Annotated in this window: 54 protein-coding genes, 1 tRNA gene and 1 pseudogene (2 of these 56 only partly in view); 35 read left to right on the top strand and 21 right to left on the bottom strand. The window is 66.5% G+C overall.

All coding sequences use genetic code 11. The annotated features are described in order from the left end of the window. Positions 1 to 890, top strand: the 3' portion of a protein-coding gene (locus tag B0E47_RS12380) for an alpha/beta fold hydrolase (RefSeq protein WP_168171065.1). 46 nt of this gene lie to the left of the window's left edge; the window shows 890 of its 936 coding nt (coding positions 47–936); its start codon lies beyond the left edge, outside the window; it ends in the stop codon at positions 888 to 890. Here the strand turns inward: B0E47_RS12380 and yedA are convergent. Both yedA and B0E47_RS12390 read right to left on the bottom strand, forming a co-directional pair. Beyond that, positions 855 to 1,814, bottom strand: coding sequence for a drug/metabolite exporter YedA (yedA, locus tag B0E47_RS12385; protein ID WP_077514565.1), 960 nt, complete (start codon positions 1,812 to 1,814; stop codon positions 855 to 857). The genes B0E47_RS12380 and yedA overlap by 36 nt on opposite strands. Positions 1,815 to 1,939: 125 nt before the next feature. Further along, on the bottom strand, positions 1,940 to 2,206 hold the full coding sequence (locus B0E47_RS12390) for a hypothetical protein (RefSeq protein WP_077514566.1): 267 nt from the start codon (positions 2,204 to 2,206) through the stop codon (positions 1,940 to 1,942). Positions 2,207 to 2,283: 77 nt separating this feature from the next. Between B0E47_RS12390 and B0E47_RS12395 the strand changes: the two genes are divergently transcribed. Continuing rightward, complete coding sequence (locus tag B0E47_RS12395; protein ID WP_077514567.1) at positions 2,284 to 2,655, top strand: Rieske 2Fe-2S domain-containing protein; 372 nt, start codon at positions 2,284 to 2,286, stop codon at positions 2,653 to 2,655. A gap of 19 nt (positions 2,656 to 2,674) precedes the next feature. Here B0E47_RS12395 and B0E47_RS12400 read toward each other — a convergent pair whose 3' ends face one another. The 3 genes from B0E47_RS12400 to B0E47_RS12410 all read right to left on the bottom strand — a co-directional run bounded on the left by B0E47_RS12400 (position 2,675) and on the right by B0E47_RS12410 (position 7,710). Next, positions 2,675 to 4,516 (bottom strand): SLC13 family permease, encoded by a 1,842-nt coding sequence (locus B0E47_RS12400; RefSeq protein WP_174566985.1) that lies wholly within the window; start codon positions 4,514 to 4,516, stop codon positions 2,675 to 2,677. Between the two features lie 127 nt (positions 4,517 to 4,643). Next, on the bottom strand, positions 4,644 to 5,360 hold the full coding sequence (trmB, locus tag B0E47_RS12405; protein ID WP_077514568.1) for a tRNA (guanosine(46)-N7)-methyltransferase TrmB: 717 nt from the start codon (positions 5,358 to 5,360) through the stop codon (positions 4,644 to 4,646). Positions 5,361 to 5,472: 112 nt separating this feature from the next. Beyond that, positions 5,473 to 7,710 (bottom strand): FecR family protein, encoded by a 2,238-nt coding sequence (locus B0E47_RS12410; RefSeq protein ID WP_077514569.1) that lies wholly within the window; start codon positions 7,708 to 7,710, stop codon positions 5,473 to 5,475. A gap of 243 nt (positions 7,711 to 7,953) precedes the next feature. On the opposite strand from B0E47_RS12410, the gene B0E47_RS12415 reads away from it, so the two are divergent. The 9 genes from B0E47_RS12415 (at position 7,954) to B0E47_RS12455 (ending at position 15,421) form a co-directional block, all read left to right on the top strand. Then, positions 7,954 to 8,027, top strand: a tRNA-Gly gene (locus B0E47_RS12415). A 38-nt stretch (positions 8,028 to 8,065) separates the two neighbouring features. Continuing rightward, the gene (locus tag B0E47_RS12420) at positions 8,066 to 8,533 is read left to right on the top strand and encodes a RimK/LysX family protein (protein ID WP_077514570.1); all 468 of its coding nucleotides are present in this window, start codon (positions 8,066 to 8,068) and stop codon (positions 8,531 to 8,533) included. 10 nt (positions 8,534 to 8,543) lie between these two features. Continuing rightward, positions 8,544 to 9,455, top strand: coding sequence for a 30S ribosomal protein S6--L-glutamate ligase (rimK, locus tag B0E47_RS12425; protein ID WP_077514571.1), 912 nt, complete (start codon positions 8,544 to 8,546; stop codon positions 9,453 to 9,455). A 175-nt stretch (positions 9,456 to 9,630) separates the two neighbouring features. Continuing rightward, positions 9,631 to 10,164 (top strand): hypothetical protein, encoded by a 534-nt coding sequence (locus B0E47_RS12430; protein ID WP_139351451.1) that lies wholly within the window; start codon positions 9,631 to 9,633, stop codon positions 10,162 to 10,164. Positions 10,165 to 10,304: 140 nt separating this feature from the next. Continuing rightward, positions 10,305 to 10,784 carry a hypothetical protein gene (locus B0E47_RS12435; protein WP_077514573.1) on the top strand — a complete coding sequence of 160 codons (480 nt, stop codon included), beginning with the start codon at positions 10,305 to 10,307 and terminating at the stop codon, positions 10,782 to 10,784. A gap of 171 nt (positions 10,785 to 10,955) precedes the next feature. Then, positions 10,956 to 11,351: a BlaI/MecI/CopY family transcriptional regulator gene (locus B0E47_RS12440; protein WP_077514574.1), complete on the top strand. Its 396-nt coding sequence runs from the start codon at positions 10,956 to 10,958 to the stop codon at positions 11,349 to 11,351. After that, the gene (locus B0E47_RS12445; protein WP_077514575.1) at positions 11,351 to 13,090 is read left to right on the top strand and encodes a M56 family metallopeptidase; all 1,740 of its coding nucleotides are present in this window, start codon (positions 11,351 to 11,353) and stop codon (positions 13,088 to 13,090) included. Before B0E47_RS12440 ends, B0E47_RS12445 begins: the two co-directional genes overlap by 1 nt. 377 nt (positions 13,091 to 13,467) lie before the next feature. Further along, positions 13,468 to 14,154 carry a response regulator transcription factor gene (locus tag B0E47_RS12450; RefSeq protein WP_077514576.1) on the top strand — a complete coding sequence of 229 codons (687 nt, stop codon included), beginning with the start codon at positions 13,468 to 13,470 and terminating at the stop codon, positions 14,152 to 14,154. Further along, positions 14,138 to 15,421 carry a HAMP domain-containing sensor histidine kinase gene (locus B0E47_RS12455; RefSeq protein WP_077514577.1) on the top strand — a complete coding sequence of 428 codons (1,284 nt, stop codon included), beginning with the start codon at positions 14,138 to 14,140 and terminating at the stop codon, positions 15,419 to 15,421. The genes B0E47_RS12450 and B0E47_RS12455 overlap by 17 nt, the downstream gene beginning before the upstream one ends. 22 nt (positions 15,422 to 15,443) lie before the next feature. Here the strand turns inward: B0E47_RS12455 and dinB are convergent, their stop codons facing one another. The 4 genes from dinB to B0E47_RS12475 all read right to left on the bottom strand — a co-directional run bounded on the left by dinB (position 15,444) and on the right by B0E47_RS12475 (position 19,704). Next, positions 15,444 to 16,532, bottom strand: a complete 1,089-nt coding sequence (dinB, locus tag B0E47_RS12460; protein ID WP_077514578.1) for a DNA polymerase IV — start codon at positions 16,530 to 16,532, stop codon at positions 15,444 to 15,446. A gap of 108 nt (positions 16,533 to 16,640) precedes the next feature. Further along, positions 16,641 to 17,939, bottom strand: coding sequence for a hypothetical protein (locus B0E47_RS12465; protein WP_077514579.1), 1,299 nt, complete (start codon positions 17,937 to 17,939; stop codon positions 16,641 to 16,643). A 43-nt stretch (positions 17,940 to 17,982) separates the two neighbouring features. Then, entirely contained in the window at positions 17,983 to 19,245 is a 1,263-nt protein-coding gene (locus B0E47_RS12470) for a gamma-glutamylcyclotransferase (RefSeq protein ID WP_139351452.1), read from the bottom strand. A gap of 132 nt (positions 19,246 to 19,377) precedes the next feature. Continuing rightward, entirely contained in the window at positions 19,378 to 19,704 is a 327-nt protein-coding gene (locus B0E47_RS12475) for a hypothetical protein (RefSeq protein WP_077514581.1), read from the bottom strand. Positions 19,705 to 19,821: 117 nt separating this feature from the next. Here B0E47_RS12475 and B0E47_RS12480 point away from each other — a divergent pair, with 117 nt between their 5' ends. The 4 genes from B0E47_RS12480 (at position 19,822) to B0E47_RS12495 (ending at position 25,077) form a co-directional block, all read left to right on the top strand. Then, positions 19,822 to 21,153, top strand: a complete 1,332-nt coding sequence (locus B0E47_RS12480) for an amino acid permease (protein WP_077514582.1) — start codon at positions 19,822 to 19,824, stop codon at positions 21,151 to 21,153. A 44-nt stretch (positions 21,154 to 21,197) separates the two neighbouring features. Beyond that, a complete protein-coding gene (locus tag B0E47_RS12485; protein WP_077514782.1) occupies positions 21,198 to 23,366 on the top strand; it encodes a beta-agarase in 2,169 nt (722 codons plus the stop codon). A gap of 88 nt (positions 23,367 to 23,454) precedes the next feature. Then, positions 23,455 to 24,069, top strand: coding sequence for an OmpH family outer membrane protein (locus B0E47_RS12490; RefSeq protein WP_077514783.1), 615 nt, complete (start codon positions 23,455 to 23,457; stop codon positions 24,067 to 24,069). Between the two features lie 66 nt (positions 24,070 to 24,135). Beyond that, entirely contained in the window at positions 24,136 to 25,077 is a 942-nt protein-coding gene (locus B0E47_RS12495) for a M14 family metallocarboxypeptidase (protein ID WP_077514583.1), read from the top strand. Positions 25,078 to 25,146: 69 nt separating this feature from the next. On the opposite strand, the gene B0E47_RS12500 is transcribed toward B0E47_RS12495, so the two are convergent. Next, a complete protein-coding gene (locus B0E47_RS12500; protein WP_254422917.1) occupies positions 25,147 to 25,680 on the bottom strand; it encodes a DUF4405 domain-containing protein in 534 nt (177 codons plus the stop codon). Between the two features lie 357 nt (positions 25,681 to 26,037). Between B0E47_RS12500 and B0E47_RS12505 the strand changes: the two genes are divergently transcribed. The 7 genes from B0E47_RS12505 to B0E47_RS12535 all read left to right on the top strand — a co-directional run bounded on the left by B0E47_RS12505 (position 26,038) and on the right by B0E47_RS12535 (position 34,612). Then, positions 26,038 to 26,628, top strand: coding sequence for a gamma-glutamylcyclotransferase (locus B0E47_RS12505; protein ID WP_077514584.1), 591 nt, complete (start codon positions 26,038 to 26,040; stop codon positions 26,626 to 26,628). A gap of 189 nt (positions 26,629 to 26,817) precedes the next feature. Further along, positions 26,818 to 27,021: a hypothetical protein gene (locus tag B0E47_RS12510; RefSeq protein ID WP_077514585.1), complete on the top strand. Its 204-nt coding sequence runs from the start codon at positions 26,818 to 26,820 to the stop codon at positions 27,019 to 27,021. Between the two features lie 95 nt (positions 27,022 to 27,116). Continuing rightward, complete coding sequence (locus B0E47_RS12515; RefSeq protein ID WP_077514586.1) at positions 27,117 to 28,748, top strand: carboxylesterase family protein; 1,632 nt, start codon at positions 27,117 to 27,119, stop codon at positions 28,746 to 28,748. Between the two features lie 42 nt (positions 28,749 to 28,790). Then, positions 28,791 to 30,422 (top strand): trehalase family glycosidase, encoded by a 1,632-nt coding sequence (locus B0E47_RS12520; RefSeq protein WP_077514587.1) that lies wholly within the window; start codon positions 28,791 to 28,793, stop codon positions 30,420 to 30,422. 105 nt (positions 30,423 to 30,527) lie between these two features. Next, positions 30,528 to 32,723: a M3 family metallopeptidase gene (locus B0E47_RS12525; RefSeq protein ID WP_077514785.1), complete on the top strand. Its 2,196-nt coding sequence runs from the start codon at positions 30,528 to 30,530 to the stop codon at positions 32,721 to 32,723. A 183-nt stretch (positions 32,724 to 32,906) separates the two neighbouring features. Beyond that, entirely contained in the window at positions 32,907 to 33,389 is a 483-nt protein-coding gene (locus B0E47_RS12530) for a RidA family protein (protein ID WP_217318931.1), read from the top strand. 83 nt (positions 33,390 to 33,472) lie between these two features. Then, on the top strand, positions 33,473 to 34,612 hold the full coding sequence (locus B0E47_RS12535; protein WP_077514588.1) for an acyltransferase: 1,140 nt from the start codon (positions 33,473 to 33,475) through the stop codon (positions 34,610 to 34,612). A 35-nt stretch (positions 34,613 to 34,647) separates the two neighbouring features. Here B0E47_RS12535 and B0E47_RS12540 read toward each other — a convergent pair whose 3' ends face one another. Both B0E47_RS12540 and B0E47_RS12545 read right to left on the bottom strand, forming a co-directional pair. Further along, positions 34,648 to 35,364, bottom strand: a complete 717-nt coding sequence (locus B0E47_RS12540) for a DUF1223 domain-containing protein (RefSeq protein WP_077514589.1) — start codon at positions 35,362 to 35,364, stop codon at positions 34,648 to 34,650. An 83-nt stretch (positions 35,365 to 35,447) separates the two neighbouring features. Then, on the bottom strand, positions 35,448 to 39,128 hold the full coding sequence (locus tag B0E47_RS12545; protein ID WP_077514590.1) for a patatin-like phospholipase family protein: 3,681 nt from the start codon (positions 39,126 to 39,128) through the stop codon (positions 35,448 to 35,450). A gap of 384 nt (positions 39,129 to 39,512) precedes the next feature. On the opposite strand from B0E47_RS12545, the gene B0E47_RS12550 reads away from it, so the two are divergent. The 3 genes and pseudogenes from B0E47_RS12550 to B0E47_RS12560 all read left to right on the top strand — a co-directional run bounded on the left by B0E47_RS12550 (position 39,513) and on the right by B0E47_RS12560 (position 42,233). Further along, positions 39,513 to 40,025, top strand: a complete 513-nt coding sequence (locus tag B0E47_RS12550; protein WP_139351455.1) for a hypothetical protein — start codon at positions 39,513 to 39,515, stop codon at positions 40,023 to 40,025. 119 nt (positions 40,026 to 40,144) lie between these two features. Then, positions 40,145 to 40,296, top strand: a pseudogene (locus B0E47_RS12555) (DUF3309 family protein). 164 nt (positions 40,297 to 40,460) lie between these two features. Further along, the gene (locus B0E47_RS12560; RefSeq protein ID WP_077514592.1) at positions 40,461 to 42,233 is read left to right on the top strand and encodes a diguanylate cyclase; all 1,773 of its coding nucleotides are present in this window, start codon (positions 40,461 to 40,463) and stop codon (positions 42,231 to 42,233) included. A 14-nt stretch (positions 42,234 to 42,247) separates the two neighbouring features. Here the strand turns inward: B0E47_RS12560 and tsaA are convergent, their stop codons facing one another. Further along, positions 42,248 to 42,781 (bottom strand): tRNA (N6-threonylcarbamoyladenosine(37)-N6)-methyltransferase TrmO, encoded by a 534-nt coding sequence (tsaA, locus tag B0E47_RS12565; RefSeq protein WP_077514593.1) that lies wholly within the window; start codon positions 42,779 to 42,781, stop codon positions 42,248 to 42,250. A gap of 66 nt (positions 42,782 to 42,847) precedes the next feature. On the opposite strand from tsaA, the gene B0E47_RS12570 reads away from it, so the two are divergent. Genes B0E47_RS12570 through B0E47_RS12585 form a run of 4 tightly spaced genes read left to right on the top strand, consistent with a single transcriptional unit; the run spans position 42,848 to position 45,506 of the window. After that, positions 42,848 to 43,222 (top strand): YciI family protein, encoded by a 375-nt coding sequence (locus B0E47_RS12570; protein ID WP_077514594.1) that lies wholly within the window; start codon positions 42,848 to 42,850, stop codon positions 43,220 to 43,222. A 2-nt stretch (positions 43,223 to 43,224) separates the two neighbouring features. After that, complete coding sequence (locus B0E47_RS12575) at positions 43,225 to 43,752, top strand: hypothetical protein (RefSeq protein WP_077514595.1); 528 nt, start codon at positions 43,225 to 43,227, stop codon at positions 43,750 to 43,752. A 14-nt stretch (positions 43,753 to 43,766) separates the two neighbouring features. After that, positions 43,767 to 44,492 (top strand): HAD family hydrolase, encoded by a 726-nt coding sequence (locus B0E47_RS12580; RefSeq protein ID WP_077514596.1) that lies wholly within the window; start codon positions 43,767 to 43,769, stop codon positions 44,490 to 44,492. 51 nt (positions 44,493 to 44,543) lie between these two features. Continuing rightward, on the top strand, positions 44,544 to 45,506 hold the full coding sequence (locus B0E47_RS12585; protein WP_077514597.1) for a quinone oxidoreductase: 963 nt from the start codon (positions 44,544 to 44,546) through the stop codon (positions 45,504 to 45,506). A 39-nt stretch (positions 45,507 to 45,545) separates the two neighbouring features. Here the strand turns inward: B0E47_RS12585 and B0E47_RS12590 are convergent, their stop codons facing one another. Continuing rightward, positions 45,546 to 45,824, bottom strand: a complete 279-nt coding sequence (locus B0E47_RS12590) for a hypothetical protein (RefSeq protein ID WP_077514787.1) — start codon at positions 45,822 to 45,824, stop codon at positions 45,546 to 45,548. Positions 45,825 to 45,888: 64 nt separating this feature from the next. Here B0E47_RS12590 and B0E47_RS12595 point away from each other — a divergent pair, with 64 nt between their 5' ends. Together B0E47_RS12595 and B0E47_RS12600 are read left to right on the top strand one after the other, a co-directional pair. After that, positions 45,889 to 46,347, top strand: coding sequence for a putative toxin-antitoxin system toxin component, PIN family (locus B0E47_RS12595; protein ID WP_077514598.1), 459 nt, complete (start codon positions 45,889 to 45,891; stop codon positions 46,345 to 46,347). Positions 46,348 to 46,409: 62 nt separating this feature from the next. After that, positions 46,410 to 46,598, top strand: a complete 189-nt coding sequence (locus B0E47_RS12600; RefSeq protein WP_077514599.1) for a CPXCG motif-containing cysteine-rich protein — start codon at positions 46,410 to 46,412, stop codon at positions 46,596 to 46,598. Here B0E47_RS12600 and pncA read toward each other — a convergent pair. Next, positions 46,578 to 47,207 carry a bifunctional nicotinamidase/pyrazinamidase gene (pncA, locus tag B0E47_RS12605; RefSeq protein WP_077514600.1) on the bottom strand — a complete coding sequence of 210 codons (630 nt, stop codon included), beginning with the start codon at positions 47,205 to 47,207 and terminating at the stop codon, positions 46,578 to 46,580. The genes B0E47_RS12600 and pncA overlap by 21 nt on opposite strands. After that, a complete protein-coding gene (locus B0E47_RS16900; RefSeq protein WP_139351456.1) occupies positions 47,204 to 47,455 on the bottom strand; it encodes a hypothetical protein in 252 nt (83 codons plus the stop codon). The genes pncA and B0E47_RS16900 overlap by 4 nt, the downstream gene beginning before the upstream one ends. 69 nt (positions 47,456 to 47,524) lie before the next feature. On the opposite strand from B0E47_RS16900, the gene B0E47_RS12610 reads away from it, so the two are divergent. Then, on the top strand, positions 47,525 to 47,914 hold the full coding sequence (locus tag B0E47_RS12610) for a hypothetical protein (RefSeq protein ID WP_077514601.1): 390 nt from the start codon (positions 47,525 to 47,527) through the stop codon (positions 47,912 to 47,914). Positions 47,915 to 47,970: 56 nt separating this feature from the next. Here B0E47_RS12610 and B0E47_RS12615 read toward each other — a convergent pair whose 3' ends face one another. The 5 genes from B0E47_RS12615 to B0E47_RS12635 form a co-directional block, all read right to left on the bottom strand. Beyond that, the gene (locus B0E47_RS12615; RefSeq protein WP_077514602.1) at positions 47,971 to 48,759 is read right to left on the bottom strand and encodes a prolyl oligopeptidase family serine peptidase; all 789 of its coding nucleotides are present in this window, start codon (positions 48,757 to 48,759) and stop codon (positions 47,971 to 47,973) included. Between the two features lie 32 nt (positions 48,760 to 48,791). Further along, complete coding sequence (gene cls / locus B0E47_RS12620; protein ID WP_077514603.1) at positions 48,792 to 50,183, bottom strand: cardiolipin synthase; 1,392 nt, start codon at positions 50,181 to 50,183, stop codon at positions 48,792 to 48,794. 5 nt (positions 50,184 to 50,188) lie between these two features. Next, entirely contained in the window at positions 50,189 to 51,568 is a 1,380-nt protein-coding gene (locus B0E47_RS12625) for an FAD/NAD(P)-binding protein (RefSeq protein ID WP_077514604.1), read from the bottom strand. A 48-nt stretch (positions 51,569 to 51,616) separates the two neighbouring features. Beyond that, a complete protein-coding gene (locus B0E47_RS12630) occupies positions 51,617 to 52,195 on the bottom strand; it encodes a cysteine dioxygenase family protein (RefSeq protein WP_077514605.1) in 579 nt (192 codons plus the stop codon). 159 nt (positions 52,196 to 52,354) lie between these two features. After that, on the bottom strand, positions 52,355 to 53,017 hold the full coding sequence (locus B0E47_RS12635; protein ID WP_077514606.1) for an energy transducer TonB: 663 nt from the start codon (positions 53,015 to 53,017) through the stop codon (positions 52,355 to 52,357). 282 nt (positions 53,018 to 53,299) lie between these two features. Here B0E47_RS12635 and B0E47_RS12640 point away from each other — a divergent pair, with 282 nt between their 5' ends. The 3 genes from B0E47_RS12640 to B0E47_RS12650 all read left to right on the top strand — a co-directional run. Further along, positions 53,300 to 53,734 (top strand): hypothetical protein, encoded by a 435-nt coding sequence (locus tag B0E47_RS12640; RefSeq protein ID WP_077514788.1) that lies wholly within the window; start codon positions 53,300 to 53,302, stop codon positions 53,732 to 53,734. 113 nt (positions 53,735 to 53,847) lie between these two features. Continuing rightward, a complete protein-coding gene (locus B0E47_RS12645; protein ID WP_077514607.1) occupies positions 53,848 to 54,516 on the top strand; it encodes a hemolysin III family protein in 669 nt (222 codons plus the stop codon). Positions 54,517 to 54,518: 2 nt separating this feature from the next. Further along, positions 54,519 to 54,790 carry the 5' portion of a TfoX/Sxy family protein gene (locus B0E47_RS12650; protein WP_254422934.1) on the top strand. 88 nt of this gene lie beyond the right edge of the window, so only the first 272 of its 360 coding nucleotides appear in the window; the start codon lies at positions 54,519 to 54,521; its stop codon lies off the right edge, out of view.

Raw genomic sequence — 54,790 nt, forward strand, 5'->3', positions numbered from 1 at the left:
CTAGGGCTTATCACGTCAAGGACGAGTACCAGGTACAACGCAAGGGGAAGCACACCAGCTTCTCGTTCAACTTCAGTTTCGAGGATGATCCGACCAAGGCACCCTTGCTCACGCCGAAGGGCAGCGTGGTGCTGCTGCATCCATGGAGCATGAGTGGCGCGGCGATGTCCATCTGGGGTATCCACTTCGTCGCCGCTGGCTACCAGGTGGTGATGCCGGACTTACGCAGCCAGGGCGGCTCGTCGGATGCGCCGGTGGGTTACGGGCCGCGCGAGGCGGGCGACATCGTCGAGCTGGTGCGCGACCTGCAAGCGAAACATCGACTGCCCGGGCCACTGTATGTACTGGGCGCATCCTATGGCGCCACGGTGGCGTTGTTCGCCGCGCCGCAACTCGAAAATCTGCGTGGCGTGGTGGCGCTGGAGCCGTATGCCGATGCCGCGGCCGTGATTCGCCGAGCACCGGCCAGCAAGCTGTTCGGATACGACTGGCTGGCGCGCTGGATCACGCCGAAGGAGGTCGACGCGGCGATCGCACGCGCTAGCCGGAAACTGGATGTGGACCTGGAGCAGATCGATCCCGGCGATGCGTTGGCCCAGACCAGAGTCTGTACGCTGCTCCTGCGCGGCAGTCATGACGTGCTGACTTCGGGCAAGGCAGTGGCTGCACTGAGTCGTCGTTCGCCGCGGGCGAGCTACGTGGAAGTCCCCGGCGAGGGGCATCTCAGCCTGCCGATGCGCACCGCGTGGCTGGTCCCACCGCTCCTCGCATGGATGCAGGCGCTGCCGGATACGGGCGGACCATGCCCGACATTCTCGCTGCCGCCGGTGCCGCCGGCCGTCGCGCAGGAAACCTCAGCGCGCGCCGCCGCCGAAGCGCAGCCGCGGTGATGACGGTGCGCCCGCGCCGCGGGCCCGTCCCAGCGTAATCACCATCACGCCAAGCAGGATCACCGCCATGCCGACGAGGTCGTACGGGCCGAGGTGTTCGCCGGCCAGCAGGATGCCGAGCAATACCGCGACCGGCGGATTGACGTACGCATAGCTGGTAGCCAATGCCGGACGCGCATGCTTGAGCACGTACAGATAGGCGCTGAACGCGATGATCGAACCGAACACGGCCAGGTAGATCAACGCCAGGGTGGCTTGCGTGCCGGGGTGTGAAGGCAGGCGCTCGCCGTTGAGGAAACCGAACGCCAGCAGGGCAACGCTGGCACAGAGCATCTGTGCCGCCGTGTTCATCGGGCCCGAAGGCATGTCGTGGCGACGGCTCCACGCCGAGCCGAATGCCCAGCACATCGCCGCCACCAGCAAGGCCACCGCACCGAGCCGGGAGCCGGACAGGCTGCTGCCCAGGTTCAGCACGATCACGCCGGCGAAGCCGATCGCCAGTCCGACGCTCTCGCGCCGGTTCGGCCACTGTCCGTACATGCCGGTGAACAGGGCGGCGAACAGCGGCATGCTGGCCACCGCCACCGCGGCGATGCCCGAGCTCACCCGTTCTTCCGCAAAGCACACCAGGCCATTGCCGAAGCCCAGCAGCAGCAAGCCGGTGAACGCCGCGTTGCGCCATTGCAGCGACGTTGGTGCCGCCATCCCGCGCCAGCGCAGGAAGCCGTACAGTGCGATGCCGGCGCCCAGGAAACGCACGCCGGCCAGCAGGAATGGCGGGTAACTTTCCAGCGCGAAGCGGATGCCCAGGTAGGTCGAACCCCAGATCACGTACAGCGCCAGCAGCCCCAGTGGCACCAGCAGGCGCGGGTCAGTCAGGCGATGCGATGACGCCGCCGTGGCGCTGGCAGAAGTTTCGGACATGGGGACAGACCGTGTGGGGACGGCGCATTATCCGCGAAGCGGGAAACGATTGGAGGTGAGTGCGGGGCGAGAGTCGCCGCGTGCGGCTGGCTCCCTTTTCCCACGCCTCCTGACACACTCCTGGCTCAGTGCTGTCCCGGGTGGAGCACCCGGAATTCGCCTTCCAGCACGGCGGGCTGATTCTTCGCCGCCGAGGTGACCGGTCTTGCGGGCGCATGCCCGTGCTTCCACTGGCGTATCGCCAGCAGGATTGCGCCGCCGACCAGCAGCACGCCGGCCACCACCAGCCCGAACACCAGCAGCACGCCGATCACCGCCAGGCCTAGCAGCAGCGAAAGGAAACGCACCAGCGGATGGCGGGTACGGCGTATGGAGTGCAGGTAAAGTCGCATGTGTTAAAAATCCGTATGGTAAAATCAAGGACTTACGTCACCACGATGGGGCCTTGTGGCCCACGAGGCAAGTGCCGATGGATACAGCGAGCCCGCTCGAATCGCCGCCGCCGCAGGTGCTGTGTCCGCTCGACCAGATACCCGATGGCGGCGCCACCGCCGTCGACGCCATGCTGGCCGATGGCGAGGAAAGCCTGATCCTGCTGCGGCAGGGCGAGCAGGTGCGAGGCTACCTCAACATCTGCCCGCACGCCGGGAACCGGCTCGATTACGCCCCCGGCAAGTTCCTGTTGAAGAACGACACCCTGATCTGCGCCGTGCATGGCGCCACCTTCAACCGGGCCGACGGCCTGTGCACCGGAGGACCGTGCCGCGGGCAACATCTGCGCACCGTGCCGGTATGCGTGATTGATGACGCCGTCTGCCTGGAGCATGCGGGCAGCGCCTAGCGGAACCGAACCCGGTCCCTCAACGGAACATCAGGTTCACCACGACCAGGGTCACCACCAGCACTACCAGGGTCAGCGGCGCGCCGACGCGCAGGAAATCCTTGCCCTTGTAGCCACCGGGGCCGGTGACCATCATCAGGGCCGGGTGGCCGGCACTGAGCAGGAAGGTGTTGGACGAGGATACCGCGACGATCAATGCGTAGGCTGCCGGGTTGCCGCCGGTGGCAACGGCCACGCTGATCGCGATCGGCACCATCATCACGGTGGCGCCCACGTTCGACATCATCTGCGAGAACAGCAGGGTGAGCACGGCCAGGCACAGTTGCAACACCCATGGTGCCGTGCTGCCCAGGTGCACCAGTACTTCCTGTGCGATCCACGCGGCGGTGCCGGTGGCATCCATCGACCAGCCCAGCGGAATCAGGCAGGCGGTGACGAAGATGGTCTTCCAGTTGATCGCCTTGTAGCCCTCGTCCATGTTCAGCACGCCGGTCAGGAGCATGCCGATCGCGCCGGTCATCATCGCCACCGACAGGTCGAGGTTGGTGAACAGCGCCAGGCATTTGGCGAGCAGGAAGAAGCCCACCGCCTGCCAGATCTTGCCGGGGCGCTGCTGTTCCTTCGGGATGTCGGTGACCACGACCAGATCCTTGTCTTCCGCGGCCAGCGCCAGATCGCGCCAGTTGCTGTGCAGTACCACGGTGTCGCCCGCCTGCAGGCTGACTCCGCGCACGTCGTCGCGGAACACCTGGTCGCCGCGGGTCACCGCCAGCACCGAAATACCGAAACGCTTGCGCAGGCGCAGCTCGGCCACGGTGTGCTTGATGAAACGCGATACCGGCGGAATCACCACCTCGGAAATGCCGGCGCGGGTCGGGTTGAACAGCTCGCCGAGCTGGCGCATGCGGGTCGACAGCCGGCACAGCTGGTTGTTGGCGAATTGGCTCAGTTGCTCCTGCGGGCCGAGCACGCCGAGTATCGAGCCGACCCAGATCACATGATCGGCCGGCGGCGCCATGCGCGCGTCGTTGCCGCTCTTGATTGCCAGGATCAGCGGTGCGTTGTGCAACTGTTCGGCCTCGCCGATGCTCATGCCGACCAGCGGGCTTTCCGCGGTGACGGTGAGCTCGGCGGTGTCGCCACTGATGCCGTAGATTTCGGCGAAATAACTCTCGGTGCGTCCCGGCGTCACCTTCAGGCGTTCGTCTTCGTGACCGGGCAGCAGCTTGCGTCCCAGGAAATAGAAATAGGCCACGCCGACCAGGGCCAGGGTCAGGCCGACCGGGGTGACGCTGAACAGGCCGAACTTGGGGATCGTGTGCGCGCCCGGCGGCAGGTTGAGGTTGGCGCTGGCGATCAGGTCGTTGAGCACGATCAGCGGCGAGTTCGCGATCAGCGTGGTGTTGGTGGCGGTGAGGATGCAGAACGCCATTGGCAGCAGCAGCCGCGACAGCGGCACGCCGGTACGTGCCGACAGCCGGCTGCTGACCGGTATCATCAGGGCGGCCAGCGCCTGGCTGGGAATCACCGCGCTGAACAGGCTGGCGACCAGGTTGATGACCAGCCCGAGGCGCGACTCCGCACCGCGCGCCATGCGCATCACGAAGTTGGCCGTGAGGTTGAGCACGCCGGCACGATCCAGTCCCTCACCCATGATCATGATCGCGATGATCGCGATCACCGCGTTGCCGGCGAAGCCATTGAATACGCGATCGGAGGGGATCAGCCCGGTCAGCCCGATCACCACCACCACCAGCAGCGCCACCATGTCGGCGCGGATCCACTCCAGTACCAGCATGATCATGGTGAAGCCGACCAGGCCCAGCACCAGGATCATTTCGGGAGTGAGCGACAGGCCCATCAGCCGACACCTCGGCGGGTCGGCAAGTCGCGGTGGATACGATGGGGCAGTGGGAGCTTCACGCTGCGTCGATTCGTCCCTGTTGAATGCCCGGCAGTATAAGCGGCTGCGTGCTACGGCTGGTGAATCAAGAGCCGGAGCAATCCCGCCGGTAGAGCAGGTCCCATACGCCATGCCCCAGCTTCAGTCCGCGGCGTTCGAAGTGGGTCTCGATGCGCCAGGCGGGCTTTTCGGCGTATTGCCCCGGGCCGGACTGGTTGTGCCAGCCGGGTGCGGCTTCCATCACCTCCAGCATGTGCTCGGCATATTCCTGCCAGTCGGTGGCCAGGTGCAGCAGGCTGTCCGGTTCCATGCGCGAGGCGAGCAGTTCGACGAACCCGGGCTGGATCAGGCGGCGCTTGTGGTGGCGCTTCTTGTGCCAGGGATCGGGAAACCAGATGCGCACTTCGGCCAGCGCGGCGGCAGCGATCTCGTGTTCGAGCACCTCGACTGCATCGTGCTTGTAGAGCCGCACGTTGCCGGCATCGCGCGCGGCCAGCGCGTTCATCAGGCGCCCGACGCCGGGTCCGTGCACCTCCACGCCGATGAAGTCACGATCGGGGTCATGCTCGCTGGCCCACGCCAGCGCCTCGCCGTTGCCGAAGCCTATTTCCAGCACCCGCGCCGCAGAACGGCCGAAGCTGACGTCGAAGTCGCGCTGCGCGCCGCGATAGTCGAGGCCGTAGCGCGACCACAAGGTATCGAACGCGCGTTGTTGCGCGGGCGTCATGCGGCCTTCGCGCAGGACGAAGCTGCGGATCCGGCGCAGGTGCTCCGGAAAGGTATCGTCGTCGCCAGCGATCATGCGGTGTTCCGGGGGTCTGGGGTTCCGCGCGCGCCGGTGCCAGGCGGCGTACTCGTCGCGCACGCCCGGTGGCGAGGCGTGCAGCTGAAAACGGATGGACTCTAGCGCAGCTTCATTGCCGCTGCCCGTCGTCACGCGGGCGCGGCGCGGGCTTGTGCTCCGGGTGCGCCTCGCTGCGCTGGGGCTGGGCCGCTTCGGCGCGCACTGGCGGCGCGGACCGTTGTTGCGGCTGCGCGTAGCGTGGCGCTTCGTAGCGTGGCTGCTCGACGCGCGGCTGTTCACGGGGCGGCGGCTGGTAGCTCGGTTGCTGCACGCGCTGCGGCGGCGCCTCGTCGCGCGTATAGACTGGCCGGCTCGGCTCTGCGCGCTGGTAGCGGGCCGCCGGAGCGGCAGCTTCCGGGACGACCATGCGCGGTTGGCTGGCCGCGGGTCGGGGCATCTGCTCCTCGCGGATCGTGGCGGGCCGCCCGGCGCTCTCGGCACGCTGGATCTGCGGCACTTGCGGCAGGGTGGAACGCGGGGTCCGTTCGCGGTTGTCCTGCTCGGCGCCGGAAATGTAGCTGACGCCCGGGCGCGGCATGGACGAGCGCTCGCCGACCTGGTCGCGGTCCTGCGGGTGGGCGAACCGCGCGGACGGCAGCGCGCCCTGGCGTGGCTGCTCGACCGGTTGGCCGCGCTGCACGATCGGTGCGTTCGGAATCACGTTCGAGGTGCGCGGCAGGCGGGCTCGCTCGGCGTCCGGGCCGACCTGGCTGCCCACCGCCGTTGGCTGGTTGACGGATACGCCGGCGCGCGGATTCAGCACGCGCACGTTCGATCGCGGCGACGGCGCCCGCGGTGAAGTCGCCAGGTTGCTGCTCGGCGCGATGTGGCGTTCGAGCGTGGAGGGCGGCGCATGCCGCGCGACCACTTCGCGCTGGAATCCGCCCAGCGGCAACTGCCGGACATGGGCACTGCGCTGGGCGGACTGGCCACCTGCCTGCGGACGGAGGTCGACGCCGTGCGGTGCCACCCGCGCGGCTTCCAGCTGGCGTGGGTCGACCTTGACCAGGTTGCGCTGCACGCGTTGGCCGGCGGCAAACTGTCGGCCCGACATGGCACTGAAGCCGCCCGGTGCCCGGCGATTGACGTAGCGCTCGTCGCTCATGGGCCGGTTGTCGCGATAGTGGCCGTAGTGGTTGTTGATGTTGTTGATGATGGTGACATTGGTGATGTTGCGGGTCAGCCGGATGTTGCTGACGTTGACGCGCTGGTAGTAGTCGCGATTGCAGCGGTACCAGGGGTTGTAGATCTCGCCCGGACCGAGCGGAAACCAGCCGATCGGTCCGCTGCCGATGCCCACCGAAAATCCGCCACCACCGACGAAGGCGACCAGGGCCGGCGCATAGATCGGCCGCGCATGGCGCGGCCCTGGGATCCAGCCCCAGCCGCGCGGCGTATGCGCCCAGCGACCGTAGTGGTAGGGCGCGAAACCCCACGGCATCGAGTCGATCCAGGTCCAGCCCCACGGCGCGATGTAGGCCCAGTTGCCCGTGCGGTAGGGCGCCCAGTCGGGGCCGACGTCATTCGGATACCACACCGCGCCGTAGTCGCTGGTGCTCTGCCATGCCCCGTATTCGCGCAGGTCCGGCGTGCCGACCATGTCATCGGGTACATACTGGTTGCTGCCCGACTGGGCATAGCGCTGGTTGCGCTGATCGACCCAGGCGTCGAAGTCGTCGCCGCCGCCGATGTCGCTGATCGCCACGGCGGCCAGGCTGGAATCGACGAAGCGGTAGCTGCGGCCGGCGAACACATCGCGCTGCGCATTGTTCTCGCCGTATACAGTGGCGTTGCCCTCGAACGCGGTGACCTGGGTCGTATCGCCGTCGATGTCCACCCGGAACCGGCCGGGCTGGTTGATGACCAGCGCCACCGTCGGCGTGTCGATCTCGTAGCTCTGGCCATCGTCCAGGCTCCGCACGCTCAGATTCAGCGTGCCCTGGGTCAGCTCGATCTGGGCCATCTGGTCGTTGAGGTCAAGCAGGCCCAGGTCGGTGCGCTGGTCCAGGCGCAAGGTGGCGCCGCCGAACTCCAGTTCCGCGCGTGCACCGGCGCCGCTGGACAGCTTGTCGCCCGTGGTGAGTGGGCGGTTGAGGTCGGCATCGTTCCAGTCGCTCGCGCCCGCCGGCAGCAGGCCGAGGTCGCCGGCGATGTAGGACAGCCGTGCCACCCGGGTCGGCGGCTCGGCGCTGTCGTCGCCCGCAGCGGTTTGCGCGTGACTCGGCCCGGCGGCGGCGCACACGAGCGCGATCGCCAGCACGGCGCCATGGCGGCGCAGCGAAACAAGTAGTTTGGTGAGTACCTGCATGACCGTCCCCTGTGAGCCGATGTCGGTTGCGCCGCGATGCCTTGCATCCACCCGGCCGCATGACCGGGGTCTTGAGGGGATTATGCACACGGGCGAAGTTAGCTACACCTTAGTTGGCGGCGTCCACGCGCCCGATGATTCAGCTGGCCGCCATGCACGGTTCAGGGGCCATTGGGCTGCCTGCTGCAGGCCGCGCGACAGTTCCCAGCGCGCGCAACCCGGGTTACCATCCATGGACGCCCGGCGGGTGTAGCTCAATGGTAGAGCTGTAGCTTCCCAAGCTACTGACGAGGGTTCGATTCCCTTCACCCGCTCCACTTCCCGATCCAGCGATCCCCCGAGTTGTCCCAAGCCCATGGTGGATCCGATCGGCACGCGGCTGGTGACCCTGGGTTGGCGCGAGCGGCTGGCCTTGCCGCAACTGGGCATCGGCATGCTCAAGGCGAAACTCGATACCGGCGCCCGCAGCAGTTCGTTGCATGTCGACACCCTGGAAGCATTCCAGCGCGATGGCGCGACCTGGCTGCGCTTCACCCTGCATCTGGCTCGACGTCAGCCGCTGGCCGTGCACGGCGAAGCGAAGGCGCTGGATCGGCGCACGGTCACCGACACGGGTGGCCGACGTACCGAACGCTGGTTCATCCGCAGCGACGTGGAGCTGGCCGGGGCGCGCTTCAGCGTCGACATCAACCTCACCGATCGCCGCCATATGCTGTTTCCGATGCTGCTCGGTCGCAGCGCGCTGAGCGGCAGGTTCGTCGTCGATCCTGCGCGCTCCTATACCCAATCGCGTCCGTCGCCGGCGGATGTCGACCCCGCATGACGAGTCCCCCATGAAGATTGCGATCCTCTCGCGCAACACCCGCCTGTATTCGACCAAGCGCCTGGTCGAGGCCGGGCGCGAACGTGGCCATGTGGTGCGCGTGCTCGACCCGCTGCGTTGCTATGTGCGGATCGCGCCGGGCGCGGTGGCGATCCGCTATAACGGCAAGCCGGTGCGCGACATCGACGCGGTGATCCCGCGCATCGGCACGTCCAGCACGTTCTACGGCACCGCCGTGCTGCGTCAGCTGGAGATGATGGGCGTATACACGCCCAACCCCTCCGACGCGGTGTTGCGCGCGCGCGACAAGCTGCGCTGCCTGCAGATCCTCGCCGCCCAGGGCATCGCCATGCCGATCACGGTGTTCGGCGACAACCCGGACGACAGCGCCGACGTACTGGCCCTGCTCGGCGAGCCGCCACACGTGATCAAGCTCAACGAAGGCAGCCAGGGCACCGGCGTGGTGCTGGCCGAGAAACGCAGCGCTTCGCAAAGCGTAATCGAGGCATTCCGCGGGCTTTACGCCAACTTCCTGGTGCAGGAGTTCATCGCCGAGGCGAACGGCAGCGACATCCGCTGTTTCGTGGTCGGCAAGAAAGTGGTGGCGGCGATGCAGCGCGTCGCCAGCCCGGGCGATTTTCGCGCCAATCTGCATCGAGGTGGCAGTGCGGTGGCCGCGGTATTGAGTGCCGAGGAAAAGCGCATTGCGGTGCGGGCAGCCGCTGCCTTGGGCCTGGAGATTGCTGGCGTCGACCTGCTGCGTTCCAACCGGGGCCCGTTGCTGCTTGAGGTGAATGCCTCCCCCGGACTGGAAGGTATCGAGGCCGCCACCGGCGTGGATGTGGCCGGTGCGATCATGAATCTGCTCGAGTCGCGGGAGCGCGAGAAGGGTGTCGTGGCAAGCTCCAGGCGACGATCATGAAATGGGTGGGCTGGCTTGTGTCGGGTCATGCAGGAGCCCGTACGGGATCATCTACGAAGGTTTTCGTTGACATGACACGAGCACCTTCTTAATGTGGCTTGCTTAATGTGGCTTGCGGTACATGCTGCGCTGGGCTGCCCGTAGCGGGTGGCGGCGGAATCGGGAGGGATGGGCAATGCGATTGAATATGTGGGTGGCGGGTCTGCTGCTTGGCACGGCATGTCTGGCGCCGAGCCTGTCTCACGCGGGCGTCGAAAAGGCTGCGATCAAGGCGGACAACAAGGCGGAGTTTGCCGATGTGGTTGCCGCCGTGAAGGTGGAAATGGTTCCCGGCGGGCGTTATGAGTTCGTCAGTAGTACCGAGCGCAAGACGATCGATACCAATCTGGCCGAAATGCAATCGTTGTTCGACAAATTCGAGACGGTTGCGGCGATGGACAAGGAGGCCAAGTTCCAACTGTATGTGGATCAGGAAAACGTCAATGCGATACTCACCCATCGCGATGACCGCCGTTTGATCTGCCAGTCGGAGCGCCCGATCGGCTCGCTGATCCCCAAGCGAACCTGCCGCACCTATGGCGCCATCGAGCATGGCCGGCAGAACGCGCAGCAAGAGATGATGCGCAGTGCCAGGCCCGGCTTCATCGGTTACGACGCCAACCCAAGCGCGGCGCAGACAAGAACGGTTTTGGGGCCAGGACAGCACTGAGTTCAGCGTGCACTACTACGAACCAAATAGTACGAAGATCATCGTTGACACCGTCGCCGCGGTCGATTTAGGATGATTGCAGGGGGTCTGCGTCGGGTGTCCCGTGACGGGATGCGGCACGATCCACGGAGAAGCTGGTCATGAAATTCAAGTTTTCGCTGGTGGTCATGGCGGCAGGCGCGCTTTTGCTGCCCTTGGCGGTTTACGCCAGCAAGACCGAAACGGTGGTGAAGGCCCAGGACAAGGACGATTTTGCCGCGGTGGTGGCCGCCGTGCATCAGCAGATGGTTCCGGGTGGGCACTGGGAGTTCGTCGACAGCGCGGAGCGCAAGGACATCGACGGCACGTTCGGTGAAATGCAGGCGCTGTTCGACAAGTACGGCTCGGTCGACAAGATGGACAAGGACGCCAAGGTCGAACTGTATGCCGATCAGGAACACGTCAACGACATTCTGACCCGCAGGGACTCGCGCAAGCTGGTGTGCAAGTCGGAAAATCCGATTGGTTCCATCATACCCAAGCGAACCTGCCGCACCTACGGCGCGATCCAGAGGGACCGGGAAAATGCCCAGGAGTTCATGCAGCACAATGCCACGCCCGGTGGCATGAGTGGTCATTGATTGATGCTCGTCTCAGACGGGGTGATTCGCTGCGGTAACGAGGGATGCCCTGCGGCGCAGGCACCATCCCGCAGCATGACATCCGTGGACGGAGCCGATGAATGACGCATTTGTCGCCCTGTCCTTCGCGCGGGGAGTCGTCGGTTCCGTCACGGTACTTGGGGAGTTGATATGAAAGAGCAGCCCGTTGGCGTACCCAGACCGACCGAAGCCGAGCTGGAAATTCTCCAGGTGTTGTGGTCGCGCGGCGCCTGTACGGTGCGCGACGTACACAACGTGCTTCATCTGGATGACGGCACCGGCTACACCACGGCACTGAAGATGTTGCAGGTGATGCACGCGAAGGGGTTGGTGCAGCGCGACGATTCGCAGCGCGCCCACGTCTACAGCGCCGCGGTGAGCAAGGAACGCACGCAGAAGCGGTTCCTGGTGGATCTGGTGCAACGGGTATTCGACGGCTCGTCCTCGCAGTTGGTGTTGCATGCCCTGGGCAGCCAACGCACCAGCCCCGAGGAACTGCGGGAGATCCGCAGCCTGTTGAACAAACTCGACAAGGGCGTGCACTGATGGACGCGCTCTCGCTGCTGCTGGACGGCGTGCGGATCATCGGCTGGGTGCTGCTGCATTTCCTGTGGCAGGCGGCCTTGGTGGGCGCGGTCTACGCAGGCATCCGGTCGCTGCTGCCGCGGGGCGAGTGGCGTTATCGCTGCGGCATGGGTGCGCTGATCATGTTTGCCGTTTGTCCGGTGCTGACCGGCTGGTGGCTGCTGGATACCGCCGCCGCCACGGGCCAGGCTGTCCTCGACGTGGCGCCGGTGACCGTGCCGGCATTCGCCACCGCAGCGGCTGACGGAAACATCAGCTGGGCCACCGCGCTCAACACCATGCTGCCGTGGCTGGTGCTGGCGTGGTTCGCGGGCGTGCTGCTGCTGTCGTTGCGTGCCTGGCAGCAGTGGCGGCACCTGAAAATCCTGGTGAGGTTGGCTGAACGGGTACCGCCATGGCAGGCCACGCTCAATCGACTGGCCGCGAGTTTCGGTTTGCGCCGGGGTATTTCCGTGCTGCGCAGCAGGCTCGTGGACACCCCGGTCCTGGTGGGCTGGCTGCGGCCGGTGATCCTGTTGCCGCTGGCGGTGGCGTGCGAATTCCCGGTGGCTCAGGTCGAGTTGATTCTTGCCCACGAATTGGCGCACCTGAAGCGGTGGGACCCGGTGGCGAACCTGTTCCAGGTGGTTCTGGAAACCTTGCATTTCTACCATCCGGTGGTGCACTGGGTCTCGCGCGATGTTCGCAACGAACGTGAAATCTGCTCCGACCGGCTCGCCTTGTCGGTGACCGGTGGCAGCCGCCAGGAGTTCGCGGCGACGCTGGCCCAGCTCGGCGAGCTGCGCGAGCATCCCGGTTCGCTGCTTCTTGCCGCCAGTGGCGGCGTCTTGCTCGACCGTGTGCAGTACATGGTCCTGCCGGAAGCACGCGGTGTGCGGAAGCGGGCGCCCGCGCGCCTGCTCGCGGTAATCATGGGTACGGCGCTGATTGCGATCACCCTGCGGCTGGAGTGGAATCAGGCACGCGAGCAGGAAGCGCTAACCAGTTTTTCCTCCGCTGTACCGTCCGTGATTGCGCCGCTCGCGATCGCCATGAAGATCCCCTTGATCCCGGCGCTGGATGTCACGGCGACGAAGTTCCTGCCTCATTTCGCGCCGCTGCGAGAATCGCTCGTGACTCCCGAGCGGGATGACGTTGCCGCGCGGGCCATCGACGTGTCGCTGCTGCCTGCGTCGATCGCGACGATTTCGCTAAAGGCGCTGCCCGTCCAGCCGGTCGTGTTGCCGAAGGCAATGGCCGACGTGCCGAAAGTGGCCTCGATGGCAAGCGTCGGGTCGGAGCCGACCGTCGTTTCGGCCGCCGGCTTGACGCCGATTCGGGTCCGGCAACCGGTCTATCCGCAAACGGCCCTGATGCGTGGCGAGGAAGGGCAGGTGGTGGTCGAGTTCGGGCTTGCCGACGACGGTACCCTGCGCGACGTGCAGGTTGTCCAGTCCCAGCCCGCGGGGGTATTTGACCAGGCGGCGATCCACGCGATGCAGGGTTGGAAGTATCCCGCCCCGACGGTGGCCGGCATGCAGCGCCGGTATCGGCAGGCCATGATGTTCGTGGTCAACGCGGCGTTGGCCCGTGATCACGCTTCATCCGGTGCCCGTGCGGGTGAAGAGATTCACGCCCGCGCGGACTGCCAGATTCTGACGGGCACGCATATTTGCCGCTGGCCAGGCGACGGTGCAGGGTTCGTCAGGAGCCCGCAGTGAGTGAAGGTAGCGGCAGGCATCGATCGTTTGCGTGCAACACCGCGAGGTCGTCCGGCACCGGTCCGTCCACTGGTTGGCGTCGGAGCCACGGGTTAACCAGGTCGTAACCACGGGCATCGTACGATCGACCCCCTGTTTATCGGCAAGGCTCCTCGGCTGCGGTATCGGGCGATGGAGATGACGAGCGAAGGCAGACGATGGTATCGGGGTAGCAGTTTGGGCTCAGATGGGCGACGGCGAGTCGTGCATCTGGGCCTTTTTCTTTCCCGCGCGAGGCCCCATTCAGTTTCACGGTGCGGCCGGCGCGCCGGTCTCACCCAAGCTTGTTAAGCTGGCAACCTCGGTCGGCCCGTGCGCCGGCTGCGCAGGAGTGATGCATGCGTGTACTGGTGATCGAAGACAACACGGATATCGCGACCAACATCGGCGATTACCTGGAAGACCGGGGCAACGTGGTCGACTTTGCGGGCGATGGCGTGACCGGCCTGCACCTGGCGGTGGTGCATGATTTCGATGTGATCGTGCTGGATCTCACCCTGCCGGGCATGGATGGGCTGGAGGTGGCGCGCAAACTGCGCCACGAAGCACACAAGCAGACCCCGATCCTGATGCTGACCGCGCGCGATGCGCTGGAGCAGAAGCTGGTCGGCTTCGAGTCCGGCGCCGACGACTACATGACCAAGCCGTTCGCGCTGCAGGAACTGGCCGCGCGGCTGGAGGTGCTGGCGCGCCGCGGCAAGGGTCCGCAGAGCCGCGTGCTGAAGGTGGCCGACCTCACCTTCAACCTCGACACGCTGACGGTGAACCGCGAAGGCAAGTCGATCCAGTTGAACCCGATCGGCCTCAAGCTGCTGCAGGCGCTGATGGAAGCCAGCCCCTCGGTGGTGACCCGGCAGGACCTGGAGCAGCGCGTGTGGGGCGAGGAGCTGCCCGACAGCGACAGCTTGCGCGTGCACATCCACGGCCTGCGCGCGGCGATCGACAAGCCGTTCGAGAAGCCGCTGATCCACACGCGGCACGGTATCGGTTACCGCATGGTCGAGCCGGATGCAGTCCAGGCGTAAGCTCCGCTACCGTCTGATCGTCTCCTTCGCGCTGTTCGGCTTCGGCCTCAGCGCGTTGTTTGCCGTGGCGTCGCTCTATGTGCGCGCCAAGGTCGAGAACCAGCTGATCAATGCCAGTATGCAGAGCGACGTGGATCAGGCGGTCGACAATGCCATTGAACATCCAGATCGACCGTTCGTATCCGAGTTGGTCGAGGGGTGGGTCAAGAGCGATCGCACGCTCTACAAGATGCCGCTTGCGTGGCAGAACCTGGGTAGCGGGGTTCACGATATCCATGAGACCGACGCCACGGGCAAGCAAAGGCATTACAAGCTGGCGGTACAGCGCAAGGATGGCATCATCGGCTTCACTCGCTACGACATCAGTCGCGAGGACCTGGGCAAGCAGCAACTGATCCTGTCACTGATTGGCGCAGTCTTGCTGTTCAGCCTGCTTTCGCTGGCGATCGGCCTGTGGCTGTCGCGGCGAGTCCTCAAGCCGGTCAGCGATTTGGCCAACCGGCTGCGCGATTTTCGCAGGTCCGGCAAGGCCGAACCGCTGGCACCCTACTTTGCCGAGGACGAGGTGGGCGAGCTGGCGCATGCGCTGGACGAGTATTCGGCGCGACTCACCGCGATGGTCGAGCGCGACCGCGAGTTCAATTCCGATGTCAGCCATGAGCTGCGCACGCCGCTGGCGGTGATCGCCAGCACCACCGAATTGCTGCAGGGTTCGCCTGATCTCACCGAGAAGCTGAGCGAGCGGCTGAAGCGGATCGAGCGCGCCTCGCGCCAGGCGACCGAGCTGATCGAGGCGCTGCTGTTGCTGTCGCGTGCCGAACGGCGTGGCCCCACCCGCGGCGAGACCACCGAGGTCGGCAAGGTTGCTGCCGACGTGATCGAGAGCCAGCGCCCGCAGATGCGCGGCAAGCCGTTGACGATCGAGCTGGCGGCGCTCGATCCGGTCAGCGTCAACGCGCCGGCATCGGTGCTGTCGGTGGCGCTGACAAACCTGATCGGCAACGCGATCAAGTACACGCTCGAAGGCAGCGTGCGCGTCGAGGTCGGCGCCGGCCGCATCGAGGTCATCGACACCGGCCCGGGGATCAAGCCGGAAGATGCCGAGCGCCTGTTCCAGCGCGGGGTGCGCGGCGAAGGTGCCGGCGGCAGCGGTGCCGGCCTCGGCCTGGCGATCGTGCGCCGCCTGTGCGAACTGTACGGCTGGGACGTGTCGATGCGCCCGCGCAGCGACACCAACGGCGCAATCGCCAGCATCGTGTTCTCCTGAGCTGACTGCGTGGCGTTGCGAGTCAGATCGTGGGCGTGTCGAACAGGTCCGTCTGCGCCTGATAACTGTCGCGATCGACGAAGCCGGCCAGGCCCACGCCGACCAGCCGATAGCGACTGCTGCCCGGACGTTCGACCCGTTCGCGCAGCGCGCAGGCGATGCCGGCCACCTCGCTGGCCGAGGTCGGCCGCGCCGGTGGCGTGAGGCTGCGGGTCAGCGTGTGGAAGTCGGCGGTCTTCAGTTTCAGCACCACGGTGCGTGCGACGCGCTCGTGCTCGCGCTGGTAGCCGGCCCATGCCTTGTCGGCGAGCCGGCGGATATGCGGTTCGAGTTCGTCCAGCTTGAGGTCGTGCTCGAAGGTATCTTCGGCGGAGATCTGCAGGGTCGGCCGTTCCGGCTGCACCGCGTGTTCGTCGATGCCGTGCGCCAGTTCGTGCAGGCGCCGGCCCCAGCGGCCGAAGCGCTGCTCAAGTGCCGCCAGCGCGAACGCACGCAGGTCGCCGACGCGGGCGATGCCCAGTGCCGCCAGCTTGGCTTCCATCACCTTGCCCACGCCGGGCAGTCGGCCCACCGGCAGCGGCGTGAGGAAGGCCTCGACCTGGTGCGGGCGGATCACGCACAGGCCATCGGGCTTGTTCCAGTCCGAGGCGATCTTGGCCAGGAACTTGTTCGGCGCCACGCCGGCCGAGGCGGTCAGCGCGGTTTCCTCGCGGATCGCCGCGCGGATCGCCTCGGCGGTGGCGGTGGCCGAGGGCAGGCGCGACTTGGTCGCGGTGACATCGAGATACGCCTCGTCCAGCGACAACGGTTCGATCAGGTCGGTGTGGCGCGCGAAGATCTCGCGGATCTGCCGCGACACCGCCTTGTAGCGCACGAAATCCGGCGGCACGAACACCAGTTGCGGGCACAGCCGCTCCGCGCTGACCGCCGGCATCGCCGAGCGCACGCCGAACACGCGCGCCTCGTAGCTGGCGGCGCACACCACCGAACGCGCGCCGCGCCAGGCCACCGCCACCGGCTTGCCGCGCAGCGAGGGATCGTCGCGCTGCTCCACCGACGCGTAGAACGCGTCCATGTCGATGTGCAGGATTTTTCGCGGTGATGCGGACACGTGAGTAACCGGGAAACGCTGTAGTGCCGATTCTAGAGGCGGCCGTTGCCGTGGCGTGTCAGCAGTGACGTGCACCGTACCAGTACCACTCCGGCGGCGGACTCCTGTTCAACGCCAGAACACAATCATGTCAGCGTTGTTGCCCTTGGTCGCACCATCATTCCCGGGCGCGCGCTCGACACGCAGCACGTGGCGACCGCTGGCCAGCGAGCGCACGTCGATCATCGCCTGCAGCGCGGGGCGACGGGTACGCGGATCGCTGCCGACGTCATAGTGCAGGGTGGTCAGCGGCTTTCCGTCGAGCGATACCGCGCGCAGGCGCACCAGGCATTCAAGCAGGGCGTCGCCGCGTGCGTCGCCTTCGGGGAGTGCCAGCGCAGCGGTGCAATGATGCACGATGGCCGGCGCGTCTTGTTGCGGTTGGTACGGTACGGTCAAGCGCAGGTAAGGTCCATCGATCACCGCACTTTGCACGAACGGGGTTGTCGGACCGTGCAGCGGATCGCGCTGGTCGTCGTAGTAGTTGCTGCGCAACGTGCGGGAGTCGTCGACGCTGCGCGGGAACAGCCCGTAGCTGCCGGCTTGAAGCGGCTTCTTCATCGAGTTCAGGCCGAACGTCACGACCGTGAACAACACCGCGAACACGACGAGAATCAGGCGATTGATGCGACGCTCGTTGCTGTGGCTGGCGAGCAACGACATGACCTCGGAGCGGTAACTGATGCCGAACAGCCCGGAGTACCTGAAGATCACCGCCAGTCCGCGTCGCGCGGCACCGCCCTCACGCAGCCTGGCACCGAACCAGCGGTCGATCTCGTGGGCGCCGAACAACAGCAGGATCAGGGTCGCGAGGCACAAGCTGAATACCAGGAACATGTCGACGCGGAGGCCGGCCAGGGTCAGCCCGGCCATGACCAGCGCGAACGTGACCGCGACCACCAGGCTGATGATCAGCAACTTGGTCGCCAGCATCACGCCGATAGCGAACACCACGGTGGCGCGATTGTCGGCGCGTTCGATCGAGTCGGCGGCGGAACCGTGCCGGTGCTGGTCGATTTCGCGCTGCACCGGGCCCATGCGCAGCTTTTCCCAGAGTACGCCGTCGGGGTAGACCGAGTGCATGCCAACCAGGGCGATCCAGTGCGCACGCAACAGCAGGTGCAGGGCAAACGTCACCGCCAAGATCACCGCGGCAGTCTTCAGGTAGATGTAGAGCGGCAACGCCACTCCGGCGAGATCGGTGCTCAGCCGCGGCAACAGCGCGAACAGCTGGTTATCCAGCCAGCCGGGCAACTGCAACATGGCGAACACGGCCACGCCGGAGATCAGCAACTCGACCTCCCAGGTGGGCGTGGTGTGCTTCGGCAACTGGTCGGGATCGTGGCTCGGTGCGGCGCTGTCGCTCATGCCCGTGTGCTCTGGGGGGTCGGGTCGATGGTAGTGGTGGCGATCATGGTTCGGCGAGGGATGCCGGCGTGGCGCCGACGTAGACCCATGCATGGATGCCGGAGGCGAGCGTGACGGCGGCGCGGCGGTAGTCGTCCACCTCGTAGGCATCCGCACGGGCCAGCTCGGCGGCGCTGAGGCGGAACACGGTGCCGCTGACCCGGTCGTCCTGGTTGCCGCTGTGGTGCACGATCGGATGGTGGCTGGCGCCACTGGTGGCGACAACGTGCGGATCGTCGATGCGGATCAGTTCGCGACGATAGCCGTCCAGACGATCGGGTTGACCGGCGAGCTGCCGCCCGAACGTGGCCAGCTGCACCGCGGCGGTCTGCAAGGTGCCATACGAAAACAGGCATTCGCCGGCGGCTGGCGTGTCCGGATGCAGCCGGTCCAGTCGCGCGGACAGCTGCCGTGCGAAGCGCTCGGCCGCCTGCGGCTGCCCGTCCAGGAACAGCGACGGCTCGAGCAGCTCCAGCTCCATGATCAGGAAACGGTCGTCGCAGACGACCCCATCGATGCGCGCATACGCCAGATCGCCGTATCCCATCGCGGCGACGGCGGCCAAGGCCTGTTCGGCGGCGGCCAACGTCGCGGCAACCGGCTCGACCGGCTCGACACTGCCACCATGTTCACTCTGCACGCGATAGTCGCCGCTGGCTGGCCGCTTGAGCACCGCGTGGCTGAACCCGCCCGCGAAGTACAGCAGCGACCATTCGCCGGCGCTGACGACCTCCGGCACGAACGGCTGCACCAGGTAGTCGAGCTCGATCGGCAACCTGGCCACCGCCTGCAGGAACGTCGCATCGTCGGCGTTGCCGCGCAGCGTATGCCAGGCGCCGCCGCTGATCGTCGGCTTGATCACCACCGGTTGCGCGGACATCGCCGCCAATGCGTCGATCAGTTCATGGGCGCCAACCACGCGGGTCGGGATGATCGCGACCTCATGCCGGGCCAGGTCGAGCAGATAGCGCTTGTCGCTGTTCCAGCGCAGCACGCGACTGTCGTTGATGGTGGGAATGCCGAGCCGGTCGAGCCGGTCAAGCCAGGTGATGAAGGCGGCGTGGTGTTTGTAGTAGTCCCAGATCGTGCGGATCAGCACGGCGTCGAATGACGACCAGTCGACCGCGGGGTCATTCCAGATGCAGGACGCCGGCTGGATGCCAAGGCGCTCCAGCGATGCCGCCAGATGCGCATCGTCGTGCTGGATCGACGGCAGATCGGCGCAGGTGGCTAAGGCGATCCGGCGCGTGACGGGACGGTCAGACATGGCGGAGTTCATTTCTCAGGGTCACCGGATGACGGCATGAAGGGGATAGGCATGAAGGGGATGGGGATGCCTGCAAGGATTCTCTTCATCCCCGCCAGCATGAGCGTGGTGGTGGTCCGGCGAAACGGCCGGTCAACCTTCATGCTCCCACGTCACCTGGATGGCGTCGCCATCCATCGACCCGGTCCAGTAGGTACCCAGCCGCACCCAGGCGGAACGAATGCGCTTGACTGACGCGTCGTAGACCGCCACGTGGTAGACCACCTGGTACTTCGAGGTGCTGAAATACATGCCCAGCGGCATGAGCAGGCTGTTGCGGCGCGCATGCAGGATCTTGTAGTCGTTGGCGTCGGCCCAGGCCTGCAGCAGCGAGCGGGCCTTGACGTAGTGCAGGTAGCTGAGATAGCCGGCCAGGAGGAGTGCGATCAGTCCCGCCGTGAAGAGAGCAAACTTGTGCATCGCGCAGGACCTCGGCAGGCCGGTGATTCGCCGGAACGGATTGGTCGGGGAAGCATAGCGTCCGGCATGGCCGATGGGACTGGTCGAAACTGCCCGGACAATGGCAAGGTAGCCGCCATGCTCACCGAACCCGCCAATGCCTATGCCCGTCGCCTGAACACCTGGGACGCCGCGATGATCGTCATCGGCGGCGTGATCGGGGCGGGCATCTTCCGCACGCCGGCCACGGTCGCCGAGCGCACCAGCTCGGGCCTGCCGCTGCTGGTGCTGTGGGTGCTGGGCGGCCTGCTCACGCTGGCCGGGGTGCTGTGCTACGCCGAGCTTGGTTCGCGTCGACCGTACGCGGGCGGCATCTACCTCTACCTGCGCGAGGCGTTCGGCATGCTGCCGGCGTTCCTGTTCGGCTGGACGATGGCGCTGATCAACTATCCCGGCAGCGTGGCGGCGGTGGCCACCACGTTCGCGGATTATTTCTGCAGGGCGATCGGCCTGCCGGATCTCTGGATCAAGCCGTCGGCGGTGGGCGCGATCGTGTTCATCGTGGGCGTGAACCTGTTCGGCATCCGCGCCGGCGCGCTGATGCAGAACATCTTCTCGGTGCTGAAGCTTGCGGCGATCGCGCTGCTGGTGGTGGTGGGCCTGGTGCTGGCGCATGGCCAGCTGGGTGGCCTGCTGGCGGTGGATCGCACGCATGCGGTCAGCAACGGCGCTTTCGTGGGCGCCCTGCTGCCGGTGCTGTTCACCTACGGCGGTTTTCACTACCTCAATGACCTGGCCGGCGAAGTCCGCAATCCGCAGCGTACGCTGCCACGCGCGCTGGCGATGGGCATGGTGGGCGTGGTGCTGTGCTACGTACTGGCCAACGTGGCATATCTGGCCGGGCTGGGCCATGCGGGCCTGGCTGCCAGTCAGGCGCCGGCAGCGGATCTGATGAGCCGGCTGTTCGGCGCCAGCGGCGCCAGGCTGATGGCGGTGGGCATCGCCTGCTCCACCTTCGGCTATTGCAGCATCGCCATCGCCGGTGGCGCCCGCGTGATCCAGACGATGAGCGCGGATGGCCTGTTCTTTCGTGCGGTGGGTCGCATCGATCCGCGCACGCGCGCGCCGCACGTCGCGCTGGTCCTGCTCGGTGCGTGGACGGTGGTACTGGTGTTGTGGGGCAACTTCGGCCAGCTGGTGGACTACACCACGGTGGGCGAATGGCTGGGCCATGCGTTCGGCATCGGCACCCTGTTCTGGTACCGCTGGAAGTTCGTGGACGAACCAGCGCCGTACCGCGTACCGCTGTTTCCGCTGCTGCCGCTGGTATTCGTGGTCACCGTGCTGGGCGTGATCGCCGCCACCGCGATCGCCAACCCCGGCGATGCCGGCATGAGCCTGCTGATCATCGCGCTGGGCCTGCCGGTGTATTACGGCTGGCGGTGGTGGTCGCGTCGACGTGTGGCCTGACGGCCGTATCGCATAATGGCGTCATCACCTCGCAAGCCGTGGCCATGAAACCTGTCGTGCTGATCCTGCTGTGCCTGATCGGATTGGGCGCTTGTCATGCGTCACCGTCGCCTGAGCTGCCGGACCTTGCTGGTGGGCATGCCGACCGTCGCGTCAGTCTTGAGCAAGTGCAGCGCGTGGGCGCGGTCGAGCGCGCCAGCGATGGGGTGGCGCAGCAGCGCTATGCCTTCCAGCCGGCGCCGCGTCCGCAGATCGTGCTGGCGCCAGCCACCGGCATCTGGAACTGGTCGGGCCAGGGTGCGTTGCACCTGCGTGTGCAGAACGCGATGCCATGGGCGGTCACCTTGCGCATCGAGATCGATGGCATGGCCGGTGGCCAGCATTTGCTGGCCACCGTCGGCGTACCGGCGGGGCCGGCGCAGACCGTGGTGGTTCCGCTGCAGGCGACCTCGCCGCGGCAGCAGGGGATGCAGGTCGGTCCGCCGATGCCGTTCGACGAGGATGGTCGACCGACCCTGCTGGCAACCACGGTCGAGGGCCAGTTGGACCTGCACCAGGTCAGCGCGATCCGGCTGGAAGTGCCCGCGCCGCAGACGGCACAGACCCTGCTGTTCGGCGCCGTCGGTACCGCGCCAGGCACCGCCACGCTGCATGATGCGTATGCCGGCATCGTCGATCGCTACGGTCAGTTCACTCGCGCCAGCTGGCCGGAAAAGATCGCCACCGATGCCGCCTTGCAGGCTGCCGTGAAAACCGCGCCGGTCGCACCGCCCGGATCGGGTCTGGATGCCTACGGTGGACGTCTGGACGTCCATGGCCTGGACAAGACGGGGTGGTTCCACACGCAGCAGCGCGATGGCCGCTGGCAGCTGGTCACTCCCGCCGGTGGCGCCTTCTTCTCGCTGGGCGTGAACGCGGTCGCGCCCGATGGAGGTCGCAGTTACGTCGAAGGCCGCGCGTTCATGTTCCGCGACTTGCCGGCGGACAGTGGGGCGTGGGCCGGGTTTTACGGCAACGGCGACAGCCGGCGCATCGATCAGGGCGCCAGCGCCGGCATCGGCGACAACCATGGCCGCTGGTTCGACTTCTACGCCGCGAACCTGTATCGCATCGACGGTGGCGGCTGGCTCGCCGCGTGGCGCAGCCGCAGCCTGGACCGGTTGCAGGCGTGGGGTTTCAACACCATCGGCAACTGGAGCGATCCCGCACTGGGGCAGGCGCACCGCCTGCCGTACACGCGCTCGATCAATATCGCCGGCGACTACGCCAACGTCGCCAGTGGCTACGACTACTGGGGTCGCATGCCGGATCCATTCGACCCGCGCTTCGTGCAAGCCACCGACGCGGCGGTGGCGAAGGCGAGCGTCGGCGTGCGCGATGATCCATACCTGCTTGGCTACTTTGCCGACAACGAACTGGCATGGGCCGGCACCGGGCCGCAGGGCCGCTGGGGGCTGGCGCTGGGCACGCTGGCTGGCGAGGCGAGCAGCCCGGCCAAACAGGCCCTCATCGCGATGCTGAGGAAGCAGTACGTCTCGCCCGAGACACTCGCTTCCGCCTGGGGCATCGCGCTGACCTCGTGGGACGAACTGGAAACCACCGGCTACCGGGCGCCGCAACCGGGCGAAGCGCACCCGGCAATCGCGCGCGATTACAGCGCGTGGCTGCGCCGTTACGCCGACACCTATTTCCACACCGTGGCCGCCGCGATCCACCGTCACGATCCGCACCACCTGTTCCTCGGTGGCCGCTTCGCGGTGAACACGCCGGAAGCAGTCGCCGCGTGCGCGCAATACTGCGATGTGGTGAGTTTCAATATCTACGCCGATCTGCCGCAGCACGGATTCGATGCCGCTGCCATGCGCAAGCTCGACAAGCCCGTGCTGATCAGCGAATTTCACTTCGGTTCGGCCGATCGCGGTCCGTTCGGTAGTGGTGTGGTATCGGTGGCCAGCGAGGCGCAACGTGGGCCGGCCTATGCGCGGTTCGTGGCCGCCGCCGCGGGCGACCCGCAAGTGGTCGGCGTGCACTGGTTCCAGTACGCCGACCAGCCGGTGAGTGGACGGCTGCTCGATGGCGAGAACAGCCATGTCGGCCTGGTGGGGATCACCGACATCCCGTTTGGCGGGTTTGTCGAGGCCGTGCGGGCGGCGAACCTGCAGGCGGTGCAGGGGATGCAAGGCGCCGGAACAGGCGGGTCGCCGCGCCGTTGAGATGCAGTGATCGGTTATGCTGGGGAACTGCGGGACCATCGTGGGGGTCGATGGATCGCATGAACTCAACCACCCGGGACTGCCCATCATGAATCTGCTTCGTTCCTCGCTCGTCGCCTCGCTCATCACCGTGACCGGTCTGGCTGCTCTCCCCGTGTCGCGCGCGCACGCCGCCGACGAGCTGGGTGGCAGCCCCGTGCCTGGCGTGTGCATGCTCTCGCGCGAGGCCGTGTTTGCCCAATCCAAGGTCGGGCAGGCTGCCAGCGAACGGTTGGGCCAGCTGGCCGATCAATCGCGCAATCAGCTGGCCAGTCAGCGCAAGCCCATCGAAGCGGACATCCAGAGCTTCCAGCAAAAGGCGACGTCCCTGAGCGAGGCGGCGCGCAAGCAGCAGGGAGAGGCGCTGCAACAGCGCATGCAGACGTTCCAGAGCCAGGCCAGCGAGTTGAACGAACGCATCCAGCTGACTCGCGCCAAGGCCATGCAGCGGATCGGCGAAGAGGCGCAACCGCTCGTCGCCGCCAGCTACAAGAACCATCACTGCGGTCTCCTGCTGAACCGCGATTCGGTGCTTGGCGGCAACACGACCAATGACCTCACCGCCGACGTCGTGCACGGCCTGGACGGCAAGATCACCACCATCAGCTTCAACCTGGAACCGCTGCCGAGCCCCAGCGCCACCGGCGGCGGCGCGAAGCCGTGACGGCGGAGGTCCGGGCCTGAGTCCGGATACTCCGGTTTCCGGCATGACTTGGCGATGGAAAGAACGATGACGATCCAGGCTTTCTATCCGATCGGTACGCCCGGGCAACGCTGGGGCGAGGCCGAGATCGCCGACTGGCGGTCACGACAGTCGGTCCGGCGCAGCTATGCCACCGACGTGTTGCGCAGGGTCGACGAGCTGCGCGCGCAGTTCGACGTGTCGCCGTACGGCGCGCTGGAATACGCCTCCGCGAGCTACCCGCTGTTTGCGATCCGCAGCCGGGGCTGGCGCGACGACCTGCCCGTGGTGCTGGTGACCGGCGGCGTGCATGGTTACGAGACCAGCGGCGTGCTTGGCGCCTTGCAATTCGTGGAAACGAAGGCGGCCAGCTATGCCGGGCGGGTGAATCTGCTGGTCGTGCCGTGCGTCAGCCCATGGGGTTACGAGCGGATTCACCGCTGGAATGCAGACGCCCTCGATCCCAATCGTTCGTTCCGCGAGAACAGCCCGGCGCAGGAATCGGCCGCGCTGATGCGCCTGGTCGCGCCGGTCGGCGAGCGCGTGCTGGTGCACGTCGATTTGCATGAAACCACCGACACCGACGAGTCCGAGTTTCGTCCGGCGCTGGCGGCGCGCGACGGCGTGGCTTTCGTGCCGGGCGAAATCCCCGACGGCTTCTATCTGGTCGACGACAGCGCGCACCCGCAACCCGCGTTCCAGCAGGCGATCATCGATGCGGTAGCCAGGGTCGCCCACATTGCGCCGGCCGACGAACGCGGCGAGATCATCGGTTCGCCGGTGGTGGCGCCGGGCGTCATCCAGTATCAGCTCAGCCAGCTGGGCCTCTGCGCAGGCATTACCGGCGCCCCCTACAAGACCACCACCGAGGTCTATCCCGACAGCCCCCGCGCCACGCCGGAGCAGTGCAATGCCGCCCAGGTGGCGGCAGTGGGCGCGGCGATCGATTTTGCGCTGGCGCACCGCGCGGCGGGTGGCGCGCCGCGTTGAAGCCGGAGTCGCGGGTTCGCCGCATGCTTGCCCGGTAGGTTTCTCCGGCTTCCATCGTCCGCAACACGGCTACGGTGCCGCTGCACCTGCCTCCGGTACCGAGCGTCGCTCGGGCATCATCGAGAAGAGAATCTCGCTGGCGGGCGCGGCGGATGCGGTGCCGATCGTGCTTGGCGACTGCCCGGTCGAGCTTGCCTTGTATCCGCGTTGCTGCAGGTGTCGCAGCAAGGCTTCCGGGGTCGAACGAAACACCGGCGCCAGGTCGATCAGACTCGTCTCGGTCATCAGCGCCACGGTGTGCGATGCGGGACTGCCTGCGCGGCCACCACCCTTGGCGGCCAGCACGGCGAACGGCACCGCCGCGACCACCGACAAGGCCAGCGGAATGTACAAGGTCCGGCGCGTGGCATAGGCCACCAGCGGCTTCCAGTTTTTCCACAGATGCAAGGCGAGCGGCGCCAGCAAAAGCATGCTGAGCCACTCGTGCATGGCGTGGAAACTGCGCGGCGCCCAGTGGAAGAACAGCGCGATGCCCGACACTGCCGACACGACAAACAGGCCCGCGGTCAGCGGCGTGCCATAGCGATGCAAGAAATGGTTCAAGGGCAATCTCCGGAGATTTCGCTAATGATATCCATTCGCATTTGATGCGACAAGCGCCTGGTGGTCCCTGGGCGAAAAGGGGTCGGCGCCGGAAACGAGAGCGGCACAAAAAACCCGCAGAGGGGAGTCTGCGGGTTCGGGGGGATCCATCTGTGCATGTGTGGAGGAGGAGGGGGAGCCTCGCCGCACGGTGGGAGCGGTGTCTCACGACATGCCATTAATGTACTTGGTGGTATGTTAATGGAGCGTGACCGGAAATCTGCGTACCACCAGGCGTGAAGGCGAGGCACGGCATTCGACGCCCGCCGCGCCGACGCACGATACTGACGCCACCGTGTCGTTGCCGAAAACCCGAACATGTCCGTGGATACCCGCGAGGCCAATCGCCGTCTGAATAGCCATGCCGGACAGGCGCCGGTGTGGCTGTTCGGCTATGGCTCGCTGATCTACAAGGTGGATTTCCCGTACATCGAGCGGCGCGCGGCATGCATCCGGCACTGGGTCAGGCGCTTCTGGCAGGGCTCGCACGACCATCGCGGCACGCCGGAAGCACCAGGTCGCGTGGTGACCCTGATCCGCGAACCGGGTGCCGTGTGCATCGGCATGGCCTACCTGATCACGCCGGCGGTGTTTGCCCAGCTCGATGTGCGCGAGAAGAACGGCTATCTGCGCTTTGCCACCCAGCTTGATCTCGGCAACGGCGAGCAGGCCGAGGGCCTGGTGTACATCGCCACTGAAGAGAACGCGGCGTTCCTCGGACCGGCACCCGAGGCCGAGATCGCCCGCCATATCGCCGCGTCATCCGGCCCGAGCGGACCAAACCGGGACTATCTGCTGCAGCTCGCCGCCGCGTTGCGCGAGCTCGACGCACACGATCCGCACGTGTTCGACGTGGAGCGCCACCTGGTCGACCTGCTCGCCCGCGAGCGGAGCGCCGGCGGTTCCTGATCACGGCTTGCGGGCAGGCGTCCCGCCACTGTCCGCCAACGACGGCGCTGCTGTCCGCGGACAACCTGGCGCGGTGGTTCGAAGGTCGGGCGACCGCGTCATTTCAAGGATTTTGGCGCCGGATGCCGGTTGGCACGGCGATTGCTCCATGGACAGCACAGGGCCTTTGGTCCATCACGGAGACATCGCATGAAATTCGAATCAATGATACTCGGCACGCTGTTCGTGGCCTGCTTCGGCATCTGCGCGCTGGTCATGGGCGCCATGCTGACCGCCAAGCCCGCCGCCGTGCAGATGACGGGTGCGACACCATCCGCTTCAAGCGTCGCCACCACGCAGGCCCACTGCGCGCAACGGATCGACGCGGCGCGCTGCGCCGGCAGCAACGGCTGAATTCCTCCTTCGCGGCACGGCTGGTCCATCCGGCGGCGTGGCCCGACGGGCGCAGATGTTCTAGGCTGCAGATCGGTCTTTCCCGGGATGTTGCCATGTCGGAGTTGTCGGTCTTGCGTCGTGCCGGGAATGGGAGTCGCGCTGCTGCGGTGCTTGCCCTGTGCCTGCTGTTTGCGGTGCCGGTGGCCCAGGCCATCGAGCCGTCATCGCAGCCGCGGATTCAATTGGCCGATGGCTGGATCGAAGGCAGGAGTGCGCCGGCGGGTGCCGTTCCGCTTGAGGAGTTCCAGGGCATCCCTTACGCGGCGCCGCCGGTGGGTGCATTGCGCTGGCAGCCGCCGCAGCCGGTCAAGCCGTGGAGCGGCGTGCGCCAGGTGCGGGATTTCGGGCCGCGCTGCATGCAACTGCCGCTGTTCGGCGACATGGTGTTTCGCGCCGACGGCATGAGCGAGGACTGTCTCTATCTCAACGTCTGGAAACCGGCGCACGCCACCGGCAAGCTGCCGGTACTGGTGTACTTCTACGGCGGCGGCTTCGTGGCCGGCGACGGCTCGGAGAAGCGCTATGACGGCGCCAGCCTGGCCGGCAAGGGCATCGTCACGGTCACCGTGAACTACCGTCTCGGCGTGTTCGGTTTCTTCGCGCTGCCGGCGCTGGCCGACGAATCGCCGCGACACGCCGCCGGCAACTATGGCCTGCTCGACCAGGTGGCGGCGTTGCGCTGGGTACGCGCCAACATCGCCCGCTTCGGCGGCGATCCGGCGCAGGTGACGATAGCCGGTGAATCGGCCGGTTCGATTGCGGTGAGTGCGCTGATGACCTCGCCGCTTTCGCGCGGCCTGTTCGCACGAGCCATCGGCGAGAGCGGTGCGCTGATCGCCCCGATCGCGCCGCTGTCGCTGGCCAAGATGGAAGAGAAGGGCACGGCGTTTGCGCGAAAGCTGGGCGTGGATTCGCTCAGCGCCCTGCGCGCGCTGCCGGCGGAGAAGCTGCTGCAGGCCACGCGCGACCAGGATGGCGATGCGGATGTCGACGTGGACGGCTGGTTTCTGAGCGAACCGCCGGCGGTCACCATGGCGCGCGGAAAACAGGCACAGGTGCCGTTGCTGCTGGGCTCCAATTCGCAGGAAGGGTTCTACACCGCGATCCTGAACAAGCAGCCACCCACGCCGGAAAATTACCGCGCGGCATTGCGCAAGCTGTTCGGCAACCAGGCGGAGCAGGCGCTGGCGCTGTACCCGGGAAACAGCGAGGCGGAGGTCGAGCGCTCGGCCACCGCGCTGGCCGGCGACTTCTTCATCGCCCACACCACCTGGCGCTGGATGGATCTGCAGTGGCGGCACAGCCGTGCACCGGTCTACTTCTACTATTTTGCCCAGCCACGCCCGGCGAAGCGCCATCCGGCGCCGGGCGAACAGCCGGACACCGGTGCGGTGCACAGCGGCGAGATCGAGTATGCGCTGGGCAACCTCGCCGGCAACGAGGTCTACGCCTGGACCGCTGCCGACCGGCGGACTTCCGCGACGATGGAAGGCTATTTCGCGCAGTTCATCAAGACCGGCAACCCGAACGGGGCAGGCCTGCCGCATTGGCCTGCCGTGCGTGAATCGGACGGTGGGCTGCTGCATCAGGTGATCGCGGCGCACACCGGCACCGAAGTCGATCGGGGTGCGGCGCGCCAGGCGTTCCTGCAGCTTTTCTTCCAGACGCACGCCGACCCGCTTTGAGCTGGTCGTGCGATGCCGTCAGTCATGGCAGTGGAGAGATTGATGAAAAAATTTTCGGGATTGATCGCAGCCACGCTGTCGCTGATGTTCGCCGCCACCGCACCGGCCGCCGCGCCTGATGCGCAGAAGACGCGCACCTACATCGACCATGCCTGGTCCACGCTGACCCGCTCGATGGACGATTGCTCGGCGCTGGCCGACAGCAAGGTCGGCACCCGGCCGCTGCTGTACCTGCCTGCCGACCTGCCGCAGCCGCCCGGACTGGATGCGATCGTCCGGCACTGCCACGTCGACGTGCGCGTGCTGCCGCAGGTCATCCGCCAGCTCGGCGACTTCCAGCCGGCGCGGCTGCCGCGGCAGGGCCTGCTGTACTTGCCGAACCCGTACGTGGTGCCAGGCGGCTTCTTCAACGAGATGTATGGCTGGGACAGTTATTTCATCGTGCTGGGGTTGGTTGCCGATCACCGCGAGGCGCTGGCGCGGGGCATGGTCGACAACGCGCTGTTCGAGGTGGCGCATTACGGCGCGGTGCTCAACGCCAATCGCAGCTACTACCTGACCCGTTCGCAGCCGCCGTTCCTGTCCTCGATGATCCGCGCCGTGCTCGACGATCCGGCCAGCTTTCCCGACCAGGCGGCTGCCACCGCGTGGTTGCGCCAGGCTTATCCGCAGGCGGTACGCGATCACGCGACCTGGACGCGGCCCGAACATCGCGCCGGCGATACCGGGCTCGCGCGCTACTACGGCTACGGCGGCCCCAGTCCGGTGCTGGAAATGCAGGACAGCGATTACCTGCGCGGGGTAATCGACTGGCTGCTGGCGCATCCACGGCAGGATCCGGGTTACCTGATCAAGGCGTCGCAGCACCCTGATGCGGCCGAAGTGGCGACGCTGAAGAAAACCAGCTGCGACGTGCAGGCGTCGATAGTGTGCGCCGGTGCGTGGTCGAAGGGCTATCGCCTGCGCGCCGATTATTTCCTTGGCGACCGCGCGATGCGCGAGTCCGGTTTCGACACCACCTTCCGCATGGGCCCGTTCGGCGGTTCCACCCACCACTATGCACCGGTCGATCTCAACAGCCTGTTGTATCGCTACGAGCGCGACCTGCACGATTTCGCCGTCCGGCTGGGACTCAGCGCGGACGCGAAGCGCTGGACCGCGGCCGCCGAGGCGCGACGCAAGGCGATCGACCGATATTTGTGGCGAGCGGATCGCGGCATGTACATGGACTACGACTTCGTCGCCGGCAAACCCTCGGACTACAACTTCGTCAGCAGCTACTATCCGCTGTGGGCCGGTGCCGCATCGCCTGAGCAGGCAGCCTCGCTGCGCAACAAGCTGCCCCTGTTCGAACGCAAGGGCGGCCTGCAGATGAGCGATCACGACAGCGGCGCGCAGTGGGATGCGCCGTTCGGCTGGGCGCCGACCAACTGGCTGGCGATCAAGGGACTGGACGACTACGGCTTCCACGCCGACGCTCGTCGCCTGGCGCGCGAGTTCACCGCCACGATCGATCGCAGCTTCGCCGCCGATGGCACCATCCGCGAGAAATACAACATGGCCAGCGGCAATGCCGACGTGAAGATCAGCGCGGGTTACAAGGCCAACGTGATCGGCTTCGGCTGGAGCAACGGCGTCTACCTGAAATTGCAGGGCCTGCTGCAAAAGCCATGAGGAGAGGCCAGGCACGCGCGTAATCGGTTACCCATGGCTTTGGTCATGGGTATCGACCGGCTCGATTGGGTAGGATCGGGGTTCCCCCATGCCGAGCTCATGTCGATGAAACCCTCCCTCTCCCTGGCGATGACCATCGCGCTTACCAGTTCCGTCGCGGCGTTCGCCGATACGGGTTCGGACAAGCGCGAGTCGACCCGCAGCCCCGAGCGGACCCAGGCAGCGGTCGCCAGCGCCAGCAGCAATCCGTTTTTCGCCGAAAGCACGCTGCCGCTGCATTACCCCGCCTTTGACAAGATCACGGATCGCGATTTCGCGCCGGGCTTCGATCGCGGCATGGCCGACCAGCTGCAGGAAGTCCACATCATCGCGCAGCGCGCGGAGGCGCCGACGTTCGGCAACACTATCATCGCGCTGGAGCAGTCCGGGCAGATCCTCAAACGCACCTCGACCGTGTTCTTCAGCCTGGTCGGCGTGGAAAACAACGATGCACGCAAGGCGATCCAGGCCGAATACGCGCCGAAGCTGTCGGCGCACCGCGATGCCATCATGCTGAACCCGGCGCTGTTCGCACGCATCCAGAAGCTGTACGACACGCGGGGAAGCCTGGGACTGGATGCCGAAAGCGTGCGCCTGATCGAGCGCTACCACACCGATTTCGTGCGCGCGGGCGCCAGGCTGTCCGATGCCGACAAGGCGCACCTGAAAGAAATCAACGGCGAGCTGGCGAAGCTGGGCACGAAGTTCAGCCAGAACGTGCTGGCCGAGGTAAACGACTCGGCCGTGGTGGTCGATACGAAGGGCGAACTGGCCGGCCTCACCGACGCGCAGATTGGCGCGGCTGCGGCCGCCGCCAAGGCGAAGGGACTGGACGGCAAATACGCGATCGCCCTGCTCAACACCACCGGCCAGCCGCCACTGGCGCAGCTGGAAAACCGTGCGTTGCGCGAGCGCCTTCAGAAGGCATCGGTCGCGCGCGGCAGTCGCGGCAACGCCTATGACAACACCGCGATCGTGTCGCAGGTGATGAAGCTGCGCGCGGAGAAGGCGAAGATGCTCGGTTATCCGACCTGGGCCGCCTACGTGCTGGCCGACGAAACCGCGAAGACGCCGCAGGCGGTCAACGCCATGCTCGGCAAGCTGGCGCCGCCGGCGGTGGCGAACGCGAGGCGCGAAGGCGCGGCGCTGCAAGCGATGATCGACCGGGAGCAGGCGGCCAGGGGCGAGCCGAGCTTCCAGCTCGCGCCGTGGGACTGGGCGTACTACACCGAAAAAGTGCGCGCTGACAAATACGACTTCGACGAGAGCCAGCTGAAGCCGTACCTCGAGATGAAGAACGTGCTGGAGAACGGCGTGTTCTTCGCCGCCGGCCAGCTCTACGGGCTCAGCTTCAAGCAGCGTACCGACCTGCCGGTGTACAACCCCGACGTGCTGGTCTACGACGTGCATGACGCCGACGGCAAGCAGCTGGCGATCTTCCTGGCCGACATGTACGCGCGCCCATCCAAGCGCGGCGGCGCGTGGATGAACTCCTACATCGACCAGTCCGCGCTGACCGGCAACCTGCCCATCGTGGCGAATCATCTCAACATCACCAGGCCGACCAGCGGCCCGACCCTGCTGAGCTGGGACGAGGTGACCACGATGTTCCATGAGTTCGGTCACGCGCTGCACGGCATGTTCTCGAACGTGAAGTACCCTTATTTCAGCGGCACCAGCGTGCCGCGCGACTTCGTCGAGTTCCCCTCGCAGGTGAACGAGATGTGGGCGGACTGGCCCAGCGTGCTGGCGAACTATGCGAAGCATTACCAGACCGGCGCGCCGATGCCGAAGGCACTGCTGGACAAGGTGCTGGCCAGCTCGAAGTTCAACCAGGGCTTCGCCACCACCGAGTACCTCGGCTCGGCGATGCTCGATCAGAGCTGGCACCAGATCGGCGCGGACCAGGTCCCCGCGGCCGACGGCGTGATGGCGTTCGAGGCGGCCGCGCTGAAGGCAAACGGTACCGACTACGCGCCGGTGCCGCCGCGCTATCGCACGCCGTACTTCAGTCACGTCATGGGCGGCTATGCGGCCGGCTACTACGCGTATATCTGGTCCGAAGTGCTGGATGCGAACACGGTGGAATGGATCAAGGCGCACGGCGGCCTGACCCGCGCCAACGGCGACCGCTTCCGCGCGACCCTGCTGTCGCGCGGCGGCAGTAAGGATGCGCTGCAGCTGTTTCGAGATTTCGCCGGCCACGAACCGCAGATCGAACCGCTGCTGAAGCGCCGCGGCCTGGATGGCAGCGTCGACTGATCGAAGTCGCCATTCGAGACCATGAAGCCCTTCGGGGCGATCCGGATGGCTTCATGCCGCAGGCATGATTGGTCTTCGTGCTTGCGGCAAGCGCGGAAAGCGGCCGTTGTCCGGCCGGGCGCTCGGATGTATAAGCCGAAGACCGCGCCCGACCGGGTGTGGCCTGCCGGGGAACCACTGCTCATGACGATCAATCGACCCTTATCGTTGGCTGCGCTGCTGATGAGCCTGCTTGTGCCGATGCTTGCCGGCGCCACCTCGCCGCGAGTCGCCGCGCATGCGGAGTTCTACCCGTCGCCCGATCCCGTGCTGAAGACGCTGCCGTTTTCCGAAGCGGTGCGCGCCGGCGATTTGCTGTTCGTCTCCGGCGAGATCGGCTCGCAGCCCGGCAAGATGGGCCTGGCGCCTGGCGGCATCACGGCCGAGGCGCGGCAGGCGATCGAGAACGTGCGCGGGATATTGCAGCGTCACGGCGCCACCCTGAGCGACGTGGTGGCGTGCACGGTATTCCTCGCCGACATGAAGGAGTGGCCAGCCTTCAACAACGTCTACAAGGAATACTTCAAGCCGCCGTTCCCCGCCCGCAGCGCGACCGGCGCCACGGGTCTTGCGCTGGGTGCGCGGGTCGAGTTGCAATGCACGGCCTATGTGCCGGGTACCAGGTAGACAAGGCCAGACGGTCGAAGTCCCGGGCGAGGCTTGCGCAATCAGTTTGTCGAACTCAACAACCTCGTAATGACAGGAGGTCCATGCATCGTCTCTCCGGTCTCGATCTGCTGCGCGCCATCGCCATCGTGTGGGTGATGCTGTTTCACTCCTTCATTGTCGGCGGTCTCGGCCCGCACTTCGCGTGGCTGTCGCGTTATGGCTGGGCCGGTGTGGACATCTTCTTCGTGCTCAGTGGCTTTCTGATCGGGTGTCAGGTGTTACGGCCACTGCAGCGCGGCGAAAGGTTTTCGTTTGCCGGCTTCTACGAACGCCGCGCATGGCGCATCCTGCCTGCGTTTGTGGTGGTGCTGGGGATTTATGTCCTGTTTCCGGTGCTGCGTGAGGCGTCCGGGTTGGCGCCATGGTGGCAGTTCGCGACCTTTACCCTGAACCTGCTGATCGACTATGGCCGTGATCAGACGTTTTCGCACGCATGGTCGCTGTGCGTGGAAGAGCATTTCTACTTGCTGCTTCCGCTATTGGCGTGGTGGCTGGTGCGCCGGCCATCGACGCTGAAGTTCGCTGCCATTTGTATCGGCGTGATCGCACTGGGCATCGTGTTGCGCAGTGGCGTCTGGCTGCATGACGCGGCGCTCAACCCGCCGCGCAACTGGTTCGTGGAGGACATCTACTATCCCACCTGGATGCGACTCGACGGATTGCTGATGGGCGTGATGCTGGCCGCTTTGCGGGTCTATCGAGCGCCGCTGTGGAAGCGCCTGCAACGGCGCGCCGGGATCGCGCTGATCGCTGGCCTCGCGGTTTCGGCACTGGCGTTGTGGCTGTTCCGCGATCGCACCGGCCTGCTGGCCAATGCGCTGGGTTGGCCCGTGCTCTCGTTCGGCTTTGCCCTGCTGGTGTTTGCCGGAGCGGATCGATCCAGCCTGATCGGTCGCCTCAGCGTGCCCGGCGCAGGCTGGCTGGCAGGCATTTCCTACAGTCTGTATCTCAGTCACAAGATTGCCTTCCATCTGGTGCAGGCGACGTTGGCTTCGACGTTGCACGGGCACGGGCTGCTGGCCTTCGCCATGTATGGGCTTGCCGCCTTGCTGTTGGGTTCTGCATTGCATTACCTGGTCGAAAGGCCATGCCTGAAATTGCGCGAGCGCAGGTCATGTCTTGCCAGTTCGGTTGCGGATACCGATGCCGACGATTCCCGAACCGTGCCGCAATCGGCGTGAAGTCCACCGGGTTTGGCATGGGTCGTCTTTGTTGCTCAACGCAGCGGTGATGCCTTGGCTGCTCCGAGAACCGGGCCGCCGTTCTCGACCTGCACCAGCGCGGCGGTGACCAGGCCATCGTGTGACGATGGCGGCACGAGATACGAATGCGGGCTGCCATCCCAGCTGCCGAGATGGATCAGTTCACGCACCACGTTGCGCTGCGGCAGCGTGCGCCCGCGGTTTTCGCCGGCACCGATCGGGACTTCCAGCGTGCGTGGGTCGTAGCGCACCAGCCACACGTCGCAGCGGGAACCGGGTTGGCCCGCGCCCACGCTGAGTTGGTCATTGCGCCACGATACGGACGGGCCCTGCGCCCTGGCTTGGGCGATCGCCTGGTCCAGTCTTGCGCGATCGACGCCCACCAGATCGGTTTGGCCGTCTATATAGACTTGCGGTGTCCACACCTGGTTGCGCCCGTGATGCCGGGCATAGGCCCATTGGCGATCGGTATAGGCGGCGCTGGCGAAGGTGTCCTTCCAGCCGAGGTTGTCCCAGTAGGTCACGCTCCAGTTCAAGGCAAGGATGTCTGGCTGGCCTGCGATCGCGTTGAGGTTGGCTTCGGCCGGAGGGCACGACGAACAGCCCTGGCTCTGGAACAGTTCCACCACTACCAAGGACGGTGCGGTTGCCGCGGGCTGTTCCGCATGGACGATGCCGCTTGAGCCCAGCAGCGCCAGCATGCCGAACAGCGAGGAAAGACGTTTGATCATGCTGCACACTCCAGTCGACATGCAGGGGACGGGGGCGACCGATACGTGTCGCATGGAAAGATTTCGCTGAGGCGCGCGCAGGGTTACCTCACCGGGGCGGGTATCCAGAATTCGATCACCTTGGGGTCGCCGTGCAGGCGCGTCGGCAGCGGTAGCGGGGTCGGTGCCGCCTGGAGGAAACCGGGCTGGCTGCCGAGCCAGCCCGCCAACGCGCTGGCACACACCTGGGCCTGGTCGTTGGACGCGTTGTACAGCAGCACCGGGCGGGACCAACTCGCCGGCTGCCTGTGTCGGGCTCTCAGGGCGGTATTGGTCACGTTCTCGATACCGGGCGTGCTCAGTCCGAACGCGCCGAACTGACTCATCAGATGACTGGCCATGGCGCGCTGGCTCTCGTCGTAAATCTGGATGTAGACCACGAATGGCCCGGGCGTCGCGCTCGCCGCGGCGCCGCAGGCCTGGCTGACGTCGGTGCCGGCGAATGCAGTGCCCGTTCCTGCCGAGGGCGCCGCTTCCTCGACGGCAGCGTTGACGGGGCGGACCGCTCGAATGGCGGGGTTGGGTGAGGGGAGTGCCCCGGATGGTGGCGGTCGAGGTGGGGCGGAAACGTTGGCGGTCCCTCCTGCCGATGACGCAGAGGCCTTGGCCGCTGCGCCGCCAGGATGGCCCGCATGAACGGTCGGGTTGGGTGGCCCGAGTGCCTCGGGCGGTGGCGGCGGAGGTGGTGGCGGAGCGGCGGCCACGGCGGGCGAAGTGGCGACAGCCTCGGGTGAATTCGGCGTCAGGGCGCTGCGCGCCACCTGAGTGGACCCGCCGGATTGCAGGCTGCCGAACCATGCGCCCAGCGGCAGCAGCGGCTGCGGCGTGGCGCTGGCGTAGCCGAGCATGGATCGCCGCCAGTTCGACGGCTCAGTGGCCGCCGCGCGCAGGGCCGCATAGTCCAGCAGGCAACGCTGATCGAGCGGATTGTCGGAAGCGAGCAGACCACAGGAATGATTCAACTGGTCGGCTAGCCGGTTCATGATGCGCGGCATGCCGCCGGCCTTGCCGGATTGCTCGAATTTCTGCATCAAGGCATACAGCCTGGCGTGCATCTTCGTGTCGTAGGCCAGGTTCGCCTCCAGATCGGTCTGGATCGCATCGGCCTCGCTCTGCTGGGTCTGCGCGCCCTGCTGTTCGGTGCGGACCTCCTGCTGGTGCGTATTCCAGGATTGCCAGCCCGTCACCGCGACGGTGGCGATGGCGCCCAGGCTCAGCGAGGCACCGATGGTTGCCCCGATGCGCTGGCGCCGGGTCTGCGCCGCCTTCTGCTCTTCGCCGGAGACCACACTGACGCGGGCGACCGCGCCTTCCGCGGCCAGCGACGGCAGCAGGTCGAGCAAGCCCGCGTTGAGCGGTGTGCCCAGAGTTTCGCCGAGCTGGCAGTAGCTTTCCCATTGCGACTCGTTGAAGAACTGTTCGGCCGTACTCTGCTGCGGGAAATCGCGATGGCCGTCGGCATAGCCGGCGACATCCAGCGGCAGCTCGCACACCAGTCGTGGCTTGACCACCAGCAGGCAACCGTTGGCGCCGCTCGGATACCTGATCCTGGCCAGCAGCAGGTGCTGGCTGCCCGGATCGGGCGTGATGCTGTCCGGTGTGCCGAAGCGCGCGCACAGGGCGGCGCCGGCGCTGACCGGCAGGCTCGCCGGATCGATGAAGTCGATCGCGATGTCCATGTCGATGCGTGCCTTGCGCGTCAGGTTCTCCATGTCGGCGAATACGTAGCTGGGATCCGCGCCGCAGTCGGCCAGCACGATCAGGCTCAGCTCGCGCTTGAGCAGGCTGTAGACGCCGGTGTTGTCGAAGTGGCCGCCGTCGGAGAGGTACCACACCGGATTCTGCAGGCCCGGAAAGCGCGCCAGCATTTCCTGCAGCGCCGCGCGCGTCTTGCCCAGGTGCGACCATGACCAGCTCCTGCGACCGAGCTGGTTGGCCCACCAATAACCGAGCCGCAGCCCGCTCAGGAAAAACAGCGCGGCGGTGCCGGTGCGGGTCAGCGAGCCCATGCCCGAACCGGCGGCGGCGCCCGAGATCGCGATCCACTCGGCCAGGCTGGTGTGGCCGATCGAGCTGGCCGTTTGCGCGTGCGGCCGGGCCGGTCGGGTGCCGGTCTCCAGGCCGAGTGCACTGATGCTGAGATAGACGCCCTTGCGGTCGGCGTTGTAGGTGTCGGTGCGGTCGTCGATGGTCTGGTTGATGCAGCAATTGATCAGGTGGATCGGGCCGCCGTGCGCGTGCGGAACGTAGGCGGGCAGGCCGACGTCGTCGCCGTCGAGCAGGTCGGTCAGTTTCTTCACCGTGGCCGCATTGCCGGGAGTCTTGTCGGACAGCGGCGACACCGGAAAGCGGACCGCCTCGTGCGCGGCCCGATGGTCGTGACTGTTGCCCACCGCGACATAGGTGCGTGCGATGCGCGAGCGATAGAACGCATGCAGCGACGAGCGGTTGATCTGCTGCAGGTTGCGACCGGTCAGGGCGATGTAAGCCAGGCAGGGAACGAAGACCGTCAACCAGCGCAGCCATGCCTCGCTGGCCGGTGTCCGCGGAAGCGCCGGAAACCAGCTGACCAGCCAGTGCATCCATGTTTCGGCGGCCGAAACGCGCGCCATGAACACGAAATACTGCAGGGCACTCAGCCAGAACAGCGCCAGCAGTGCGATCAGCAGCAGTCCGCACAGATTGGCCAGCAGCGCCAGCGGCAACTGCGCCACACCTTTCTTGTTGGCCTGCGATTGCAGCATGGGCAGGGTGAAGCGGGCGACTGCCACCAGCATCGCCGTCAGTCCGGCAGTGGTCAGCACCGATCCGTGTGGTGAGCCGTTGCCGACCTGATCGGCGAGATACCAGCTGAGCAGGTCGGCCGCGCCGAGCGCGAGCAACAACAACACGTACTTCAGCGCCGTGCTGAGGCCGACGGTATAACGCACCCGATCCTGCGCGGGGCTTGCGCGCCGGCGCAGCATCCACAATCTCGCCAACGGTACCGCCAGCAGGATCACGCCGATCACCAGCAGCGCGGTTCGGCCATGCCGCATGTCGGCGGGCATCGTGATGTGTCGCCACAGCAGGTACACCGCGATGAGCGCGGTGCTGATGCAGGTGACGAGATCGTTGAAGACCGTGCCGTCCTGCGGATCGCGTGACCACCAGTAGGTGAAGGCCATGAACACGGCCAGCCAGACCGGAAGCAGGGTCGCCAGCCACCAGAAGCTGCCGGCGTCGCCGCCATAGCCCAGCAGATGCGGCAGCACGATCAGGCACGCGAGCAGCGCCGCCAGCGTGGTCACCTCGAACTGGGTGGCGATGAAACCACGCAACTGGCCGGCCCAGGTCTGCAGCAGGTCGCGGGCGCCGGCCGGCACCAGGTAGCGGCCATTGCTGCGCAGCCACCACAGCAGCAGCGACTGGTCGTCGGCCAGCCCCTGTTCGACCTGCTCCGGCTTCACCTTGGCGCTGAACAGGCGGCCGAACGCGGCGCCTGCATAGCCGCCGCCGGACACCGTCGACAGATAGTCGAAGCGGCGCAGCACACCGTTTTTCGCCAGCGCCCGCAACAGCCCGATGCAGAACGTGGCGCTGCGCACGCCGCCGCCGGACAGCGCCAACCCGATCGTGGGCTGATTCCAGTCGATTTCGTTGAGGCGCCGCCGATCCGCCAGCGCCTCCTGCTCCTGCGGCGGAATCGGATGAGCCGGGCCTTGCGTATGCGTTACCTGAGCCATGAGCAGCCTCCCCATTGCGGGTGCCTAGGAGCCTGTCGGACTTTGATTGGCCGGTCTGCGAATCCGGCTGTGCGGCCCATATTTCCGCCATTTCTTGCCCCATAGAACCACTATGGGGCGGCGAATTGTCGTTGTCTGTCCTCACACAGCCGAATTCTCGCCTCGACCATCAAAGCCCGACAGGCTCCTAGCGGACAGGAATACAGCGGGGGTCTTATGCGCCGGTTGTCGCGCCGCGACAAGTGCCGCCGTGGAGGTCCTGGCGCGGCCGGCGATTGGCGATACGATGCAACGGCCAGGGCGATCGGCGGATATCCGTCGTGAACGGCTCCCCGGCTTGGCGCACGCTGCGACAGCAGCGAAGCAACTCCACGGAAACCAGCCATGAGACGATCGCCCGCCCGCGTGAAAACTCTTCCGTTCCTGCTCCTGCTTGTGCTCCTGCCATCGGCCGCACCCGCGGCGCCCGCAGCCGGCGCCAACCTGTGTCATGCGCCGGAAAACGACTATTTCAGCTGCGCCACCGGGCGACGCGCGGGCGTCAGCCTGTGCGGCAGCCTGCCGGCCAGCCTGCAATATCGCTACGGCACCCGAACGCGGTTGCAGTTGCAGTTTCCGGATCAGGCAACGCAGGGTGCGCGGGAACTGCGCTTTGCGCATTACAGCCGTTTCCAGGTGGATCGCGCGGAAGTCAGCTTCACTCGCGCTGGGGTCGATTACACCGTATTCGACTACACCGAAAACGATCACCGCCGCGCCGGAGTGAATGTCATCGCGTCCGATGGTGTCGAGCACCTCGTGCGGTGTATCGGTGCGATCCACGGCGCGCTGGCGCCGTTGGGGAAGGACCTGCCCTGCGACACCGACAGCGCGCTCAATGGCGGTCGATGTCCTTGAGCATCATTCCACCTGCGTGAAATGCACGCCGCGTCCTCGGTCACGCGCCGCCGACAGGCGGGGCGGGCAGGATGCGGGCATCGTCCCTGACCGGGCGACCACCCGGAGGACGATCCATGTTGATGACCATCCTGATTATCGTGCTGATCCTGGCCCTCGTCGGCGGCCTGCCCAAGTGGGGCTATTCGCGCTCCCGGGGCTACGGCCCAGCAGTGTGCTCGGTACCATCGTGATCATCCTGCTGGTCTTGTGGCTGCTTGACCGGCTGTGATCGCCTGAACGGTGAAACCGTCTGCCGCGTCGGGCGCGCATGTGCCCGCATGGCGGCTGTCGTGGCGGTTGCATGGCGACCCGATCATGCGGGTACCTGGTTCACAGACCGCCTGCTACGGTATCGGCATCATGTAGTGATCCACGACTTGTGTGCTGCGCCGTATGCCTGCTGCCGCCATTCCCGCTGACGAAGACCTGCGCCTGGCCACCTTGCATGCGCTGGCCGTGCTGGATACCGGCGTCGAGCCGCTGTTCGATGCGCTGACCAAGGCGGCGGCCGCGGTGACCGGCCGGCCGATCGCGCTGATCAGCCTGATCGACGCCGACCGGCAATGGTTCAAGTCGAATGTCGGCTTGCCTGAAATCAGCGAGACTCCGCGTGAGAGCTCCTTCTGCGCGCATGCCATCCTGGGCTCCGGGTTGCTGGAGGTGGCCGATGCGCAGCACGATCCGCGCTTCGCCGACAATCCGCTGGTCACCGGCGCACCGGATATCCGCTTCTACGCCGGCGCGCCGATCACGCTCCACGACGGCATGCGCATGGGTACGTTGTGCGTGATCGATCGCGAGCCGGGCGCGCTGGATGATCGACAGCGACGAGTGCTCAAGCAGCTGGCGCGAGCCGCCGGCGAGGCACTGGAGCTGCGCCGCTATGCCATCAGCGAGCACACCGCCCAGCAGCACGAATCGGCAGCCTTGCGCCAGCAGGTGGAAACCGCCAGGGACTTGCAGCAGAAGCTGCACGCCAGCGAGATGCTGCTGGAACGTACCGGCCGACTGGCCGGGGTGGGTGGATGGGAGCTGGACCTGCGCACCGACCAGCTCACGTGGTCCGACCAGACCTGCCGTGTCCACGATGTCGCTGTCGGCTTCCGGCCCACGATGCAGGAGGCACTGGACTTCTACGAACCGGATGCCAGGCCGGTGATCCGCGCCGCGATGGAAAAGGCGCTGGCGACCGGCGAGGGCTGGGATCTGCAATTGCGCCTGGTCACGGCCAAGGGTCGAAAAATTCACGTGCGCACGATCGGCAAGGTGGAATATGACGAGGAAGGGCGCGCCTGCCGCGTCGCCGGAGCCTTGCAGGATGTCACCTTGCGCGCGCGCGTGGTGGCCGCCCTGGAAGCCAGCGACCGACGCTATCGCAAGCTGTTCCAGTACAGCCTCGGGCTGATCTGCACGCATGATCATGAAGGCGTGCTGCTGTCGGTCAACCCGGCGGCGGCCAGGTCGCTGGGTTATTCGATCGGCGAGATGATCGGCCGTCCGTTGACCGATTTCATGCGGCCCGAGTTGCATCCGCGCTTCCGCGAATACCTGCTGCGGGTCATGCGCAGGGACAGCGATGCCGGCATCCTCGAGCTGATCGCCAAGGACGGCAGTCGGCACACCTGGCAATATCACAACGTGCTGGATGACGACGCTGACGATCCTTATGTGCTGGGCCACGCGCAGGATGTCACCGAGCGCTTCCTGCAGGAGCGCAAGTTGCGCGAATGGTCGATTCACGACCCGCTGACCGGATGCTTCAACCGGCGTTACCTGGCCGAGCTGACGACGGTCGACAATGCCGAGCGCTGGGGTTGCATCGTGTTCGATCTCGACCACTTCAAGCACGTCAACGACACCCATGGTCACCAGCGTGGCGACGAGGTGTTGATCGGCATGGCCCGTTTCCTGACCGGCCATGTGCGGCCGCAGGATGCGGTGATTCGCTTGGGCGGAGACGAGTTCCTGGTGCTGCTGCGCGAGGCCGAAGGAGGTCTGACCGATAGCGTGGTCGGCCGTCTCGATGCGGATCGCGCGGCGGCGCCGATCGGGTTCACCATGGGCTCGATCACGGTGGAGCCCGGTGCCTCACTGGAGGCCGGGCTGGTCGAGGCCGATCGACGCCTGTACAAGGCGCGCGAGGGACGGCCGCCGCGACAGCGGTGAACCCGATCACTTCGTCAACGGCGCGGCTTGCGCGGTCCGGGCGCGGAGTGCCGGCCCTGGCTGGCGTCGATCGCGTCGATCCAGCCGGCGCGCGCGTCGGGAAACGCATCGGCATAGGGCACGTACGGCTTGATGTCGAGGATCGGCGTGCCGTCGAGCAGATCGACGCCGCGCACCTGCAACAAGCCTTCGCCGACCGCGACCAGCTCGACCGCCGACAGGCCGATCGCGTTCGGCCGGTGCGGCGAGCGCGTCGCCAGCACGCTGCGCTTGCCGCCGCCGCGCGGCGGCCGCACCTCGGCCTTCCAGCCTTCGCTGCGATGGAACGCGAAAATCAGCCAGATCCGCTCGAAGCCGGCGAGGTCGCGGTACGCCATCGCGGGGAAGTCCGCGACGAATTCGATGCTCGCCTCGACCGCCGCCTGCGTCTCGGTACCGGCCACCACGGTGGGCTGGTGCGGCGCGTCGATCCGCCGCGCATACGGCGAACGCACGAACGCGATTGGCGCGCAGGTCAGGGTGCTGGAGGTATCGTGGACGATGCTCATTGCGGCATTATCCACCCTCGCCCCTGCCTCCCATGATTCCGTGGAACCTTCCCCGCCGAGGACGCCATGAAATATCTCGTGATGATCTACTGCGACGACGCCTTGCTGGACGCGCTGCCCGAGGGCGAGTTCGACACCTTGATGCACGGCTGCTTCGTCAAGGCCGACGCCCTGCGCGCGAAGGGACAACTGCAGGACTCGCAGCAGCTGGAAGGGCCTGCCACCGCGCGTACCGTGCGTGTGCGCGAAGGGCGCACCAGCGTGGTCGACGGGCCGTACGCCGAGACCAAGGAATACCTCGGCGGTTTCAACCTGATCGAGGCGGCCGACATGGACGAGGCGGTGCTCATCGCCTCGAACTTCCCGTGGGCACGCACCGGTGCGATCGAGATCCGCCCGGTGCGCGACATCAAGCTGGTCCGTCAGCGCGTAGGCGCCTGAACATGCGCGACGACGATGATTTCGAGGACGACCGCGATTTCGACGACGAGGACGACTCGGTCGACGCGAAGGTGTGGCAGCTGCTGCTGCTGGTCAATCCGGGCGACGAGGAAACCGCGCTGCTGCAGTTCAGCGACTATCGCGAAGCCGTCGCCGATCTCGACCCGGACGAGGTCGAGCCGATCGACGTGATCGGGCGGGTGATCGACTGGCGCTCCGGCTTCATCATCGGTGTGCAGGATCTGCGCTCGCTGGTGCAGGCGGTGAACGAATTGTCCTCGCGCTGGAACCTGTCGATCGACTGGAACGGCGACCCCGACGACGACGAGTTCTACGACGACATGGATGCGGCCGAATTGTTCTCCATCGCGTACGACCGCCTGGCCGAGTTCGGCTACACGCTGTGGTCGTGGGAAACCGATGGCGACACCGTTGCCGGTTGTATCACGCTGACCCGCGACAACGAACCGATGCGCGAACTGGCTACGGTGCTGGGCATCAACCTGCGGCTGGGCCGGGACGTCGGCTGAGCAGGGGACACGGCATGCTGCAACTGATCGGTTTCGACGGCGACGACACGCTGTGGCACAGCGAAGGCTATTACCGCGAGGCGAATGAGCTCTTCGCGCAGATCATCGGGCGCTACGTCGACCTTGCCGACCAGCGCGTGCACGACACGATGCTGGCCACCGAGCAGCGCAACCTCGCGTTGTTCGGCTACGGCGCCAAGGGCATGGCGCTGTCGATGGTGGAAACCGCCATCGCGATCAGCGCCGGCCGGATCAGCGCGGCCGACATCCATCGCCTGATCGAATTGGGCAAGAGCGTGCTGCAGCATCCGGTGGAACTGCTGCCGGGCATGCGCGAGGCGGTCGCGGCGGTGGCGCAACACTACGACGTGGTGCTGATCACCAAGGGTGACCTGTTCCACCAGGAAAAGAAGGTGGCGCAGTCGGGCCTGGCCGACCTGTTCCGCCGCATCGAGATCGTCTCGGAGAAGAATGCCGCCACCTATCTGCGTGTGCTGGCCGAGTTCGACCTGCAACCGGCGCAGTTCGCGATGGTCGGCAACTCGCTGCGCTCGGATATCGAGCCGGTGGTGCGCCTGGGCGGCTGGGGCGTGCACATGCCGTATCACGTGACCTGGGCGCACGAGCTGGAGCACGAACTGGGCGATGACGAGCTGCACGTGATCACGGTGAACGCGCCGTCGGCGATTCCGGTGGCGGTGGCGCAGTTGAATGAGCGGGCGGCTGCCAGCACAGGCTAGAGATAACCAGGTCGGTCCTCACTGCACTCAAACGATACGGAGCACCACGCCATGCACGCCCTGCTGTTCGATGAATTTGGTGGTCCCGAGGTCCTGCATTGGGGCGAGCGGCCCGATCCGCTGCCGGCCGCCGGCCAGGCGCTGGTGCGCATGCGCAGCGTCGGGCTGAATTTTGCGGACGTCTATCGGCGCAATGGCAACTATCACCTCAGCGGCACGGCACCGTGGATCCTCGGTTACGAGGGCGCCGGTGTGATCGAGACAGCGGCGGTGGGCGATACGTCGTTTCCGGTCGGTACGCGGGTCGGCTTTGCCGACATGGCGCAGGCGAACGCCGAGCTGGTCGCCGTGGATATCGACAAACTGATTCCCTTGCCGGACGACATCACGTTCGACACCGCCGCGGCGACGCTGTTGCAGGGGCTGACCGCGCAGTACCTGGTGACCGACAGCTATCGGGTAGGCCACGGTGATGTGGCGGTGGTGCATGCCACCGCCGGTGGCGTGGGTCAGCTGCTGGTGCAGATGCTGAAGGCGCTGGGCGCGACGGTGCTGGGTGTGGCGTCCAGCGCCACGAAACGCGCGGCGGTGCTGGCGGCCGGTGCGGATGCCGCATGCGGCTACGGCGATCTACTGGCGCAGGTGAAGCAGCTGAGCGCCGGTCGCGGCGCCGACGTGGTCTACGACTCGGTCGGCCGCACGCTGGGCGACAGTCTCGCCGCGGCGCGCATCGGCGGCACGGTGGTGTTCTACGGCATGGCCGCAGGCGATCCCGATCCGGTCGATCCGCGCCTGCTGATGGATCGCTCGCTGACCTTGACCGGCGGCGACCTGTGGAACGTGCTGACCAGTGCGCCGATCCGGCGCGAACGCGCGGCCGCTTTGTTTGCGCAGATCCGCGCCGGTCAGCTGCAGCCGAACATCGCCGCCCGCTTTGCGCTCAGCGACGGCGCGAAGGCGCATGCGTATCTGGAAAGCCGCGAGGCGATCGGCAAGGTGTTGCTGACGCTGTGAGATGTCGTCGCGCGTGCGGCATGCGCGCCGGACGCAAGCTCATTCCGCCGCGTCGGTCGGCTTGTCGTCGTCGAAGCCGGTATAGCCTTCGGGGAAGATCGGCGTGCCGTCGGCTTCCAGTCCGCTCATGTCGGCCAGTGCCTTGGCGGCGGCGGTTTCGGCCACGGTCTTGTCGCGGAAGCTGCGGTTTTCGCAGATCGCGTAATACGCGGGAAAGCCATGGCCGCGAGGAGTGATCGCCAGCCACGCGGAATAGCGCGAGCCTTCCAGCGTGGCGCCGGAGCGGGCAAGGTAGTCGTCGAACTCGCGCTCGGCCATGGTCGGCATCCCGGTCGGAAAGCGTGCAGTGTATCGCGTGGCCCGCATGCCCCATCATGTATCGATGACTGCGGACTTACCGAACCTGCCGCGCGTGGTGCTGGACACCAACGTGTGCCTGGACATCTTCCTGTTCCACGATGCGCAATCCGCCGCGCTGCACGTGGCGATGCGCGAAGGCCGGGTGCAGGCGGTGACGCGAGCCGATTGCCGCGCCGAATGGCTGCGTGTGCTGCGCTACCCGCAGGTGCCGGTGAGCACCGAGGCGCGTCCGGGCATCGAGGCAGCCTTCGATGCGCTGGTGCACTGTCTGCCCGGTGAACTGGCCACGCCTGCGCCCGACGTGCGGCTGCCGCGCTGCGCCGATCCGGACGACCAGATGTTCCTGGAGCTGGCGCAGGCGGCGGGCGTGCGCTGGCTGGTCAGCAAGGACAACGAACTGCTGAGGCTGGCGCCGCGCTGTGCTCGCGAGGGGCTGTTCTGGATCGGCTTGCCGCAGGCCTGGTCGTTGCGTCGGGGTTGAGCGACAGGTCGCCCGGACCGTGCAGCTGCGGTACTTTGGCGTCTCCTGACCGGGACTCCGCCATGCTCACGCCCAGCCTCATCGACTGTCCCTATTGCGGCGAAACGATCGAGATCCTGGTCGACGCGTCGATCCCCAGCCAGCAGTACATCGAGGACTGCCAGGTGTGCTGTCGCCCGATCACGCTGCGCATCAGCGCGGAAGAAGACGGCTCGGTGCAGGTGCTCGCCTCAGGCGAGAACGATGCCTGAGGCTTGCATCGCCTCGCGCGTGGCGGCATCGCTGGCTGGTGTGACCGGGCGGGTGAGATCCCACAGCATGCTGGCACGAAAGCCCAGCGTCACGGCGTCCTGCGCCGTCCACAGCACGCACACGTCGCGTGCCAGGCCGCACACGACGACCTCATCCACGCCGCGCTCGCGCAGCCAGCCGGCCAGCCCCGTGCTGGGGCGGCCGCCATCCGGTCCGTGGTTCTCCCGGAAGCCGCTATAGGAATCCACCGCGGGATCGCTGCCCTTGCGGATCACCGCGTCCACGGCGGACCAGTCGATCGCCGGGTGCAGTTCCGCGCCAGCCGTGCCTTGCATGCAATGGTCCGGCCACAGTGTTTGCGGCTGACCGTAAAGGTCGATCTGCTCGAACGGTGCGCGTCCCGGATGCGAGCTGGCGAACGAGACATGTGCGCGCGGATGCCAGTCCTGGGTCGCCACCACATGGCCGAAACGGCGCTGGCGCAACAGCTGGTCGATGCCTTCGACGATCGTGTCACCCTCGTGGCAGGCCAGCGTGCCGCCGGGCATGAAGTCCGGCTGGACATCGACCAGGATCAACGCGGTGGTGGCGGGGGCGAGGGGATTCATGCACGGCATTCGGATCGGATGATGCGATGCAGTTTAGTGGGCCGCTCGTTACGGCGCATAATGGTTGTCGTCGTGTCACGGTTCGGGGCCTGTGAAGAAAACCACTTCCTGTGGTTTTCTTCGGTCGCGAGTCCGGCGCATGTATGCATGCCATCCTTGGCATGCACCTTGCGGGCCAGCCTACGGCTGTTCAAATCCGCTTCCAGCGGATTTGTCCGGACTCGCTCACGCGGATCAATCATTTGCATGATTGATCCGCGACCGGCCATCCGTGGCCGGCTTCGAGTTTGAAAAATCACAAACTCTCAGGGGGCGAAATGCACTACGACCAGACTTGGATGGGCAGCGGCATCGTCGGCGGCATCGAGGCGGGCCTCATTTCGCTGCTGGTGGCACTGCTGCTGTTCCTGCTGCTGCACTGGCTGGGGCGACGTCATGGCTGGTGTCACGCACGCAAGATCGGCTGGACGTTCCTGCTGGCCAGCATCCTGACCGTCAGCGGCGACCTGTGGGACCTGTTCTACCTCAACTACAGCAACCTGCAGTCGCGGCCGCTGCTCACTGCCGTACTGGCCGGGATGCACGACCCGGAACATCTGGGCATGCGCGTGTTGTGCGAGCTGCTCGGGGTTTCGCTGGGGGTCTATCTTGGTTGGGTGCTGAGCGGTGGTTATCGCACGCATGATGTTCCCGCCGGGCACGACTAGGCTGTCGCTCGGGACGAATCCGCCGGTGGTCCGCATCGCACCGTGTCATGTGGCGCTCACGGAGCGCGCCTTGGCAAGTGATGCGCGAACATCCACGGCCACAGTTCCTGCGTGGCGTAGGCCATCGGCCATGCGCCGTGGCCGACGCCGGGGAATTCGGTGTAACGCACCTCGTCGCCGCGCGCGAGCAGGGCGGCGTGCATGCGATGGGATTCGGCCGGCGGTACCACGTCGTCGATGGCGCCGTTGAAGATCCAGGTCGGCAACTTGCCGATATGCGCAGCGACCCAGGCGTAGGGGTCGGCCACATCGACCGGAATGCCTTCCACATACAACCGGTCGTCGTCGTTGGGATGATGGATGCCGCCGCAGATGATCGCGGCTGCCGCGAACATGCCTGGGTGATTCAGCGCGATCTGCCACGCGCCGTAACCGCCCATCGACAGGCCGGTGAGATAGAGCCGCTGGCGGTCGCCGTGCCAGTGCTCGACGCTGTCGTTCAGCGCCTGCAGTGCCATCTGTTCGGTTGCGCCCTCCCATGCGGTGTCCGGCGGCGCCTGCGGCATCACCACTACGGCGGCAAAGTCCTCGCCGTGCTGCTTCAACCAGGGCGGCAGGCCCTGGCTCAGCTGGGCCTGGTTGTCGCTGCCGCGCTCGCCGCTGCCGTGCAGGAACAGCACCACCGGCCACGTCTGTCCGGACGTCCAGCCGGCTGGCACGAAGACCTGGTAGCGATAGGTTTCGCCATGCAGCTGCAGCGAGCGCGACACGAAATGCGCCGGTTCGGCGGCATGGCTGACGGCGCAGGCGGCCAGCAGGCCCAGGAGCATCAGCAGCTTTCGCATGGAGGCGTGTTCCGGCAAGTGTTAGGGGTGTATCAAAGCAGTGGATCGAACAGCCGCGCCACGTGCATGGCGACGCGGCGCAGGTAAGGTGCGTCATGATATTCGCGATCAGTGATCGCCAGCGCGCGGGAGAAATCCTCGCCCAGCATGGCCTCCACCTTGTCGGCGAACTCCGGGTCGACCACCAGTGCGCTGACTTCGAAATTGAGCCGGAACGAGCGGCTGTCCAGGTTCATGCTGCCGATCGCGGCGCAGTCATGGTCGATCAGCAGGGCCTTCTGGTGCAGGAAGCCGGGCTGGTAGCGGAACATCCGGATGCCGGCGCGCAGCGCTTGATGGGCGTGCAAGGTGGAGGCGAGGAACACGGTGCGGTGATCCGGGCGGGAGGGAATCAGCACGCGCACGTCGACCCCGCGCAACACGGCCAGTTGCAGCGCCGAGCGCACCGCGTTGTCGGGCACGAAATACGGCGTGCTCAACCACACCCGCTCGCGCGCGGCGTGGATCGCCGCGGTGAAGAACAGCGAGCCGGTTTCCAGCGGGTCGGCCGGCCCGGCAGCCACGATCAGGGCGCTCGCTGTCCCTTCGCCTGGCGGCGAGGGCAGCAGCGGCGGCAACTGGCCGGTGATCCATTGCCAGTCGTCGGCGAACAACTTCTGCAGATCCGCCACGGCCGGCCCGCGCAGTTCCAGCATGGTGTCGCGCCAGGGCGACAGCGGCGGCTTCAGGCCCAGATATTCGTCGCCCACGTTCAGGCCGCCGACATAGCCCAGCGTTCCATCGACCACCACGATCTTGCGATGGTTGCGAAAATTCAACTGGAAGCGGTTGCGCCAGCGGTGCGTGGCGAAGCGGTGGATCGCCACGCCGCCGGCGCGCAGCGTCTCGAGGTAACGCTGCGGCAGCGCATGGCTGCCGACCCCGTCGAACAACACGCATACCTGCACGCCCGCCGCTGCCCGCTGCAGCAGGATCTGCTGCAGGCGCCGGCCGAGCATGTCGTCGTGGATGATGAAGAATTGCACGAGAAGGCATTGCTCGGCTGCCGCCATGGCGGAAAACATCGCCTCGAACGCGGCCTCGCCGTCGACCAGCAGTTGCAGTTGGTGGCTGCCGCGGAAGGGCCGTCGCTGCAGGGCGCTGATCGCCGCGAAACGCGCGCAGGCCGGCTCGACGGTCAGCGTGGCCGATGCCTCCGGGATCGCCTCGGGAGTCGGTGCCGGATGCCCCACGTGATAACCGAAGAAGCGGCTGGAGCCGAGGTAGAGATATGGCAGCAAGGTCACGTACGGCAGCAACAGCAGGCCGAGCGCCCAGCCGACCGCCCCCTGCGGCGTGCGCGCGCGGGTCACCGCATGCATGGCGGCGAACACCCCGAGCAGGTGCAGGACGGCTATGCACAGGGTGAGCGCCGTGGTGTTCATCCCGGCTATCTGGACGCCGGCGCTTCGCCGAGCAACTGATTGGCCAGGCGATGGGCTTGCTGGCGGATCTCCGGCATGGCAGTGGACTCCCACAACGTGCCGCGCAACAGGCTGCCGATGGCGAACAGGTGCGGCCAGTGATTGTGGTCGTGCTGCAAGCGGCCGTCTGCTGCTGCCATCACGCCAAGGCCCTGCGGATCGGCGGTGATGTGCCGGTTGAGCAGCAACTGGCGCAGCAGGGGATGGTCGGTGCGTTCGATGTCGGTGTCCAGGCCCGCGGTCTGGATCACCATGTCGGCATCCAGGGTGTGCTGCACGCCGGCCCGGCGCACGGTCAGCTGCAGCGCATCGCCGACAAGGTCCACCGACTGCAGGCGTCCGCGCCGACGCTGCAGGCGGCCGTCGCTTTCCAGATTCGAGATGGCTTCGTGCACTTGCGGCGGCATGCGGTGGCGCGCGCACTGCCAGGCCCAGTTGGCATGGCGCAGAAAGCGCTCGCGCTGCGGCAGCGGCAGTTCGTGCCACAAGGCGGGCGTGTGCGGTCGCAGGCTGTCGATGACGGTGCGCCAGTCGTTGCCGCCGCCGATCGCTTCGCGCACCAGTTGCAGCCAGCGTCTGATCTCCGGCGCGTCGCGCATGGCTTCGAGCAGCGTGGTGCCATCGTCCGCGGGGGCGGAGGCGGCGTGCTGGTGCGCCTCCGGCAGCGCGCCATGACGCGAAACGGCAACGAATCGGGTGCGCGGCCATCGCGCGGAAAGTTCCAGCAGCACGTCGACGGCGGTCAGGCCCAGGCCGATCAGCACGACCTTGGCTGGCGCCTCGCGCTCTGGTTCGACCTCGTTCAACAAATCCCACGGGTCGACCACATAGCGCATGCTGGCCAGGGCGGCGGCGCTGACGCCCGCCAGCGGCTGCGGTGGCAGGGCCCCGACGGCGAGTACGGCAGCATCTGCCTGGCGACTCTCCTCGCCCTGCAGCACGGTCAGGTGGTCGCGTTCCGGCACGATCGCGTCGACCTGCTCCGGGATGATGTGCACGTCGTGGCCGTTGATCTTGCCTTGCTGCAGCGTCTGCGCCATCTGCGCTTCCAGATAGTCGCCATAGCAACGGCGGGGCAGGAAGTCGGTGCCGGCGACTGCCGGGTCGTGGCGTCGCATGAAGTCGAGGAAGTCGCCGGGCCGGCCCGCAAACATGCCCATCGAGGCCGCGCGCACATTGAGCAGGTGGCGGTCCGAACGGGTGCTGTAAGCCACGCCGCGCACTGGCGAGCGCCCTCCCGTATACCAGTCGAGGTGCAGCGGTCCCGGCAGTCGGCGTTCAAGCAGTTCGCCGAGCAGGGCAGAGGCGGCGGCACCGCCACCAATGATGGCGACTCGTCGGAACATGGGCGGCTCGGCTCGGTCGGCGGTCTGGATGGATCAGAACGGGATGGATCAGAAACGGAGGTGACCGGCAAGCACACCTTGCTGCACGCGGGATGTCCACCCTGCAGTCGGCGCAACCTGCTCGTACGTATGGTATCGGCTCAGTTCGCCACCGTAGACATGCAGCGTGAGCGCCATGTCGTGTCCGGAAAGATTGCGGCAACGGTGCACGTGGTTCTGGTCGCCCTCGAACCAGGTTCCGTCAGCCGGGCCGAGCCAGTCGCGACCCAGCGCGCTCAGGTCGCCCGAAACGGGATCGCGATTCCAGGACTGAACCTCCAGCGCGCCGACCAGGGTCAGTTCAAGCCCCCACAGGCCGGCATGGTCGTGCACCGGCGTGCGGTAGTTCGGCGGCCACGCCATGACCATCACGCTTACTGATGGCTTGCTTCGCTGTACCAGCATCCAGCGTTCGAGATCCGCTCCGTGCCTGCGCAGGCGGGAAAACCGCGCGGCCAATGCGGCCGAATCCCGATGCACGATTTGCCCGAGTTCGCGTGCCATCAGGGCGAGATCGGGTCGCGCCACGCCGGCATGCTCCAGTGCAATGGCACGCAGCGTCTTCAAAGTGTGCCGAGGTTTGCCCATGCGACATTCCGGCTCGGTGGAGGGGCGCCAGTGGATCATGCCGATGGTTAAGGCTACGTAAGCCGATTGACCTTGCCGTTCCTGCGTCCGGTGCATCGGCGCGGGCGGCTGAAACACCCCCTCCGCAGGTATTTCCGGAGGGGTATTCCGCCTGCCGGTTCAGCCACGCATGGCGAAGGTCACCGGCACCGTGGCCCAGGCGCGCACGGCGCGCCCATTCACCATCGCGGGCTTGAAGCGCCAGCTCGACAGCACCTGTTCGCGCGCGCTGCGGTCGAGCACGGTGTGCCCGCTTCCACGTGCCACGCTGACCTCAAGCGGCTTGCCGGTCTCGTCCACCAGCACGCGCAGCAGCACGGTGCCGTGCATGCGTTGGCGCAGGGCCTGGATCGGGTACTGCAGCGGGTCGGCCAGGTAGGCCAGGCTGGCTTCGACCGGTGCCGGTATCACGGTTGCGGCGGCCACGCCGGTTGGCGCCGCGGTCGTCGGGCTGACGGGTGCCGCGATCCGTCCTTCGGGGTTGGACACCACGACCGGTGCGTCGATCGGCGTCGTTCGCGGCAGTACCTGCGGTACCACCGGCGGCTGCAGCAAGGGCTTGAGTTCGACCGGGGGCGGCGGGGCAAGCACGGGCGGTGGCGGAATGAAGCGAATATGCGCCGCCGGCTCGAGCTGGCGGATCAGGGCGAAATGCGGTGGGGAAACCGGTCGCGTGGCGATCATGATGACGGCGAGGTTGAGGGCGATCGCCGCACTGAGGGCGGCGATGCGGGCGGGTTCGGGGTGGGCGCGGTGGGTCAGAGCCAGGTTAGCGGACGACATGAGCGACCTCCTGACAACAGTGGGGTTGTTGCGGCAGTCACGCGGCGTGTGCCGGGGGATCATGCTGTCGCGGTTGCAGCGTATGCCTGTTCGTCGACGTTGCGCAAGTGGACGGCTGGACGGCCATATGCCTCCATCGGGCGCCCCTGCCGAATGGTTGTCCGGATCGTCGTTGCGGGGCTGGTCCACGGCGTCGGGACCGGCATGGTGCATCCCCCGGTCACTGCTGCGACAATCGGGCGGCGGCGACCGGCCGACGGCATGGGAGCGACGACGATGCGCATGATCAAGTGGGGTGGGCTGCTGGCAGTTGCGGTTGCCGGGCTGTTGCCGGCGACGGCGGTGCACGCGGCGGACGTGTCCTGCAAGATGACGTTCCAGCTGTCCGGCTGGTCGGTGTTCTACAAGACCGCCAGCGGCAGCGGCACGGTTCGCTGCAGCAATGGTCAGAGCCTGCAGGTGAAGCTGCGCGCGAAGGGTGGCGGCCTCACGTTCGGCAAGACGAAGATAAGCGACGGCATCGGCAAGTTCAGCGGGATCAGCAACGTGCACGACGTGCTGGGTCATTATGCCAATGCCGAGGCGCATGCCGGTGTCGAGGACAGGGCGGCCACGGCGCAGGTGCTGACCAAGGGCAATGTCTCGCTCGCCCTCAGCGGCAAGGGCGAGGGTTGGAATCTCGGCGTGGCGTTCGGTGCCTTCATCATCGAACAATGATGCCGCTTCGCCTTCACCGCGGCGTGACCTCCCGCCGCCATAGGCAAGCGACGGCGCGAGCGCTAAGGTAGGGCGCGGCGCTTGCCGGCGCCGACCCTGCCAGGAGTTCATCCATGTCCGTTTCGTCCGGCGCGGTGCTGCCGCGCTACAGCTTCGGCGACGAGCTGGCCAGCAGTGTCATCCATGGCATCGGCATCGTGCTCAGCATTGCCGGACTGGCCGTGCTGGTGGCGTTTGCGGCACTGCATGGCAATGCGCTGGCCGTGGTGGCCTGTGCGGTGTTCGGCAGCTCGCTGGTGCTGCTGTATACCGCTTCCACGCTGTACCACTCGATTTCCGTGGCGGCCGCCAAACCCACGCTGCGCGCACTGGACCACATCGCGATCTACGTGCTGATCGCCGGCACCTACACGCCGTTCACCCTGATCGCGCTGCCCGGTCCGTGGGGTTGGAGTCTGTTCGCGGCGGTGTGGACGCTGGCCGTGGCCGGCAGCGCACTGGAGCTGGGCCTGCTCGGGCGTTACCACAAGCTGGCGGTATTGCTGTACATCGGCATGGGCTGGATCGGCATGATCGCGTTCGGACCGCTCAGCGCACACCTGCAGGCTGGCGGCATCTGGCTGCTGCTCGGCGGTGGCGCGGCCTACACGCTGGGCGTGCCATTCTATCTGTGGCGGAAACTGCCGTATCACCACGCCCTGTGGCATGTGTTCGTGCTGGCCGGCAGCACACTGCACTTCCTCGCCGTGCTGCTGTATGTGATTCCCGACGCGCGGGCGTGAGCATGCCGGCTGCGCTGGAGGCGATGCGTCGTGAACTCGAGGATGCCGCGGTGCACCTGGGCAAGCCGCACGATCTGCGCTTCAAGCCGATGTTCGGTGGCCTGATGGCGTACTTCGATGAACAGCCGTGTGCGTGGCTGACGATCGATGGACTGGCCCTGAAGCTGGCGCCGGCCGATCAGCCGGCGCTGCTGCAACTCGATGGCGCCGCACGGCTGATCGCCAAGGCGGGCGCGGCGCCGAGCCGGCATTACATCATCGTGCCGGCGGCGGT

It is taken from the genome of Rhodanobacter sp. B05, assembly GCF_002001085.1.
GTDB lineage: Bacteria > Pseudomonadota > Gammaproteobacteria > Xanthomonadales > Rhodanobacteraceae > Rhodanobacter.

Excerpts from the sequence above, each read along its gene's own strand:
- B0E47_RS12410 (WP_077514569.1), bottom strand. The coding sequence starts at position 7,710 with ATGCAGGTACTCACCAAACTACTTGTTTCGCTGCGCCGCCATGGCGCC.
- B0E47_RS12595 (WP_077514598.1), top strand. The coding sequence starts at position 45,889 with ATGACTGCGGACTTACCGAACCTGCCGCGCGTGGTGCTGGACACCAAC.
- B0E47_RS12430 (WP_139351451.1), top strand. The coding sequence starts at position 9,631 with ATGCGATTGAATATGTGGGTGGCGGGTCTGCTGCTTGGCACGGCATGT.
- B0E47_RS12640 (WP_077514788.1), top strand. The coding sequence starts at position 53,300 with ATGATCAAGTGGGGTGGGCTGCTGGCAGTTGCGGTTGCCGGGCTGTTG.
- B0E47_RS12585 (WP_077514597.1), top strand. The coding sequence starts at position 44,544 with ATGCACGCCCTGCTGTTCGATGAATTTGGTGGTCCCGAGGTCCTGCAT.
- B0E47_RS12635 (WP_077514606.1), bottom strand. The coding sequence starts at position 53,017 with ATGTCGTCCGCTAACCTGGCTCTGACCCACCGCGCCCACCCCGAACCC.
- B0E47_RS12575 (WP_077514595.1), top strand. The coding sequence starts at position 43,225 with ATGCGCGACGACGATGATTTCGAGGACGACCGCGATTTCGACGACGAG.
- B0E47_RS12485 (WP_077514782.1), top strand. The coding sequence starts at position 21,198 with ATGAAACCTGTCGTGCTGATCCTGCTGTGCCTGATCGGATTGGGCGCT.
- B0E47_RS12570 (WP_077514594.1), top strand. The coding sequence starts at position 42,848 with ATGAAATATCTCGTGATGATCTACTGCGACGACGCCTTGCTGGACGCG.
- B0E47_RS12545 (WP_077514590.1), bottom strand. The coding sequence starts at position 39,128 with ATGGCTCAGGTAACGCATACGCAAGGCCCGGCTCATCCGATTCCGCCG.
- B0E47_RS12435 (WP_077514573.1), top strand. The coding sequence starts at position 10,305 with ATGAAATTCAAGTTTTCGCTGGTGGTCATGGCGGCAGGCGCGCTTTTG.
- B0E47_RS16900 (WP_139351456.1), bottom strand. The coding sequence starts at position 47,455 with ATGCAAATGATTGATCCGCGTGAGCGAGTCCGGACAAATCCGCTGGAA.
- yedA (WP_077514565.1), bottom strand. The coding sequence starts at position 1,814 with ATGTCCGAAACTTCTGCCAGCGCCACGGCGGCGTCATCGCATCGCCTG.
- B0E47_RS12615 (WP_077514602.1), bottom strand. The coding sequence starts at position 48,759 with ATGCGAAAGCTGCTGATGCTCCTGGGCCTGCTGGCCGCCTGCGCCGTC.
- B0E47_RS12510 (WP_077514585.1), top strand. The coding sequence starts at position 26,818 with ATGAAATTCGAATCAATGATACTCGGCACGCTGTTCGTGGCCTGCTTC.
- B0E47_RS12455 (WP_077514577.1), top strand. The coding sequence starts at position 14,138 with ATGCAGTCCAGGCGTAAGCTCCGCTACCGTCTGATCGTCTCCTTCGCG.
- pncA (WP_077514600.1), bottom strand. The coding sequence starts at position 47,207 with ATGAATCCCCTCGCCCCCGCCACCACCGCGTTGATCCTGGTCGATGTC.
- B0E47_RS12495 (WP_077514583.1), top strand. The coding sequence starts at position 24,136 with ATGACGATCCAGGCTTTCTATCCGATCGGTACGCCCGGGCAACGCTGG.
- B0E47_RS12475 (WP_077514581.1), bottom strand. The coding sequence starts at position 19,704 with ATGCACAAGTTTGCTCTCTTCACGGCGGGACTGATCGCACTCCTCCTG.
- B0E47_RS12600 (WP_077514599.1), top strand. The coding sequence starts at position 46,410 with ATGCTCACGCCCAGCCTCATCGACTGTCCCTATTGCGGCGAAACGATC.
- B0E47_RS12525 (WP_077514785.1), top strand. The coding sequence starts at position 30,528 with ATGAAACCCTCCCTCTCCCTGGCGATGACCATCGCGCTTACCAGTTCC.
- B0E47_RS12645 (WP_077514607.1), top strand. The coding sequence starts at position 53,848 with ATGTCCGTTTCGTCCGGCGCGGTGCTGCCGCGCTACAGCTTCGGCGAC.
- rimK (WP_077514571.1), top strand. The coding sequence starts at position 8,544 with ATGAAGATTGCGATCCTCTCGCGCAACACCCGCCTGTATTCGACCAAG.
- B0E47_RS12540 (WP_077514589.1), bottom strand. The coding sequence starts at position 35,364 with ATGATCAAACGTCTTTCCTCGCTGTTCGGCATGCTGGCGCTGCTGGGC.
- B0E47_RS12395 (WP_077514567.1), top strand. The coding sequence starts at position 2,284 with ATGGATACAGCGAGCCCGCTCGAATCGCCGCCGCCGCAGGTGCTGTGT.
- B0E47_RS12515 (WP_077514586.1), top strand. The coding sequence starts at position 27,117 with ATGTCGGAGTTGTCGGTCTTGCGTCGTGCCGGGAATGGGAGTCGCGCT.
- tsaA (WP_077514593.1), bottom strand. The coding sequence starts at position 42,781 with ATGAGCATCGTCCACGATACCTCCAGCACCCTGACCTGCGCGCCAATC.
- B0E47_RS12535 (WP_077514588.1), top strand. The coding sequence starts at position 33,473 with ATGCATCGTCTCTCCGGTCTCGATCTGCTGCGCGCCATCGCCATCGTG.
- B0E47_RS12450 (WP_077514576.1), top strand. The coding sequence starts at position 13,468 with ATGCGTGTACTGGTGATCGAAGACAACACGGATATCGCGACCAACATC.
- B0E47_RS12480 (WP_077514582.1), top strand. The coding sequence starts at position 19,822 with ATGCTCACCGAACCCGCCAATGCCTATGCCCGTCGCCTGAACACCTGG.
- trmB (WP_077514568.1), bottom strand. The coding sequence starts at position 5,360 with ATGATCGCTGGCGACGACGATACCTTTCCGGAGCACCTGCGCCGGATC.
- B0E47_RS12420 (WP_077514570.1), top strand. The coding sequence starts at position 8,066 with ATGGTGGATCCGATCGGCACGCGGCTGGTGACCCTGGGTTGGCGCGAG.
- B0E47_RS12625 (WP_077514604.1), bottom strand. The coding sequence starts at position 51,568 with ATGTTCCGACGAGTCGCCATCATTGGTGGCGGTGCCGCCGCCTCTGCC.
- B0E47_RS12560 (WP_077514592.1), top strand. The coding sequence starts at position 40,461 with ATGCCTGCTGCCGCCATTCCCGCTGACGAAGACCTGCGCCTGGCCACC.
- B0E47_RS12610 (WP_077514601.1), top strand. The coding sequence starts at position 47,525 with ATGCACTACGACCAGACTTGGATGGGCAGCGGCATCGTCGGCGGCATC.
- B0E47_RS12465 (WP_077514579.1), bottom strand. The coding sequence starts at position 17,939 with ATGAGCGACAGCGCCGCACCGAGCCACGATCCCGACCAGTTGCCGAAG.
- B0E47_RS12550 (WP_139351455.1), top strand. The coding sequence starts at position 39,513 with ATGAGACGATCGCCCGCCCGCGTGAAAACTCTTCCGTTCCTGCTCCTG.
- B0E47_RS12445 (WP_077514575.1), top strand. The coding sequence starts at position 11,351 with ATGGACGCGCTCTCGCTGCTGCTGGACGGCGTGCGGATCATCGGCTGG.
- B0E47_RS12470 (WP_139351452.1), bottom strand. The coding sequence starts at position 19,245 with ATGTCTGACCGTCCCGTCACGCGCCGGATCGCCTTAGCCACCTGCGCC.
- B0E47_RS12580 (WP_077514596.1), top strand. The coding sequence starts at position 43,767 with ATGCTGCAACTGATCGGTTTCGACGGCGACGACACGCTGTGGCACAGC.
- B0E47_RS12505 (WP_077514584.1), top strand. The coding sequence starts at position 26,038 with ATGTCCGTGGATACCCGCGAGGCCAATCGCCGTCTGAATAGCCATGCC.
- B0E47_RS12590 (WP_077514787.1), bottom strand. The coding sequence starts at position 45,824 with ATGGCCGAGCGCGAGTTCGACGACTACCTTGCCCGCTCCGGCGCCACG.
- B0E47_RS12490 (WP_077514783.1), top strand. The coding sequence starts at position 23,455 with ATGAATCTGCTTCGTTCCTCGCTCGTCGCCTCGCTCATCACCGTGACC.
- B0E47_RS12400 (WP_174566985.1), bottom strand. The coding sequence starts at position 4,516 with ATGGGCCTGTCGCTCACTCCCGAAATGATCCTGGTGCTGGGCCTGGTC.
- B0E47_RS12390 (WP_077514566.1), bottom strand. The coding sequence starts at position 2,206 with ATGCGACTTTACCTGCACTCCATACGCCGTACCCGCCATCCGCTGGTG.
- B0E47_RS12440 (WP_077514574.1), top strand. The coding sequence starts at position 10,956 with ATGAAAGAGCAGCCCGTTGGCGTACCCAGACCGACCGAAGCCGAGCTG.
- B0E47_RS12530 (WP_217318931.1), top strand. The coding sequence starts at position 32,907 with ATGACGATCAATCGACCCTTATCGTTGGCTGCGCTGCTGATGAGCCTG.
- B0E47_RS12520 (WP_077514587.1), top strand. The coding sequence starts at position 28,791 with ATGAAAAAATTTTCGGGATTGATCGCAGCCACGCTGTCGCTGATGTTC.
- cls (WP_077514603.1), bottom strand. The coding sequence starts at position 50,183 with ATGAACACCACGGCGCTCACCCTGTGCATAGCCGTCCTGCACCTGCTC.
- B0E47_RS12630 (WP_077514605.1), bottom strand. The coding sequence starts at position 52,195 with ATGGGCAAACCTCGGCACACTTTGAAGACGCTGCGTGCCATTGCACTG.